At 62.8% G+C, this 54,288-nt stretch carries 59 protein-coding genes, 1 tRNA gene and 2 pseudogenes (2 of these 62 only partly in view); 19 read left to right on the top strand and 43 right to left on the bottom strand.

Going from position 1 to position 54,288, the window contains the following annotated elements; genetic code table 11:
• The 3 genes from lon to clpP form a co-directional block, all read right to left on the bottom strand.
• Positions 1-589, bottom strand: partial view of an endopeptidase La gene (gene lon, locus FJ492_RS06940; protein WP_140506451.1) — the start only. The gene continues 1,823 nt to the left of window position 1, outside the view; 589 of the gene's 2,412 nt are visible here — the first part of the coding sequence; the start codon lies at positions 587-589; its stop codon lies off the left edge, out of view.
• Positions 590-863: 274 nt separating this feature from the next.
• Positions 864-2,138: an ATP-dependent Clp protease ATP-binding subunit ClpX gene (gene clpX / locus FJ492_RS06935; RefSeq protein WP_023759839.1), complete on the bottom strand. Its 1,275-nt coding sequence runs from the start codon at positions 2,136-2,138 to the stop codon at positions 864-866.
• Positions 2,139-2,433: 295 nt separating this feature from the next.
• Positions 2,434-3,063 (bottom strand): ATP-dependent Clp endopeptidase proteolytic subunit ClpP, encoded by a 630-nt coding sequence (clpP, locus tag FJ492_RS06930; protein ID WP_027028064.1) that lies wholly within the window; start codon positions 3,061-3,063, stop codon positions 2,434-2,436.
• 391 nt (positions 3,064-3,454) lie between these two features.
• Between clpP and FJ492_RS06925 the strand changes: the two genes are divergently transcribed.
• Complete coding sequence (locus FJ492_RS06925; protein WP_140769163.1) at positions 3,455-4,048, top strand: hypothetical protein; 594 nt, start codon at positions 3,455-3,457, stop codon at positions 4,046-4,048.
• Between the two features lie 2 nt (positions 4,049-4,050).
• Here the strand turns inward: FJ492_RS06925 and FJ492_RS06920 are convergent.
• Positions 4,051-5,154, bottom strand: a pseudogene (locus FJ492_RS06920) (FAD-dependent oxidoreductase).
• A 104-nt stretch (positions 5,155-5,258) separates the two neighbouring features.
• Here FJ492_RS06920 and FJ492_RS06915 point away from each other — a divergent pair.
• Positions 5,259-6,509 carry a cytochrome P450 gene (locus FJ492_RS06915; protein WP_140769161.1) on the top strand — a complete coding sequence of 417 codons (1,251 nt, stop codon included), beginning with the start codon at positions 5,259-5,261 and terminating at the stop codon, positions 6,507-6,509.
• A gap of 128 nt (positions 6,510-6,637) precedes the next feature.
• Here the strand turns inward: FJ492_RS06915 and FJ492_RS06910 are convergent, their stop codons facing one another.
• From FJ492_RS06910 to FJ492_RS06885, 6 genes are all read right to left on the bottom strand, one after another.
• On the bottom strand, positions 6,638-6,982 hold the full coding sequence (locus FJ492_RS06910) for a cupin domain-containing protein (RefSeq protein ID WP_140715155.1): 345 nt from the start codon (positions 6,980-6,982) through the stop codon (positions 6,638-6,640).
• A gap of 6 nt (positions 6,983-6,988) precedes the next feature.
• A complete protein-coding gene (locus FJ492_RS06905; RefSeq protein WP_027143622.1) occupies positions 6,989-8,269 on the bottom strand; it encodes an O-acetylhomoserine aminocarboxypropyltransferase in 1,281 nt (426 codons plus the stop codon).
• 190 nt (positions 8,270-8,459) lie between these two features.
• Entirely contained in the window at positions 8,460-8,981 is a 522-nt protein-coding gene (locus tag FJ492_RS06900) for a CoA-binding protein (RefSeq protein ID WP_140506460.1), read from the bottom strand.
• Positions 8,978-9,760 (bottom strand): AAA family ATPase, encoded by a 783-nt coding sequence (locus tag FJ492_RS06895; protein ID WP_140769159.1) that lies wholly within the window; start codon positions 9,758-9,760, stop codon positions 8,978-8,980. Before FJ492_RS06895 ends, FJ492_RS06900 begins: the two co-directional genes overlap by 4 nt.
• Complete coding sequence (locus tag FJ492_RS06890) at positions 9,760-10,182, bottom strand: VOC family protein (RefSeq protein WP_140769157.1); 423 nt, start codon at positions 10,180-10,182, stop codon at positions 9,760-9,762. Before FJ492_RS06890 ends, FJ492_RS06895 begins: the two co-directional genes overlap by 1 nt.
• Before the next feature lie 10 nt (positions 10,183-10,192).
• Positions 10,193-11,017 (bottom strand): enoyl-CoA hydratase, encoded by an 825-nt coding sequence (locus FJ492_RS06885; protein WP_140769155.1) that lies wholly within the window; start codon positions 11,015-11,017, stop codon positions 10,193-10,195.
• Between the two features lie 165 nt (positions 11,018-11,182).
• Here FJ492_RS06885 and FJ492_RS06880 point away from each other — a divergent pair, with 165 nt between their 5' ends.
• From FJ492_RS06880 to rpsI, 3 genes are all read left to right on the top strand, one after another.
• Positions 11,183-11,647, top strand: a complete 465-nt coding sequence (locus FJ492_RS06880; RefSeq protein ID WP_027143617.1) for a PaaI family thioesterase — start codon at positions 11,183-11,185, stop codon at positions 11,645-11,647.
• A gap of 215 nt (positions 11,648-11,862) precedes the next feature.
• Positions 11,863-12,327, top strand: a complete 465-nt coding sequence (gene rplM, locus FJ492_RS06875) for a 50S ribosomal protein L13 (RefSeq protein ID WP_010915638.1) — start codon at positions 11,863-11,865, stop codon at positions 12,325-12,327.
• Position 12,328: 1 nt separating this feature from the next.
• Positions 12,329-12,811 carry a 30S ribosomal protein S9 gene (gene rpsI / locus FJ492_RS06870; RefSeq protein ID WP_140769153.1) on the top strand — a complete coding sequence of 161 codons (483 nt, stop codon included), beginning with the start codon at positions 12,329-12,331 and terminating at the stop codon, positions 12,809-12,811.
• 158 nt (positions 12,812-12,969) lie between these two features.
• Here the strand turns inward: rpsI and FJ492_RS06865 are convergent, their stop codons facing one another.
• Together FJ492_RS06865 and FJ492_RS06860 are read right to left on the bottom strand one after the other, a co-directional pair.
• Positions 12,970-14,025 carry a glycerophosphodiester phosphodiesterase family protein gene (locus FJ492_RS06865; protein ID WP_140769151.1) on the bottom strand — a complete coding sequence of 352 codons (1,056 nt, stop codon included), beginning with the start codon at positions 14,023-14,025 and terminating at the stop codon, positions 12,970-12,972.
• A 196-nt stretch (positions 14,026-14,221) separates the two neighbouring features.
• The gene (locus FJ492_RS06860) at positions 14,222-15,430 is read right to left on the bottom strand and encodes an acyltransferase (protein ID WP_140769149.1); all 1,209 of its coding nucleotides are present in this window, start codon (positions 15,428-15,430) and stop codon (positions 14,222-14,224) included.
• Between the two features lie 123 nt (positions 15,431-15,553).
• Here FJ492_RS06860 and speB point away from each other — a divergent pair, with 123 nt between their 5' ends.
• Genes speB through FJ492_RS06845 form a run of 3 tightly spaced genes read left to right on the top strand, consistent with a single transcriptional unit; the run spans position 15,554 to position 18,357 of the window.
• Positions 15,554-16,561, top strand: coding sequence for an agmatinase (gene speB / locus FJ492_RS06855; protein WP_140769147.1), 1,008 nt, complete (start codon positions 15,554-15,556; stop codon positions 16,559-16,561).
• A 30-nt stretch (positions 16,562-16,591) separates the two neighbouring features.
• Positions 16,592-17,518: an N-acetyl-gamma-glutamyl-phosphate reductase gene (gene argC, locus FJ492_RS06850; RefSeq protein ID WP_140715167.1), complete on the top strand. Its 927-nt coding sequence runs from the start codon at positions 16,592-16,594 to the stop codon at positions 17,516-17,518.
• Complete coding sequence (locus FJ492_RS06845) at positions 17,515-18,357, top strand: aminoglycoside phosphotransferase family protein (protein ID WP_210241526.1); 843 nt, start codon at positions 17,515-17,517, stop codon at positions 18,355-18,357. Before argC ends, FJ492_RS06845 begins: the two co-directional genes overlap by 4 nt.
• Positions 18,358-18,487: 130 nt before the next feature.
• Here FJ492_RS06845 and FJ492_RS06840 read toward each other — a convergent pair whose 3' ends face one another.
• Positions 18,488-19,579, bottom strand: a complete 1,092-nt coding sequence (locus FJ492_RS06840) for a COX15/CtaA family protein (RefSeq protein WP_140769143.1) — start codon at positions 19,577-19,579, stop codon at positions 18,488-18,490.
• 152 nt (positions 19,580-19,731) lie between these two features.
• Here FJ492_RS06840 and FJ492_RS06835 point away from each other — a divergent pair, with 152 nt between their 5' ends.
• Positions 19,732-19,947, top strand: a complete 216-nt coding sequence (locus tag FJ492_RS06835) for a DUF2842 domain-containing protein (RefSeq protein ID WP_027143610.1) — start codon at positions 19,732-19,734, stop codon at positions 19,945-19,947.
• Between the two features lie 23 nt (positions 19,948-19,970).
• Here the strand turns inward: FJ492_RS06835 and FJ492_RS06830 are convergent, their stop codons facing one another.
• The gene (locus FJ492_RS06830) at positions 19,971-20,171 is read right to left on the bottom strand and encodes a hypothetical protein (RefSeq protein ID WP_246672842.1); all 201 of its coding nucleotides are present in this window, start codon (positions 20,169-20,171) and stop codon (positions 19,971-19,973) included.
• Between the two features lie 130 nt (positions 20,172-20,301).
• On the opposite strand from FJ492_RS06830, the gene FJ492_RS06820 reads away from it, so the two are divergent.
• Positions 20,302-20,718: a hypothetical protein gene (locus FJ492_RS06820; RefSeq protein ID WP_246675919.1), complete on the top strand. Its 417-nt coding sequence runs from the start codon at positions 20,302-20,304 to the stop codon at positions 20,716-20,718.
• Positions 20,719-20,742: 24 nt separating this feature from the next.
• On the opposite strand, the gene FJ492_RS06815 is transcribed toward FJ492_RS06820, so the two are convergent.
• Positions 20,743-22,953 carry an exopolysaccharide transport family protein gene (locus FJ492_RS06815; protein WP_140769141.1) on the bottom strand — a complete coding sequence of 737 codons (2,211 nt, stop codon included), beginning with the start codon at positions 22,951-22,953 and terminating at the stop codon, positions 20,743-20,745.
• A 253-nt stretch (positions 22,954-23,206) separates the two neighbouring features.
• Between FJ492_RS06815 and FJ492_RS06810 the strand changes: the two genes are divergently transcribed.
• The 4 genes and pseudogenes from FJ492_RS06810 to FJ492_RS06795 all read left to right on the top strand — a co-directional run bounded on the left by FJ492_RS06810 (position 23,207) and on the right by FJ492_RS06795 (position 26,059).
• The gene (locus FJ492_RS06810; RefSeq protein WP_027143601.1) at positions 23,207-23,770 is read left to right on the top strand and encodes a polysaccharide biosynthesis/export family protein; all 564 of its coding nucleotides are present in this window, start codon (positions 23,207-23,209) and stop codon (positions 23,768-23,770) included.
• Between the two features lie 242 nt (positions 23,771-24,012).
• Positions 24,013-25,548 carry an undecaprenyl-phosphate glucose phosphotransferase gene (locus FJ492_RS06805; protein WP_140769139.1) on the top strand — a complete coding sequence of 512 codons (1,536 nt, stop codon included), beginning with the start codon at positions 24,013-24,015 and terminating at the stop codon, positions 25,546-25,548.
• A gap of 142 nt (positions 25,549-25,690) precedes the next feature.
• Positions 25,691-25,893, top strand: a pseudogene (locus FJ492_RS06800) (hypothetical protein); the annotation flags it as partial.
• Positions 25,894-25,982: 89 nt separating this feature from the next.
• A tRNA-Pro gene (locus tag FJ492_RS06795) sits at positions 25,983-26,059 on the top strand.
• Positions 26,060-26,158: 99 nt separating this feature from the next.
• Here the strand turns inward: FJ492_RS06795 and FJ492_RS06790 are convergent.
• Both FJ492_RS06790 and FJ492_RS06785 read right to left on the bottom strand, forming a co-directional pair.
• A complete protein-coding gene (locus FJ492_RS06790) occupies positions 26,159-26,620 on the bottom strand; it encodes a YbaK/EbsC family protein (RefSeq protein WP_140749744.1) in 462 nt (153 codons plus the stop codon).
• A 185-nt stretch (positions 26,621-26,805) separates the two neighbouring features.
• A complete protein-coding gene (locus tag FJ492_RS06785; protein WP_140506483.1) occupies positions 26,806-27,090 on the bottom strand; it encodes a helix-turn-helix transcriptional regulator in 285 nt (94 codons plus the stop codon).
• Between the two features lie 232 nt (positions 27,091-27,322).
• Between FJ492_RS06785 and FJ492_RS06780 the strand changes: the two genes are divergently transcribed.
• Both FJ492_RS06780 and FJ492_RS06775 read left to right on the top strand, forming a co-directional pair.
• Entirely contained in the window at positions 27,323-27,937 is a 615-nt protein-coding gene (locus FJ492_RS06780; protein ID WP_140769137.1) for a hypothetical protein, read from the top strand.
• Between the two features lie 186 nt (positions 27,938-28,123).
• Positions 28,124-28,321, top strand: coding sequence for a hypothetical protein (locus tag FJ492_RS06775; RefSeq protein WP_140715194.1), 198 nt, complete (start codon positions 28,124-28,126; stop codon positions 28,319-28,321).
• Between the two features lie 175 nt (positions 28,322-28,496).
• On the opposite strand, the gene FJ492_RS06770 is transcribed toward FJ492_RS06775, so the two are convergent.
• The 7 genes from FJ492_RS06770 to FJ492_RS06740 all read right to left on the bottom strand — a co-directional run bounded on the left by FJ492_RS06770 (position 28,497) and on the right by FJ492_RS06740 (position 33,328).
• Positions 28,497-28,799, bottom strand: coding sequence for a hypothetical protein (locus FJ492_RS06770; protein ID WP_027143594.1), 303 nt, complete (start codon positions 28,797-28,799; stop codon positions 28,497-28,499).
• 91 nt (positions 28,800-28,890) lie between these two features.
• The gene (locus tag FJ492_RS06765; RefSeq protein ID WP_027143593.1) at positions 28,891-29,430 is read right to left on the bottom strand and encodes a MerR family transcriptional regulator; all 540 of its coding nucleotides are present in this window, start codon (positions 29,428-29,430) and stop codon (positions 28,891-28,893) included.
• A 213-nt stretch (positions 29,431-29,643) separates the two neighbouring features.
• The gene (locus FJ492_RS06760; protein WP_010915609.1) at positions 29,644-29,967 is read right to left on the bottom strand and encodes an integration host factor subunit alpha; all 324 of its coding nucleotides are present in this window, start codon (positions 29,965-29,967) and stop codon (positions 29,644-29,646) included.
• A gap of 101 nt (positions 29,968-30,068) precedes the next feature.
• Positions 30,069-31,040, bottom strand: coding sequence for a beta-ketoacyl-ACP synthase III (locus tag FJ492_RS06755; protein ID WP_140769135.1), 972 nt, complete (start codon positions 31,038-31,040; stop codon positions 30,069-30,071).
• A gap of 9 nt (positions 31,041-31,049) precedes the next feature.
• On the bottom strand, positions 31,050-32,120 hold the full coding sequence (gene plsX / locus FJ492_RS06750) for a phosphate acyltransferase PlsX (protein WP_140506491.1): 1,071 nt from the start codon (positions 32,118-32,120) through the stop codon (positions 31,050-31,052).
• A gap of 113 nt (positions 32,121-32,233) precedes the next feature.
• Positions 32,234-32,782: a DUF177 domain-containing protein gene (locus FJ492_RS06745; protein ID WP_140506493.1), complete on the bottom strand. Its 549-nt coding sequence runs from the start codon at positions 32,780-32,782 to the stop codon at positions 32,234-32,236.
• 3 nt (positions 32,783-32,785) lie between these two features.
• Positions 32,786-33,328 carry a ubiquinol-cytochrome C chaperone family protein gene (locus FJ492_RS06740; protein ID WP_140769133.1) on the bottom strand — a complete coding sequence of 181 codons (543 nt, stop codon included), beginning with the start codon at positions 33,326-33,328 and terminating at the stop codon, positions 32,786-32,788.
• Positions 33,329-33,442: 114 nt separating this feature from the next.
• Between FJ492_RS06740 and FJ492_RS06735 the strand changes: the two genes are divergently transcribed.
• Positions 33,443-33,955: an outer membrane protein assembly factor BamE gene (locus FJ492_RS06735; protein WP_140506497.1), complete on the top strand. Its 513-nt coding sequence runs from the start codon at positions 33,443-33,445 to the stop codon at positions 33,953-33,955.
• A 366-nt stretch (positions 33,956-34,321) separates the two neighbouring features.
• Here FJ492_RS06735 and FJ492_RS06725 read toward each other — a convergent pair whose 3' ends face one another.
• The 5 genes from FJ492_RS06725 to FJ492_RS06705 all read right to left on the bottom strand — a co-directional run bounded on the left by FJ492_RS06725 (position 34,322) and on the right by FJ492_RS06705 (position 40,495).
• On the bottom strand, positions 34,322-36,463 hold the full coding sequence (locus tag FJ492_RS06725) for a sodium-translocating pyrophosphatase (RefSeq protein WP_140506499.1): 2,142 nt from the start codon (positions 36,461-36,463) through the stop codon (positions 34,322-34,324).
• A 238-nt stretch (positions 36,464-36,701) separates the two neighbouring features.
• Positions 36,702-37,451, bottom strand: a complete 750-nt coding sequence (locus tag FJ492_RS06720) for an ABC transporter permease (protein WP_140506501.1) — start codon at positions 37,449-37,451, stop codon at positions 36,702-36,704.
• A complete protein-coding gene (locus tag FJ492_RS06715; RefSeq protein ID WP_140506503.1) occupies positions 37,448-38,386 on the bottom strand; it encodes an ABC transporter ATP-binding protein in 939 nt (312 codons plus the stop codon). Before FJ492_RS06715 ends, FJ492_RS06720 begins: the two co-directional genes overlap by 4 nt.
• Positions 38,383-39,546, bottom strand: coding sequence for an ABC transporter permease (locus tag FJ492_RS06710; protein WP_140749532.1), 1,164 nt, complete (start codon positions 39,544-39,546; stop codon positions 38,383-38,385). Before FJ492_RS06710 ends, FJ492_RS06715 begins: the two co-directional genes overlap by 4 nt.
• 37 nt (positions 39,547-39,583) lie before the next feature.
• Positions 39,584-40,495 carry an ABC transporter substrate-binding protein gene (locus FJ492_RS06705; RefSeq protein WP_140769131.1) on the bottom strand — a complete coding sequence of 304 codons (912 nt, stop codon included), beginning with the start codon at positions 40,493-40,495 and terminating at the stop codon, positions 39,584-39,586.
• Between the two features lie 218 nt (positions 40,496-40,713).
• On the opposite strand from FJ492_RS06705, the gene FJ492_RS06700 reads away from it, so the two are divergent.
• Positions 40,714-41,286: an NADPH-dependent FMN reductase gene (locus FJ492_RS06700; protein WP_140506581.1), complete on the top strand. Its 573-nt coding sequence runs from the start codon at positions 40,714-40,716 to the stop codon at positions 41,284-41,286.
• 14 nt (positions 41,287-41,300) lie between these two features.
• On the opposite strand, the gene FJ492_RS06695 is transcribed toward FJ492_RS06700, so the two are convergent.
• From FJ492_RS06695 to FJ492_RS06630, 14 genes are all read right to left on the bottom strand, one after another.
• Positions 41,301-42,512 carry an MFS transporter gene (locus FJ492_RS06695; RefSeq protein ID WP_140506509.1) on the bottom strand — a complete coding sequence of 404 codons (1,212 nt, stop codon included), beginning with the start codon at positions 42,510-42,512 and terminating at the stop codon, positions 41,301-41,303.
• Positions 42,509-43,009 carry a transcription antitermination factor NusB gene (gene nusB / locus FJ492_RS06690; protein WP_015318243.1) on the bottom strand — a complete coding sequence of 167 codons (501 nt, stop codon included), beginning with the start codon at positions 43,007-43,009 and terminating at the stop codon, positions 42,509-42,511. The genes FJ492_RS06695 and nusB overlap by 4 nt, the downstream gene beginning before the upstream one ends.
• On the bottom strand, positions 43,006-43,500 hold the full coding sequence (gene ribH, locus FJ492_RS06685) for a 6,7-dimethyl-8-ribityllumazine synthase (protein WP_140506511.1): 495 nt from the start codon (positions 43,498-43,500) through the stop codon (positions 43,006-43,008). The genes nusB and ribH overlap by 4 nt, the downstream gene beginning before the upstream one ends.
• A gap of 109 nt (positions 43,501-43,609) precedes the next feature.
• Entirely contained in the window at positions 43,610-44,227 is a 618-nt protein-coding gene (locus tag FJ492_RS06680) for a riboflavin synthase (RefSeq protein WP_140769129.1), read from the bottom strand.
• Between the two features lie 6 nt (positions 44,228-44,233).
• Positions 44,234-45,370: a bifunctional diaminohydroxyphosphoribosylaminopyrimidine deaminase/5-amino-6-(5-phosphoribosylamino)uracil reductase RibD gene (gene ribD / locus FJ492_RS06675; RefSeq protein ID WP_140769127.1), complete on the bottom strand. Its 1,137-nt coding sequence runs from the start codon at positions 45,368-45,370 to the stop codon at positions 44,234-44,236.
• 2 nt (positions 45,371-45,372) lie between these two features.
• Entirely contained in the window at positions 45,373-45,852 is a 480-nt protein-coding gene (nrdR, locus tag FJ492_RS06670; RefSeq protein WP_140715215.1) for a transcriptional regulator NrdR, read from the bottom strand.
• Positions 45,853-45,950: 98 nt separating this feature from the next.
• The gene (locus FJ492_RS06665; RefSeq protein WP_140769125.1) at positions 45,951-46,280 is read right to left on the bottom strand and encodes a GlpM family protein; all 330 of its coding nucleotides are present in this window, start codon (positions 46,278-46,280) and stop codon (positions 45,951-45,953) included.
• Positions 46,281-46,304: 24 nt separating this feature from the next.
• A complete protein-coding gene (locus tag FJ492_RS06660; RefSeq protein ID WP_246675917.1) occupies positions 46,305-46,886 on the bottom strand; it encodes a hypothetical protein in 582 nt (193 codons plus the stop codon).
• Between the two features lie 114 nt (positions 46,887-47,000).
• On the bottom strand, positions 47,001-48,314 hold the full coding sequence (gene glyA, locus FJ492_RS06655; RefSeq protein WP_140506519.1) for a serine hydroxymethyltransferase: 1,314 nt from the start codon (positions 48,312-48,314) through the stop codon (positions 47,001-47,003).
• Positions 48,315-48,491: 177 nt separating this feature from the next.
• On the bottom strand, positions 48,492-50,132 hold the full coding sequence (locus tag FJ492_RS06650) for a Na+/H+ antiporter (RefSeq protein ID WP_140769121.1): 1,641 nt from the start codon (positions 50,130-50,132) through the stop codon (positions 48,492-48,494).
• Positions 50,133-50,266: 134 nt separating this feature from the next.
• Positions 50,267-51,520, bottom strand: a complete 1,254-nt coding sequence (locus FJ492_RS06645; RefSeq protein ID WP_140506523.1) for a L,D-transpeptidase family protein — start codon at positions 51,518-51,520, stop codon at positions 50,267-50,269.
• Between the two features lie 350 nt (positions 51,521-51,870).
• A complete protein-coding gene (locus FJ492_RS06640) occupies positions 51,871-52,386 on the bottom strand; it encodes a winged helix DNA-binding protein (protein WP_013896002.1) in 516 nt (171 codons plus the stop codon).
• Positions 52,387-52,624: 238 nt separating this feature from the next.
• Positions 52,625-53,047 (bottom strand): DUF6163 family protein, encoded by a 423-nt coding sequence (locus FJ492_RS06635; protein WP_027143571.1) that lies wholly within the window; start codon positions 53,045-53,047, stop codon positions 52,625-52,627.
• A complete protein-coding gene (locus tag FJ492_RS06630) occupies positions 53,044-54,084 on the bottom strand; it encodes an enoyl-CoA hydratase/isomerase family protein (protein WP_140506525.1) in 1,041 nt (346 codons plus the stop codon). Before FJ492_RS06630 ends, FJ492_RS06635 begins: the two co-directional genes overlap by 4 nt.
• A 161-nt stretch (positions 54,085-54,245) precedes the next feature.
• On the opposite strand from FJ492_RS06630, the gene FJ492_RS06625 reads away from it, so the two are divergent.
• Positions 54,246-54,288: the beginning of a DUF2066 domain-containing protein gene (locus tag FJ492_RS06625; protein ID WP_140506527.1), read on the top strand. The gene runs 779 nt beyond the window's last position; 43 of the gene's 822 nt are visible here — the first part of the coding sequence; its start codon is at positions 54,246-54,248; the stop codon falls past the right edge of the window.

Here is a 54,288-nt window from a genome sequence, read left to right as displayed (position 1 = left end):
TTTCCAGCCGCTCCTTGACGGAAAGCGTGGCCAGCATTTCCTGCTTTTCAGGGATCTTGATGGCGAGATGCGAGGCAACCGTGTCGGCGAGCTTGGAATAGTCGTCGATCTGGCTGGCGGCACCCACCACTTCGGGCGAGATCTTCTTGTTCAGCTTGACGTAGTTCTCGAAGTCGGTGACGACCGAGCGGGCGAGGGCCTCGACCTCTACCTCTTCCTCTTCCGGCTCGACCAGCGCCGCGGCCTTGGCCTCGTGGAAGTCGGGACGGTCGGTGAAAGAGACGATTTTCGCACGCGAGGCGCCCTCGACCAGAACCTTGACGGTGCCGTCGGGCAGCTTCAGCAATTGCAGCACATTGGCGAGCGTGCCGATGTCGAAGATCGCATCGGGCTCGGGATCGTCATCGGCGGCATTCATCTGGGTGGCAAGCAGGATCTGTTTTTCCTGACCCATCACCTCTTCCAGCGCCTTGATCGACTTTTCACGCCCGACGAAGAGCGGAACGATCATGTGCGGGAACACCACGATGTCGCGCAGCGGGAGGACTGCGAAGACGCCGTCGCTGGGAGCCTTGGATATTTTGGCCATTGTCCAACCTTTCATGTCGCGGCCACCATCAGGCCAACCGCGAATCTCATATTAACGACCGGGGATCGTTCCGCCTACCACCGTTTATGACGGGAGTTTTACAGCACAGAAATCGGGCACCTCGGCCTTCTCGTGTTAGGTGGAGGCAGGCGGGCCAAAGATCAAGAGTTAACATGGTCCGCAATCCATTCCATCGCGAAGGTGTGCCGGTTCCTCACAGCAAAACGGCGCCGCATGGGCGCCGTTCCACAAAAATATAGGGCCAAGTGCCATATCAGGCGCTGACATTGCCCTTCTTTTCCTTCTGTTCGGAATAGATGTAGAGCGGCCGGGCGCTGCCGGTCACCACCTCTTCCGAAATCACCACCTCGCGCACGCCTTCGAGCGCGGGCAGTTCGAACATCGTGTCGAGCAGGATCGCTTCCATGATCGAACGCAGGCCGCGTGCGCCGGTCTTGCGCTCGATGGCGCGCTTGGCGATCGCCGAAAGCGCGTTCTCGTGGAAGGTCAGGTCGACATTTTCCATCTCGAACAGGCGCTGATATTGCTTGACCAGCGCGTTCTTCGGCTCGGTCAGGATCTGGATCAATGCCGGCTCGTCGAGATCTTCGAGCGTCGCCAGGACCGGCAGACGACCGACGAATTCCGGAATGAGGCCGAATTTCAACAGATCCTCGGGCTCGACCAGGCGGAAAACGTCACCAGTGCGGCGATCCTCCGGCGACGCGACGATGGCACCAAAACCGATCGAGGTTTTCCTGCCGCGGTCCGAGATGATCTTGTCCAGCCCGGCGAAGGCGCCGCCGCAGATGAACAGGATGTTGGCGGTGTCGACCTGCAGGAATTCCTGCTGCGGGTGCTTGCGGCCGCCCTGCGGCGGCACGGAGGCGACCGTGCCTTCCATGATCTTGAGCAGCGCCTGCTGCACGCCCTCGCCCGACACGTCGCGGGTGATCGAGGGATTGTCGGACTTGCGCGAAATCTTGTCGATTTCGTCGATGTAGACGATGCCGCGCTGGGCGCGCTCGACATTGTAGTCGGCCGACTGCAACAGCTTCAGGATGATGTTCTCGACGTCCTCGCCGACGTAACCGGCCTCGGTCAGCGTCGTGGCGTCCGCCATGGTGAAGGGCACGTCGATGATGCGGGCCAGCGTCTGTGCGAGCAGCGTCTTGCCGCAGCCGGTCGGGCCGATGAGCAGGATGTTGGACTTGGCCAGCTCGACGTCGTTGTTCTTGCCGGCATGCGCCAGGCGCTTGTAGTGGTTGTGGACCGCCACCGACAGCACGCGCTTGGCGTAGGGCTGGCCGATGACGTAGTCGTCGAGAACCTTGAGGATCTCCTGCGGGGTCGGCACGCCCTCGCGCGACTTCACCATCGAGGTCTTGTTCTCCTCGCGGATGATGTCCATGCACAGCTCGACGCACTCGTCGCAGATGAACACCGTTGGGCCGGCGATCAGCTTGCGCACCTCGTGCTGGCTTTTGCCGCAAAACGAGCAATAGAGCGTGTTCTTGGAATCACCGCTGTTGTTGCCGACCTTGCTCATTTTCATGTCCTTTCATGGCCGCCCGCCGATGGTCTGGCTGAAAGGGCGCATACTCTATTTATCGCGGGAATCCGCCGCCGCCAGTCTTCCGGCTCCCGCAACGTATTGCGTACGAAACACAAATCAGAAAACGTGGCAATGATTCGCAGCTTCCCCACGCAAAGCTAAGCCGTCGAAAATCAACATAGCCTTAACGTAGGCAATCCCGACCTCCGAGGGAACAGCCAATTGTGGCCGAAATGACGCAAGACACGCCAAAAGCGCGTGATGGTGCCATCCAACTGCCAACTAGCCTTTATGCCAACGCCCCCTCGGCCGCCTCGCGCGACGAAATGACCTTGTCGATCAGGCCGAAATCCTTGGCCTCGTCGGCGGTCATGAAATGGTCGCGGTCGAGCGTCTTCTCGATCTCGTCATAGCTCTTGCCGGTGTGCTTGACATAGACCTCGTTGAGGCGACGCTTCAGCTTGATGATGTCCTGGGCGTGACGCTCGATATCGGACGCCTGGCCCTGGAAGCCGCCGGACGGCTGGTGAACCATGATGCGGGCGTTCGGCGTCGCGAAACGCATGTCCTTGTGACCGGCGGTCAGCAGCAGCGAGCCCATCGAGGCCGCCTGGCCGATGCACAGCGTCGACACGGCCGGCTTGATGAACTGCATGGTGTCGTAGATCGCCATGCCCGAGGTGACGACGCCACCTGGCGAATTGATGTAGAGGTTGATTTCCTTTTTCGGGTTCTCAGCTTCGAGGAACAGGAGCTGCGCGCACACCAGCGTCGCCATGCCGTCCTCGACCGGACCGGTGATGAAAATGATGCGCTCCTTGAGGAGGCGCGAGAAAATGTCGTAGGCCCGCTCGCCGCGATTGGTCTGTTCGACCACCATCGGAACGAGGTTCATGTAGGTTTCGACGGGATTCTTCATCAGTTATCTCTTGTCTCGCGGTGGGATTCCGGCGCCGGACAGGCTGGCAGCTCGGGCAGAATCGGTTCTGGATCGTCAAGATGTAAATAGGATGCCGGCTCATCCTTGTGCAAGGCCGACCCGTCCTAGCCATCTGGGTAAGTCGAATCAAGCTTCCGGGCAAGGATTAGCAGCAGCTGATGCCACGCCGACCCGAAATACCGAGCCGGCCCCCGCCAGGTAGCAGTTTCTTAACCTCGTCACTTAACGAAATGCGCCGAACCGCTTTTCTCCGCAACGGCCTCCCCTACAATTCAACGTTGAACTCGTGGCTTTGTTTTTATGCATGTCGTTGCCCCAAAACCGAGGTTCACTTTTGGCGCCATGCAATAGAGTTCAAACGGGGAGTGTCATGTCAGGAAAGACCGCATGCTTCGCCATTGCCGGGCTGACCCTGCTCGGCTCGATTTCGCAAACGGCGGCAGGCGGCCGCGCCGTCGAATGCTACGAGCCCGTCCGCACACCGACCGTTTACGACACCGTCTACGAAGACGTCATGGTCAGCCCTCCCGGCCAGCAGACCGTCGACTATGATCCGCCGATCTATGGCACCCGTGAGCGTGTGGTGATGACCGTTCCGGCACAGGTTCAATATGAAGTGGTCCCGGCAATCACCCGGACCGTCTACCACACCGTCAGGATCGATGGCGGCGGTTATTCCTGGGAATGGCGCGTCATCCATGGCCGCCGGGTGCTGTGCAAGGTCTGGCACAAGGCGCGCTACGAACGCGTCGCCGAGACGGTGGTGATCCAGCCCGAGCGAACGCGGCGCGTCGTCATTCCGGCGCAATATGACAGCATCGCCGAGGAGGTGCTGGTGCGGCCCGAGCAAAGGCGCGTCATCGATATTCCCGCCGCCTACCAGACCGTCCCGCGGCGCGTGCTGGTGCGTGAAGGGTCATCGGAGTGGCGCCGCGTGCATATACCGAGGCACTGCCAGGACTGAGCCTAGGCCACCTCGGCCCGCAGCCAAGCCTTTAGGCCCGCGACATCGCTATCGCCAATGGCTTTGGCAACACGGCGCCCGACCGCGGCACCAAATTTGTAGCCGTGACCCGAGCACGCCGAGACGACCAGGCACTTGCCTGTCTCATGCGCCAGGAATTTCTCGTCTGACGTGAAGGTGTAGGCGCAGGTGACCACTTCGGTCACCTTATATTCCTCGATGCGGGCGATCGGCGGCGAAAACAGGTTGCGGATCGCCTCGCCCTCGCCCGGCACCGGCTCGCGGTTTCAGTCGGCGTCGCTGGTCGGCACCTTGTGCAGGCCTGAGCCGAATTTCATGCCGGCGCCACGGGTGGGCGGGATCATGTAACCGTCGGTCTTGCCGCCGACATCGAGAATGACGGGCGCCGCCTCCCAGGCCGCCTTGAGCTCGGCGGGCGGTTCGACATAGGCGAGCGCGGTGCGAAAGGTCTTCAATTCACCGCCGAGTTCAGGGAATAGCTTCAGCACTCAGGCGCCGGCGGCAACGACTATGCGGTCTGCCTGCATCGTCTCGCCGCTTTCCAGCACGATATGGCCGGCCTCGGCATCGATCTCCGTCACCTTGCTGTGCTCGTAGACGTTGGCTCCGTTGGCGCGCAGCCATTTGGCGAGCCCCGCCGCTATTCCGCGGCAATGCAGCGCGCCGCCTTCCCTGGAGAAATAGGCGTAGCGGAACGAGCCGGCCTCAAGGAACGGCCAGCGCTCGACGGCAGCGTCCGGTTCCAGCAGTTCGAAAGGGAAATTCCCCTCTTCCAGGCCCTCGCGGTATTCCTCGGCCTCATCGCCGGGCTCGCGCGAAACGCAGACGAACCCGCGCGCATCGAGGTGGTTCTCGCCGAGATCGGTCCACATCTCGTCCCAGGCCTCATAGGCTTCGGTGATCAGCCGCCCATAGCCGGTGCCAGCGCGGTAGGCGCGGCGAATGATACGGTGATGGTCGCCCGATGCCGCCAGCGGATTGGGAATCGGCCCCTGCTCGACGATCGACACGGCGTGGCCCGCCTTGACCAGCGACCACGCCGTGGAGAGACCGGCGATACCCGCGCCGACAACGATCACATTCATCCGTTCAGACTTTCCGCAACCCTATGGCTGGCTCAATGCATCGGGCTATCGGACGCAACATACGGTCTGGAACCGGGCTGGCAAGCTGCGCTATGGGTTCTGGCATGACCAAATCGACGCTCCCGTATCTGGCCTTTGATCCAGCCACTCGCCGGCTCAGGCTCGACCCGCGCGAACCGGCTTTCTTCCTGAACCCTTACGAGGCCTACGGCTTCCTGCACGACGCGTCGAATGCATTTTTCTGGGAAGAGTTCGGCTTCTGGTGTTTTGGTGGCTTTGGCGATGTCAACAGACTGCTGCGCGACCGCCGTTTCGGCCGCCAGAACCCGGCCGGCATCCCAGACAGCCGTGGTGTCGGCCAAGACAGGACCTATCTCAAGGCATTTGACGGCATCGAAGCCAACTCGATGCTGGAACTGGAGCCGCCGGTGCACACGCGGCTGAGGACATTGGTCAACCGTGCCTTCGTCTCGCGTCAGGTCGAACGGTCGCGGCCGCGTGTCGAGGCACTCGCCAACGAATTGATGGATCGTTTCGAACCTGGCAAGGCCGTTGACCTCCTGCCGGCCTTCGCCTCCCCGCTGCCGATCACCATCATCGCCGAAATGCTCGGCGTGCCGGTGGAGATAGGCCCGCAACTGCTCGACTGGTCGCATCGGATGGTCGCCATGTATATCCATGGCCGCACCCGCGAGACCGAGGACGCGGCCAACCGTGCCGCGGGCGAATTCTCCGACTTCCTGCGTGGCTACGTGACCGAGCGGCGCAAGAAGCCGGGCGATGACCTGCTGTCGCAGCTGATCTCGGCCCAGGAAGACGGCCAGAAACTGTCCGAGGACGAGCTGGTCTCCTCGGCCATCCTGTTGCTCAACGCCGGCCATGAAGCGACCGTGCACCAGACCGGCAACGCCGTCCATTCCATCCTGGCGCAAGGCGGCGACCCGCGCCGCTTCTTCACCTCACCGGAAGCGACAGCAGCGACGGTCGAGGAATGCCTGCGCTTCGACGCGCCGCTGCACATGTTCATGCGCTATGCCTATGAGGAGATCGAAATCGCGCCCGGCATCGTCGTGCGGCCGGGCCAGACGATCGGGCTTTTGCTTGGCATGGCCAATCATGACCCGCACGCCTTTGCCGAACCGCAGGCCTTCCGGCAGGAGCGCACCGACCAGAAGAATGTGTCTTTCGGCGCCGGTATCCATTTCTGCATCGGCGCGCCGCTCGCCCGCCTCGAACTGCAGGTTTCACTGAAGACTTTGTTTGATCGGCACCCGCGAGTGCATCTTGCCGAACAGCCCCGCTTCCGCGACAGTTACCACTTCCATGGGCTGGAGGCGCTCTCCGTGCGTTTCTGACCATGGTGGGCTGGGCTCGCGATGAGATTGTTTTCGAGAGGCGCGATCGCGCTCGCCGTGACGATCCTGTTCGGCTGCATGGCTGACGCCGTGGCCCAGAAGCCGGAGAGTATCCGGCAGCGAGGTGATCAAAGCTTGATCACATACTCCTTGCGAGTCGTTTCAAGCACTTCCCAGCTTCCCCTGAAGCCCGGCCTCAGCACGAAGCTGTCCCCGGCCTTGACGGTGCGCGCTTCCCCACCCTCTTCCGCGATCACCGAGACGCCTGACAGAATATGGCAGAATTCCCATTCGTCATAGACGATGCGCCATTTGCCAGGGGTCGATTCCCAGATGCCGGCGTAGAGGCCGCCGTCGCGCTCCTCGATGTTCCAGGTGCGGAATTTCGGATCGCCCGAGATCAGGCGATCCGGCGCGGGCGCGCCGGATTCGGGCTCGACGCTCTTGGTGTCGACGGAAAGAAGCGCGGACATATCAGGTCAGACCTTGGCGAGTGCCTGTTCGAGGTCGGCGACAATGTCGGTGACATCCTCGATGCCGATGGACAGCCGCACAGTGTCCGGGCCAGCGCCGGCCTTGACCTTCTGCTCGTCGGAAAGCTGGCGGTGCGTGGTCGATGCCGGGTGGATGACCAGCGACTTGGTGTCGCCGACATTGGCCAGATGCGAGAAGAGCTCGAGCGCTTCGACGAACTTGATGCCGGCCTCGTAGCCGCCCTTGAGGCCGAAGGTAAAGACGGCGCCGGCGCCTTCAGGCGAGTATTTCTTCTGCAACGCATTGTTCTTGTCGCTCGGCAGGCCGGGATAATTCACCCAGGCGACCTTGGGGTGGTTGGACAGCCAGCCGGCGACCGTGATCGCGTTGTCGCAGTGCCGCTGCATGCGCAGCGGCAAGGTTTCGAGGCCGGTGAGGATAAGGAAGGCATTGAACGGCGAGATCGCCGGGCCGAGATCGCGCAGGCCGAGCACGCGGGCGGCGATGGCGAAAGCGAAATTGCCAAAGGTTTCGTGCAGCACGAGGCCGCCATATTCGGGGCGCGGTTCCGACAGCATCGGGTACTTGCCCGACTTCGACCAGTCGAAGGTGCCGCCGTCGACGATGACGCCGCCGATCGAGTTGCCGTGGCCGCCCATGAACTTGGTCAGCGAATGGACGACGATATCGGCGCCGTGCTCGATCGGGCGGATGAGGTAGGGCGAGGCCAACGTGTTGTCGACGATCAGCGGCAGGCCATGTTTGCGGGCGATGTCGCCGATCTTCTCGATATCGACGAAGGTGCCGCCCGGATTGGCCAGGCTCTCGATGAAGATCGCCTTGGTCCTGTCGTCGATCTGGTTCTCGAAGGTCGAGAGATCATTGGTGTCGGCCCAGCGTACCTCCCAACCATAATTCTTGAAGGCATGGCCGAACTGGTTGATCGAACCACCGTAAAGCTTGTTGGCGGCGACGAAATTGTCGCCGGGCTGCATCAGATTGTGGAACACGATGACCTGCGCGGCATGGCCGGATGCAACCGCAAGCGCAGCCGTGCCGCCCTCGAGAGCCGCGACGCGCTCTTCGAGTACTGCCTGGGTGGGATTCATGATGCGGGTGTAGATGTTGCCGAACGCCTTCAGCCCGAACAGCGAAGCGGCGTGGTCGGCGTCATCGAAGACGAAGGAGGTCGTCTGGTAGATCGGCGTGGCGCGCGCGCCGGTGGCCGGATCGGGCTTGGCGCCGGCGTGGACCGCGAGCGTGTTGAAACCGGGCGAACGGGTCACTGAAACCTCCCTTTGAAACTTTTAATTGGCGGGGCATTCTTGGCGAAGCGCGGCCTGGAATGCAAAGAAGAAAATACCTTTCGGCGTGCGATCCGCGATGAACGCATGGGAAACTTAATGGCTTCCCGATAAAATTTTGCGCACCGGCAGTTGACTGGAATCTTTTGCGAAAAAGCGATCCCGTATCACGTCACTTCTGGCGGACGCCAAAACTCTGGAAGCCCTGGCGCATAAGCGGCTTTTTCGACGACAGGACGCCGGAATTGACGCCGGTCCAGCCGATCTCACCGGAGAGCTTGCCATATTCGATCTTGGGGCAGCGGTTCATCACCACCTTGATGCCGGCGGCTTCGGCGCGGGCGGCTGCCTCGTCATGGCGCACGCCAAGCTGCATCCAGATGACTTTCGGCAAGGGATCGAGCGCCAGCACCTCGTCGACGATACCGGGAACCGCGGCTGCATTGCGGAAGACATCGACCATGTCGATCGGCTCCGGGATGTCGGCCAGCCTGGCATAGGTCATCCGGCCGAGGATTTCCTTGCCGGCCTGGCCGGGATTGATCGGGAACACCGAAAACCCCTTGGCCAGCAGATATTTCAGCACGAAATAGCTCGGCCTGACATCATTGGCCGACGCGCCGACCATGGCGACGGTCTTCACCGCATTGAGGATGCCGCCGATATAGGTGTTGTCGTAGCTATCGTGGTTCATGCCTCGTCCTCATACAACGCCTCAGCGAGAAAACCACCCGGGTCATTGCTGAAATCGCGCAGCATGCGGAAGTGGTCGGTATCACGAAAGTCAGAGGGCTCCAGCCCGAAGCGGCTGATGCGGAACAGTTGCGCGCCGGGACAGGCCATCAGCAGCGGCGAATGGGTCGCCATGATCACTTGCGCTGTGCCCGACTGGTCCATACGCCGAAGCATCTTCAGCAATTCGATCTGGCGCGTCGGTGAAAGCGCGCTTTCGGGCTCGTCGAGAATATAGATGCCTTGCCTGCGGCAGCGCTCCTCGAAGAAGCGGATGAAGCCTTCGCCATGCGACCAGGACAGGAAATCCGGCGGCGGCGGCTTGAACGGGTCCTCCAGCGCCGCCTGATCGAGATAGCGAGCCACGGAGTAAAAGGATTCAGCACGAAAGAACCAGCCGGCGGTGACTTTTGGCAACCAGTGGCCACGGAATGTGTTCGCCAGTGCGGCGCCACTCTTGTCGATGGCACTGGCATGGTCGACCGGTCGGTAGCCCTTGCCGCCGCCGGCCTCGTCATAGCCGGCCAGCGCGCCGATCGCCTCGAGCAGCGTGGATTTACCGGTGCCGTTCTCGCCGACGATGATGGTGATGGGCGTGGCGAATTCGAGCTCGAACCCGTGGCCGCGAAACAGCGGCAGGTTCCAAGGGTATTTCTCCCAGTCCGTCACGCGCTCCGGGTCGAGCAGAATGCGCTTGAGATACGGTGCCTTGAGCCGTGTCAGCTGCTTGCGATCAGCCATCAATCAGGCAGCGAAATCGTGCCGTCTTCCGCGATCGGGAAGGCCGGATTGTGCGCCACTTCCCAAACATGCCCGTCTGCATCGGCGAAGTACCCATACCAGCCTCCCCAGAAGGCACGGCCGGCCGGCTTGACGATACGCCCGCCGGCCTTCTCGGCCATGGCGAGCACCGCGTCGACTTCGGCGTCCGAGCGGGTGTTGTAGGCGAGATAGACGGCCGAGGGCGCCTGGGCGAAGGTGATGCCCGAATCCTCCTCGGCGCTGGCGCGCGGGAACAGACCGAGGATGGCGCCGCCCATCTGGAAAAAGGCGACACCGTCGGTGATGCCCGCGTGGCGCCTCAGACCCATAGCCTCGTAGAAACGCACGGCGAGATCCAAATTGTCGGTGGCGATGGTGATGATGGAGATGCGCGGTTCCATAATCCTCGTCCTATTCGTCCGTCCACTCCGGCTTGCGTTTGCCGATGAAAGCACCAATGCCCTCTTCCGCGTCCCGCGCGAGCATGTTCTCGACCATGACGCGGCCGGTATAGGCATAGGCATCCGCCAAGCCCATCTCGGCCTGCGCGTAAAAAGCTTCCTTGCCGGTCTTCACCACCAAGGACGATTTGGAAGCAATGGTTTGGGCGTATTTGGTGACAATCTGATTCAGGTACTCGCGCGGCACGACGCGGTTGACGAGGCCGAATTGCTTCGCCGTTGCGGCGTCGATCGTCTCGCCGGTCAAGAGCATCTCCATCGCCTGCTTGCGCGAGACGTTGCGCGATAGCGCCACCATCGGTGTCGAACAGAACAGGCCGATGTTGACGCCCGGCGTGCAGAAGGTCGCCTCGTGGGAGGCGATCGCAAGGTCGCAACTGGCGACCAGTTGCAGGCCGGCGGCTGTCGCCAGGCCGTCGACCTCGGCGATGACAGGCAGGGGATGGCGCACGATGGCCTGCATCAGCGTCGCGCAAGCGGCAAACGTCTCTTCGAAGAAGGCCTTGCCGCGATCGGCGTCGGCGCGCCGCGCGGTCATTTCCTTGAGGTCGTGGCCGGCGCAGAACACCTTGCCGGCCGCCGACAGCACGATGACGCGAACGGCTTTGTCGGCCTTGGCGCGGTCGAGTTCCGCCGTCAGCGCCGCCATCACAGCCAGCGACAGGGCGTTGGCGGGCGGATTGGCGAGCGTCAGGCGCAGCACGCCCTTATCCAGCCTCACCGTGACCGGGCCCTCGTCGGCAGCAGCAGGCTTGATGGCAAGGATTTCGGCCATGGATGAGGTCTCGCGATTCCGTTCGTGCTGGCACAGTATCTAATATCGGATCGGCTTTCGTCCAACACCCATTGCTTGCGCCAGGACCGCTTGCGCCGGGATGAAGGTGTTGCCAGAAATGCCGCGCTGCGTTCATACAAGCCTGGCACAAAACGAGAGGCCGACATGCCCGCCCAGAACAATCTCAAGCCCGTGCTGACCGCAGCGCAAGTCAATGTGCTGATGGAGACCGTCTATCCTCAACTCAACGAACAGTTCAAATATTACGAGGCGATCGACGTGTTCCCAGGCGGCTGCATTGTGCGGCTCAACGCTGGCGAGCGGCACCTGCGTCCTGGCGGAACTGTATCCGGTCCGTCGCTGTTCACGCTGGCCGACATTGGCGGATATGTCTGTGTGCTTTCCCACGCCGGGCCGGACGCGCTTTCTGTTACCGTCAACCTCGACATCAACTTCGTCCGCAAGGCCGAGGCCGGGCCGATCGATGGTCATTGCCGCATCCTGAAGCTGGGAAAGAGCTTGATGGTGTTCGACATCGACATCGTCGCCGGCCCGGATGGACACACGATCGCGCATGCCACGGGGACCTATTCGATCCCGCCGCAGCGCGCCACGGATGTGGTAAAATAATACCTTTCCACCAACGTATTGTTTCTACAGCATTTTCTGCGCCGTAGGACTTTCCCGCTGCCTTGACGCAACCACTGCCCTCGCCTATAAGCCCTCACGAAGCAGCGGCCCGCGAAGGCCGCCGTTTTGTTTATTGGCTGGGGACAAACGTCTTTCGCCAATCCAAGCAACAAGAAACGCCTTCCCCGTGAAGGTCAAAACCGAGAGCAGAAAACATGACAACCTTTTCGCAGAAGCCTGCGGATGTGGTGAAGAAGTGGATACTGATCGACGCCGAGGGTCTCGTCGTCGGCCGTCTTGCCACTGTCATCGCCAATCATCTTCGCGGCAAGCACAAGCCGACCTTCACCCCGCATGTCGACGACGGCGACAATGTCATCGTCATCAATGCCGACAAGGTGGTGTTCACCGGCAAGAAGTTTACCGACAAGGTCTATTACTGGCACACCGGCCACCCCGGCGGCATCAAGGAGCGCACCGCGCGCCAGCTGCTCGAGGGCCGTTTCCCCGAGCGTGTCGTCGAGAAGGCCGTTGAGCGCATGGTTCCGCGTGGTCCGCTCGGCCGTCGCCAGATGAAGAACCTGCGCGTTTATGCAGGCGCGGAACATCCGCATGTCGCCCAGCAGCCAGAAGTCCTCGACGTGGCCAAGCTGAATTCCAAGAACAAGAAGGTCGCATAAGATGGCTGAGCTTTCCTCGCTCGCAGAACTGGGCGCCGCCGCCGGCAACACGAACACGCAGGCCGCGGCTCCCGTCCACGTCCAGAAGCTCGACAAGTCGGGCCGCGCCTATGCCACCGGCAAGCGCAAGAACGCCATCGCGCGCGTCTGGGTGAAGCCGGGTTCCGGCAAGATCGTCGTCAATGACAAGGAATTCGCGACCTATTTCGCGCGTCCGGTCCTGCAGATGATCCTCAACCAGCCGATCATCGCCTCCAACCGTTCGGGCCAGTACGACATCGTCGCCACCGTCGTCGGCGGCGGCTTGTCCGGCCAGGCCGGTGCCGTGCGTCACGGCATCTCCAAGGCGCTGACCTACTATGAGCCGGCGCTGCGCGCCGTGCTCAAGAAGGGCGGCTTCCTGACCCGCGACAGCCGCGTCGTCGAGCGCAAGAAGTACGGCAAGGCCAAGGCCCGTCGCTCCTTCCAGTTCTCGAAGCGCTAGGCGTTTCGAACTCCGATATCGAAAAAGGCCGCCTCCGGGCGGCCTTTTTTGCTTTTTGGCTACAGATTTGATTGATCGACAAATTGTGGGACAGCGCCCCTCCGACCTGCCGGGCAACTCTCACGAGAGAGGGAGAGCGGCAGCTTCAGCCGCCACTCCTAATTGATGCTGGCTGTATGCGCCGGTTCTGTCGGCTTCTCGCCGGCATAAGGCACGCGACAACCATTCGCAGCCAGCCAGCCGATCGCTGCTTTCGGTTCGTCGGTCTGGATGATGGTGGCGCCGCGGTCGGCCCAGAAGCCCCAGGCTTCGCGCGGCAGGCTGGCCTGGACCGCCAGTTCATCACCACGGCCGCCAGCGAGGAAGCCGCCCGGTTTGTTGACGATGGCGTAGGTGTCGGCCCAGATATGCCAGTCGCCCCTCACCGCCTCGGCGCGCATGCGGGTGCTGAACAGCGACCCGCCGGTTTCGGTCAACGTCTCGGCGCCCGCCCGCCAGTTGATCAGCTCGATCGCGCGCGGCGCGAAAGCATGGTCGACCGTCGAGGCGAAGCCGGCATCATGCACCGCGTCATCGGCAATGATCGGCATGAACTGGAAGCCATCGCCTGCCGCGGCCATGGCGGCCCTCACCGTGGTGATCCTGTCCTGGTTCCACAGGTTTTCCTTGACGATGACTTGTTCGGCCATGCCGAGATCCCGAGCCACCGCGATCATGCCCGGGAGGTCGCCGACTTCGAGCTTGTTGTCGAGATTGATGAGGATCCTGTCCCTTGTCGTCATCAGCATCTCGCGCAACGTCGAGACGGTCTCGTTGGTGACGGCATGGGTGCCCTCGATCACCAACCGGCATCTCTTCAGTTCGGCCAGCGTGTAGTTGAGGACCTCGCCCTTGCAGGTGGTCGTGCGGTCCAGCCAGCTGTCATGCATGACGATGAACTCGCCGTCCTTCGAGCGCCGGATATCGACCTCGACAATTTCGGCGCCGATCGCGATCGAGCCTTCCACGGCGGCAAGCGAGTTTTCCGCATAGAGCGTCTTGCCGGCCTGCATGCTGCCGGCGCGATGGGCAGCCACCATGACATGGTCGCGCCACTGGTTGGCATGTTCGAAGCGGTCGAGGATCTGCCTGGCGCGAGTTTCGCCGGCCAAGGCCTGACCGGAGGCGGCCGCCAGCGCGGTGGAAAGCAGAAGGCTCAGCCAGATCGTCCGCATCGAGAATCGCTCCTTGCCGGGTCGAGCCGGGATAGGCGACGTCAGTGACATCCAGGTGAACGAAGCCGGCTAAAGCGCGTCGCGTCGAAACGGATTCAGGCGACGCTTTGGATGTTTGTCTTTACGCATGTCGTCTTCCCCAAAACCGAAAGTCACCTTTGGGCGACATGCTGTAGCGGTTGGCCGGCGATGTGGGTCAGATGCGCTTCGACAGCCGGCGGAACCATGCCATTGCAGGCATTTCGACCAGGCGCCATGTGACCCACGACACGGCGATGGTGGCGGCGAGCATGACGACGATCGCCACAGTCCCTGTCCATCCGGCGCCAAAGCCGGTCGCGGGCTCGCCACGCAGTACTATGTCGCTCATCAAGCCGAGGCCGAGTTTGCGCTCGACGAGCCCGGCGACATTGATCAGGCGCGCCTGGACGAAGATGTGGACCATGTAGATCGAATAGGACAGCGCGCCGAGCGTCAGCATGAACGGCGTCCTGAGCAACGCGCTGATCCAGCCGCCTTCATGGGCGAAGAGAAACAGCGCCAGGGCGAACACCAGGGGCGCGGCAATGCCGGCGTCGTTGTCGCCCGCCAGCGAGACAAAGAGAACGATAACGGCCACCATGACGATTTCGGCAAGAGTCCAGCTCATCCGCGGGCCGTTTGCGAGCAAAACCTGTCGCGCCCCTGCAATGGAATCATGCTGAAACCAGGCCAACAGGGCGCCGGGCGAGAAGCCGTAGAGGCAGCGGATGAAGCCGAAATCATAGGACACATCCATATGATGCGTGGAGAAGCCGAGCAGGAACAGCGGCGCGGTGACGACGGCGGCGACAAACCATGTCCAGGCGCGTGCGCCGGCGACAAAGACCACGCCGGCAAACAGGAGACAGGCAAAAAACCCGGCCGAAATGCTCCAGCTTGGCGCGTTCCACGTCAACCGATCCTCGAAGCCGACACCTTGCAGCAAAAGGAGATTGGCAGCCAAGCTCTTGAGGTCGAAGCCGCAGGTGAAGGGAGCTGCCCCCGTGCCATGCAATTGCGGCAGCACCAGCCGCAACAGCTCGAAGGCGGCAAAGGCGGCAAGCATGACCAGATGCAGCGGGTAGATGCGGCCGAACCGGACCAGCGCAAAGCGGATAACCTCTCCCGGCCGGCCCAGCCGATTGGCATAGCTCGAGGCCATGACAAAGCCGGAAAGGACAAAGAAGAAATCGACGAAAAGATAGGACGAACCGACAAAGCCGCTCTGCGAGATCGCCGAGGCGGTCGGGAAATGAAACAGCGTCACCAACAACGCGCAGATGCCGCGCCACGAATCGAGAACCTGGAAGCGATCGCCGGCGATCGTGCCGGCGTGGGTCGACACCACGGCATCCGACGGATTAAGAAACGCGGTCTGCGTCATGATGATACAAATCCTGTCTTGCCGTGGCACCCGGGCGGCACGGTTTCGTCTCCCCAAGCTGTGACTGGCATCTTCCATGCCGGTTTTGTAGTTGTTGCACCCCGATGAAAACGAGGACCAGTAATGGCGACCAAGAACATCGACCATGCCTTCACCACCCGCTCCAAAACGGGTGGCGCCCTTGAGCCGACCTATTCTGGCGCGCTGTCTTTCATGCGGCGCAAATACACCAAGGACGTGAGGGGCGCGGATGCGGTGGTGTGGGGCATTCCCTTCGACGCCGCCGTCACCAACCGGCCGGGCGCCCGGTTCGGGCCGCAGGCGATCCGCCGCGCCTCGGCGATCCTCGATAACGACCCGCAATACCCGTTTTCACGCGATCTGTTCGAGCACCTCGCCGTGGTCGATTATGGCGACTGCCTGCTCGACTCGGGAAACCATCAGAAGACGCCCGGCACAATCGAGCGCGAGGCGGCCAAGATCCTGAGATCCGGCGCCTTCCTGCTGACTCTCGGCGGCGACCATTTCGTCACCTGGCCGCTGCTCAAGGCGCACGCCGCCATCCACGGGCCGCTCGCCTTGGTGCAGTTCGACGCCCACCAGGACACATGGCCCGATGACGGTAAGCGCATCGATCATGGGTCCTTCGTCGGCCGCGCGGTCAAGGAAGGCATCATCGATCCCGACCGCTCGATCCAGATCGGCATCCGCACCCATGCGCCCGACACGTTCGGCATCAAGATCCTGCATGGTCATGAAATCGAGGAAATGCGCGCCTCCGACATCGCCTATGCCATCGTTGATCGCACCGGGGGCAGGAAGACCTATCTGACCTTCGACATCGACTGCCTCGATCCGGCCTATGCGCCGGGAACCGGCACACCGGTTTCGGGGGGGCCGTCGTCAGCGAAGATCCTGTCGACGCTGCGTCAGCTCAACCAGGTCGATATTGTCGGTGCCGATGTCGTGGAGGTTGCGCCGGCCTATGATCACGCCGATATAACGGCGATCGCCGGTTCGATGGTGGCCATGCAGTATCTCGGCCTGCTGGCGGAACGAAAGGCCCGGCTCGATGAGTTGAACAGCGGCGACCACAATGGCGCCGCGGTCAATCATGGCAACGGCATATAGTTTTGAAATATCAGGGAATTTGATCAGGCAATGAAACCGAAAATCTTCATCGACGGCGAGCACGGCACCACCGGCCTCCAGATCCGGGCGCTGCTTGCCGAGCGCGGCGATCTGGAGATCATTTCCATTCCGGTCGAGCGCCGCAAGGAAACGGCCGCGCGCGCCGAATTCCTAAACGCCGCCGATATCGCGATCCTGTGCTTGCCCGACGATGCGGCCAAGGAAAGCGTCTCGCTGATCGCCAACGACACCACCAAGGTCATCGATGCGTCGACGGCGCATCGCGTGGCCGAAGGCTGGGAATATGGCTTCGCCGAATTGGACAAGGAGCAGGCGAAGAAGATCGCCACGGCCAAGCGCGTCGCCAATCCCGGCTGCTGGCCGCAGGGGCCGATCGCGACGCTCAGGCCATTGGTCACGGCAGGCCTGCTGCCGGCCAATTTCCCGATCTCGGTCAACGGCATTACGGGTTATTCGGGCGGCGGGCGCCCGATGATCGAGGACTACGTCGCCAAGGGCGAGGACGCCTCGGAGTTCCTGCCCTATGGCCTGACCCTGCAGCACAAGCACGTGCCGGAATTGAAGGCCTATGCGAAGCTGTCGCACGATCCGATCATGCAGCCGGCGGTGGGCAATTTCGCGCAAGGCATGATCACGGTTGTGCCGTTGCAACTCGGTGGCCTCGACCGCGTACCGACGGGTGCCGAACTTCACGCCGCCATTGCGGACCATTTCGCCGCGATCAAGGGCGGTGTGGTCGAGGTGGCGCCCTATGCGCATCTGGAGCGCGTGCCTGACATCGATCCGGAGGTCTACAACGGCACCAACCGCATGAAGGTCTATGTCTTTGCCAACGACAGCAGAGCTCAGGCGCTGCTGCTGGCGGTCTACGACAATCTCGGCAAGGGTGCTTCCGGTGCAGCCGTCCAGAACATGGACCTGATGCTCGGTCTGTGATGAACGCGCCGGCCTTTCCACCGCGCTGGAAAGTCAGCGAACCCGAACTCATTGCCGAGACCTTTTCGAGCCGCATCTGGAAGGTGCGGCTTGAGGACAGCTCACCAGCCATTGTGAAGGCACTGAAGCCGTTCGACGACGTTGCCGACGAGTTGCGCGGCGCGCATTTCCTTGCCTGGCGGCGCGGCGAAGGCGCGGTGCGGCTTCTCGGCCGTGACGGGCATTCCATGCTGCTCGAATATGGCGGGGACACACTTCTGTCGCAGGTTCTCGTCGAACAAGGCGACAATGCAGCGACCGCCATCGCGGCGGATGTGATGGCGAAATTGTTTTCGCCATCTGATCACCCCTACCCGTCCGAGCTTCAGCCGCTCAGGGAGCGGTTCGCCAGCCTCTTCAAGAAAGCCGCAACCGATCGTGGCATCGGTGGTGACAGCCTCTATGTCGAGGCCGGCGCCATCGCGGAACGACTGCTGGCCGACCCGCATGACATCAGGCCGCTGCATGGCGATCTGCATCACGAAAACGTCCTGCGGGGACCGCGCGGCTGGCTGGTGATCGATCCGAAGGGCGTGCTCGGTGATCCCGGTTTCGACGCCGCCAACATGTTCTACAATCCGCTCGACCGCGATGCACTTTGCTTCGCCCCGGAGCGGATCGCGCATATGGCCGAGGTCTTTTCCCGGACGCTGGGACAATCACCGGCGGCAATACTGGACCATGCCATCGCCTATGGTTGTCTGTCCGCGTCCTGGCATCATGAGGACGACAATGCGGTCGAGGAGAACCGCGAACTGTCGATCGCCGCGGCGATCCGGGCAGTGCGGGCGCGTTTCTGATCCCGGGGAAGAGCCGAAGCGAGCGTTTGTTGACCATGATCGGTTACGGACCTGTCCTGGCTCCCTCACCAAGGATTTGTCATGCTCAGGGCGACGCAGTCGAATGAATTCTGGATGTGACTGGCCGCACTCAGCGTCCGACGGCAACCTCGTTGGGCAAGGGATAAGCGCCCTTGGTGCCGCGCCAATGCGCGGCGGCAAAGCCCAGCACGACGAGCGCAAAGGCCTGATGGGTCAGGGCCATATGCAGGGGCACCTGCATCAACAGCGTACCGATACCGATCGAAGCCTGGACCAGCACCAGAACAAACAACAGTGTCGCGCGTCGCGCATGCGTTGAGCCGGGCAGCCGCCGACGCGTGGCGATCATGTGCCAGAGCGCGACGGCAAAGACCGTATAGGCACCCAGCCGGTGAAAGAACTGCACCGTTTTCGGGTTCTCGAAGAAGTTGCGCCACGCCGGCTCGAGGACGAGCAGATCGCCTGGAATGATCCTGCCGTCCATCAGCGGCCAGGTGTTGTAGCTCATGCCGGCGTCGAGACCGGCGACCAGGCCGCCGAGATAAATCTGGATCAGCGCCAGAAGCACGATGAAGCCGGCCAGACGCTGCGTCGAGCGATCGGCCGCGGGCTCGGAATGCGGCGCCAGGCCACGCGCGACGACCATGGTCGCGGTGAAGATCAGTGCCGCCAGCGTGAGATGCGTCGCCAGCCTGTACTGGCTCACCGACACCCGGTCGACAAGGCCGGAGGCCACCATCCACCAGCCGATGGCCCCCTGCAGCCCGCCGAGAAACAGAATGCCGACCAGTTTCGGCCCAAGGCCGCGCTCGATACGGCGCGCCGCCCAGAAGACCAGCAGCGGCAGGGCGAAGACCAGGCCGACGCTGCGCGCCAGCAGGCGATGTGCCCATTCCCACCAGAAGATCGACTTGAACGCTTCGACGCTCATGCCCTTGTTGAGCTCGGTATATTGCGGGATCTGCTGATAGCGCTGGAATTCCTCCTGCCACTCGGCGCCGTTGAGCGGCGGGATGACGCCATGGATCGGCTGCCATTCGGTGATCGACAGGCCGGATTCAGTCAACCGCGTGGCGCCGCCAACCAGCACCAGCGCGAACAGCACCAGGAGCACGACGTACAGCCAGCCGCGTACGAGTGCCCGGTTATAGAGGTCGCGGTAGCGGGCCTGATAGGGCGCGGCGGCAGTGATGGCGGCCATGGATATATCCCGGCAGTTTGAATGTCGCGGATTGGTGAACCATCGCACTCCTGCTGGCAAGACCGCGCAGCGCGGCACGCCGTCGCGCCCGGTGTCGCGGGTTGCGCGTGCCTCGCGTTCGGCCTAAGCGATAGCCATCAACGAGGCCAGCCATGCCCATTCGACTGAAAAAACTGATCGGAATGTTCCTGCTATTGGCGCTGGTCATCATCTACGCACTGGTCGCCTCGATCTTCGCGGTCGCCCGCCTGTCGGAATCGGGCGCGCTGGTGCAATTCCTGTTCTTCCTGCTCAGCGGCCTGCTCTGGGTGCTGCCGGCGATGGGCATCATCAAGTGGCTGATGCTGGAGCCAAGGGCCAAGCGCTGAGCCCTGCCCGGTCAGGCGGCACGTCAGACAGTGACGAGCACCTTGCCGGCATTGGCGAGCGGCGTCGTCACGCCCGACAGCATGGTGCGTATGCGGGCCAGGCTCTGGTAGCGGCCATTGACCGAAATGTAGCAAGGCCTGCAGGAAGCCGGCATGTTCGGCGCGCAGCACGCCATGGCGGTGGTCACGGCGGAGGCATAGCCGGGGTTGCGCGCAAAGCACACTTCGCGGCAGCCAGACCGGCGGCCCCCTTTCCATCGACGACGAACACTAGCCGTCAGAATTTGAGAGCCTCGCGGAGTGCTGGGCCTGCCCTGACGCGCAGATCGAGATCAGCCTCGATGTGGTCGATGCATGGTGACCACGCAGTTGGTGCCCGACATCATGAGATATGACGCACTCTGCTTTCCCGCGTCCCGCCATTCTTTCCTGCAGCGGTGGCTGCAGCCACCGCATCGCGCGCTGGCAGCGATCACGCCACGGGGCGCGGCCGGCTATGCGGTAGCGCGATCCTGCCGCAGCGGCTTCATGATCGGCCCGCTCTTCGCCGACGATACGCGGACCGCACTGGACCTGCTCGAAGACCTGGCGGGCGCCTGCGAAGGAGGAGACCTTCACATCGACGTTCCGGCCAGCAAGGTGGACTTCGTCGCGGCGCTCGAGGCGGCAGGCTTCTCACCGACCTTCACCACCACGCGCATGTACAAAGGCGCGCCACCAAGGCTCGACGCCAACAGGATATCCGGCGTGACGACGCTGGAACTGGGATAGGCCAGGTGCCTTTGAGTGGCTGTTTCAGGCCGCTGAACGCCGCCCCGGCACCGGATTGCCTGGCGGCTCGTGCCCGAGCGGCGTCACCAGCGTCAGGTCGGGATAGCCGCTCTCAATCAGCTTGACCGCGGCTTGCGTCACCTCGTCGTCAGGCTCCAGCATGGACAGGAACACCTCGGTGGCCTCGCCGTCCAGACGGCCGATACCTTGCGCATCGGCCGGCCCGCATTCGACCACCACCAGGTCATAGGCTGTCGTCAGCGACTGCATGATGATCGGCAGCCGGTCGGCGGCGCGCATGGCACGGACCGGATCGGCGGTGCCGACGGGAATGACATGGCAGTCTGAATAGAGGTCGGCATGGATCACGTCGCTGAACTGCGCCTGCGACGCCAGCAGATTGGTGATGCCGGGGAAAAGCTCGCTGTCCAGCATCGGCCGCGACGCAGCTCCCGAGGCCGTGAGGTCGAGCAGCAGGACACGCAGCCCGGCGTCGGAAACCTCGCGCGCCACCAGGACCGCCGACGCAGCCGCCTCGTCGCCCTCGGGGGAAACGAATATGGCGCGCGCGGCGCCGCTGGCGATGAGCTTCTCGGCGGCCTTTTCGACGTCGATCTCGCCGAGCAAGGAGCGCGGCCGCCGGACCTCCACGGTCTCGACCTCGGCGGCGGGCCGCGGCTGCGCCGGTGTTTCCGTGACCGTTTCGGGCCATGATGCCTCGACCGCGCGATTGGCGAACTCGTGGGCGACTGCCGGCTCCGAGCGGGTGGATGGGTCCTGATAAGCGGCTGGCGGCATCGCCACCTCGTCGATCGGTTCAAGCCGGGCACCCCTTGCCGGGCGCATGGCCCGGCCGAAGAATATCTCCCGCAGCAGCGTGAACACCGCCGCCAGCAGAAGGGAAGCCGCGGCGGCTACGCCAACGATCGGCCAGACCTTGGGGAAGTAGGGCTCGGAGGGGACCAAAGCCGGCGACGCGATGCGAGCGTCGACCGGAACGTAGTTGCGATCCCGACGCGACGCCGCCTCGCGATAATTGGTCAGGTAAAGTTCGAGCTGCTGGCGCTTGGCGGCGGCATCGCGCTGTAGCGCGTCGAGACCGACCTGCTGCTCGCCGGCCTCTGCCGAAGCAGCTTTGAGCGTGTCGACGTCGGCGACGAGCTGGTTTTCGCGCGCCTTGGCGGCATCGGCCTGCATCGCCAGGCCCTTCATGATCTTCTGGGCTTCGCTGCGGATCTGGGCGTCGAGATCGGCCAGTTGTGATTTGGCCGCGCGAATACGCGGATGATTGTCGAGCAGCGTCGTCGACAGATCGGCGATGTTGGCGCGCAATTCGACCTGCCGCCCGCGCAAATGCTGGATCAGGTCGGAAGACAGCACTTCCGGCAGTGAATCCAGCGATCCGCCGCTCTGCAGTGCCTTGCGCACGCTCTCGGCTGTGCCTTCGGCCGAGGCGCGGCTGGCCCGCACTCGCGACAACTCGGTCGACAGCTCGGCCAATTGCTGGGTGGCCAGCGTGGAATTGTTGCCGCCCAAAAGGAGGTCCGACTGGGCGCGGTAAGCCGCGACCTTGGCTTCGGCATCCCTGACCTGCTTGGACAAGTCGGCGATCTCGGGTGCCAGGAAGTCCGCAGCGGCGGTGTTCGATTCGCTCTTGGCCGCGCCCTGCCCCGCAATATAGGCGGCGGCAATGGCATCGGGGATGGCGGCGGCAAGCTTCGGATCCTCCGAAGAGAATTCGATGGCAATTATGCCATTCTTTTCAACGCGGTAGACGTTGATCTTCTCGCGCATTTTCTTCAGAACACGTTCATCGGCAGGAACATCCATGGGGTCGTTCTTCAACCCGACCAGGACCAGCAGCCGGTTTAATGCCGACATGTCGATCGTCTCGTCGAATTCGTGCAATCGCGACAGGCCGAGTTTCTGGGCGACCTGTTTGAGGATTTCGTTGGACGAAATTATCTGGACCTGGGCGGCAATGCCTTGCTCGTCGAGGATCGGCTTGTCGCTGTCCGGGTTGCTGCTGGCGGGCCGCGTGTAGTCCGATCCGCGCGGGGCGATCTCCACCTGCGTCTGGGCCTTGTAATGCCGGGTCGCGAACGACACGGCCGCGAAGGCAAGTCCCGTTACCACGAGAACGAAGACCAGAATTCGCAGCCAGTTCCGGCCCAGGCTAGCGAAGGACTGCCTGAGATCAACATCGACGTCTGCGGCCGCGGATTGAACGGACATGCATCCCTACTCCGAAACTGGTCGGATGCACCGTAAATAACTATGGTAACTCAGCCGTTAAGATCACGGTAAGCTTCATTAGGTTTACCGGCGGGCGACGGCAAAAAAATCGATAAAATCGCAAAACCTTGTCTGCTTGATCGCCATTGGCGCGCTCCTTTACCGGCCATTAACCCTAACAGGATGATAACGGACCCGATCCCAGATGTTTGCTGCGATGCCGCAGCGGCCAGTCGAAGGTACCTGTCCGGCCATGCAAAGCACTGCTTCCCTTTTTCGCGCACTGCTTGCCGTATCGTTGCTCGCGGGCTGCTCCAGCTACCGGCCGACGCCGGCCGCCTTTCACGAGGTCCTCGACCAGCCCTATCGCCTCGGCGCCGGCGACCGCGTCCGCGTCACCGTGTTCGAGCAGGAGGGCCTGACCAATAGCTACAGCGTCGACCAGTCCGGCTACATCTCCTTCCCGCTCGTCGGCGCCATACCGGCACGTGGCCACACCGCGCAGCAGATGGAAAAGGAGATCGCCGATAAACTGCGGCAGGGCTACCTGCGCGACCCTGACGTCTCGGTGGAGATCGATCGTTACCGGCCGATCTTCGTCATGGGTGAGGTGGGCGCCGCCGGCCAGTATTCCTATGTGCCCGGCCTGACTGTGCAGAAGGCCATCGCCATCGCCGGAGGCTTCACGCCACGCGCCAACCAGGAGAGCGTCGACATCACCCGCGACATCAACGGCAAGGTGATAACGGGCCGCGTGGTCACCTCCGATCCGCTGCTGCCGGGCGATACCGTCTACGTCCGCGAACGCCTGTTCTGAACAGCGTGACGGGCAACTCAGGATCGTCCACCGCTTCGCTCACCCGTCGGAGCAATTTTCCGGCACGTGCGCGGCCTGACGGAAGCGCGGGTCGTCGCCGTGCTGGAGACACTTGCCGCGGCGAGGCCAATGACTTCGCCGCGCTCGAAAGGTAGTTCAGGCTCTTCCAAAGCCACAGGTTGTTTCAAGGGTTTCTTAGCTCTCTTTTGCTAACAACTCTTGGGAAGCTTGCGGACTGTTCCATGAACGAGATCGACCCCGCGCATCGCTTTTCATCAGAAGCGGTGCGTCAATTCGACGGCCCTGCCGATGGCGACAAGCCCGGCGGCATGAACGACGTTGCCCGGCAGGTCGCGTCGCAATACCGGCGCGACACGATGTCGCCGATCATGGTCAGCGGCGTGTTGCGCATGGTCGAATTCGCGGTGCTGCTGCTCTCGGGGCTCTGCGTCTATTTCTACTATGTCGGTTTCTTCAATTACCTCGCCTGGCAATATCCGCTGACGATAGCCGCCGCGTCGTTCCTCGCAGTGGTGCTGCTCGATGTCACCGATTGCTACCAGGTGGTGTCCCTGATGCGGCCGATCACCAATTTTGGGCGCATCCTGCTGGTCTGGGCCGGCACCTTCGCCCTGATGGCGTTGACGGCGTTCACCATGAAGATGTCACAAGATTATTCGCGCCTGCTGTTCGGCACGTGGTTCATCGTTGCCTTCGTCTGCCTTTTCGGTCTCAGGCTGTTGATGTCGAAGCTGATCCGGCGCTGGGCGCGCGATGGCAGCATGGAACGGCGCGCCGTCATCGTCGGTGGCGGCAAGGCGGCGGAAGTGCTCATCCGCTCGGTGGAAAAGCAGCCCTACAACGACATCCGCATCTGCGGCATCTTCGATGATCGCAACGACAAGCGTTCGCCAGCCCTCGTCGCCGGCTATCCCAAGCTCGGCACCATTTCGGAACTGATCGAATTCGCCCGCATCGCCCGGATCGACATGTTGATCGTGTCGTTGCCGCTGACCGCCGAATCGCGCGTCCTGCAATTGCTGAAGAAACTTTGGGTGCTGCCGGTCGACATCCGACTGTCGGCCCATTCCAATGCGCTGCAGTTCCGTCCGCGCGCCTATTCCTACATCGGCTCGGTGCCGATGCTCGACATTTTCGACAAGCCGATCAACGACTGGGACTCGGTCGCCAAGCGCGCTTTCGACATCATCTTCAGCGTCATTGGCATCGTCGCGTTCTCGCCTGTGATGCTGGCCACGGCGATCGCCATCAAGCTCGACAGCAAGGGACCGGTGCTGTTCAAGCAGAAGCGGCATGGCTTCAACAACGAGATCATCGAGGTCTACAAGTTCCGCTCCATGTATACCGACCGGTCGGATCCGACCGCCAAGCAGACGGTGACCAAGAACGATCCGCGCGTCACCCGTGTCGGCCGCTTCATCCGCAAGACCTCGATCGACGAGCTGCCGCAGTTCTTCAACTCTCTGCTCGGCTCGCTGTCGCTCATCGGTCCGCGCCCGCACGCCATTGCCGCGCAGTCGCACAACCTTCTCTACAACGAGGTGGTCGATGGCTATTTCGCGCGCCACAAGGTCAAGCCAGGGGTCACCGGCTGGGCGCAGATCAATGGCTGGCGCGGCGAGATGGACACCAATGAGAAGATCCGCATGCGGACCGAATACGACCTCTATTACATCGAGAACTGGTCGCTGCTGTTCGATCTGCGGATCCTGTTCCTGACACCGATCCGCCTGCTCAATACGGAAAACGCCTATTGAGCGCGATCAGCCATGATCCGCCGCGTGCGCTGACCCTCCTCTTCTGTCGGGCTTCGTCACTCGGCGAGCCGGCGCCTTACCAAATCTACATGGCCGGTTGATCGCCATCTGGGCTCTGTTCGGCCTGAGGATTTCGCTTACGGCGGCCGGATTCCGCATCCTGCTGCGCGACCGGCCGTGGCAGCCTACCTGCTATGCGCCTATGTCGCCTTCATCGGCAATATCGGGCCCGGCACCTTCATCGACATCGACCATTGGCGCCATATGTATCTGCCGCTCGGCCTAGTCAGGGGCGCCATCACCCTGGAATACCGCCATCAGCGGCTGTTACGCCCGCTATCGTAGGTCTCATTCGAGCCCGCGATCGCGGCAAGATAATTATCGCGGAAATCGGTTGACCCGAGCCGGGTTATCAAGATACATCGCGACCGGTCCGGAGTGTAGCGCAGCCCGGTAGCGCACTTGACTGGGGGTCAAGGGGTCGTCGGTTCGAATCCGGCCACTCCGACCATTTTAAAGCAGGACTTGCCCCCAAAAGTCCGCCTCTGCCGCATCCCCTCATTCTCGAACTGCCCATTCTGCGCGGCTCAGCTCTGGATTGGATCCGGCGCTAGGCCTGGCACACATCCACCCACTCCGCGCCGACGAGCTCAACCATGCGCTGTGGCCCGATGCGCACCGCCGCGTTGGTGGCGCCGGCGGCGGGTACGACCTCAGCGAATTCGCGCAGCGAGACGTCGCAATAGACCGGCAGCGGCGCCGGCAGGCCGAACGGGCAGACACCGCCCACCGGATGGCTCGTGGCCGCGACAACCTCTTGTGCGTCCAGCATGCGTGGCTTGCCGCCGAACTGGTCCTTGAACTTGCGATTGTCCAGCCTGGCGATGCCGCTGGTCACGATCAGCATGGTACGCTCGCCGACGCGAAGGCAGATCGTTTTGGCGATCTGCGCCGGCAGGACGCCATGCGCTTCCGCCGCCATCGTCACCGTCGCCGAACTCGATTGCGTGACAATGACCTCGATATCAGGCGCGTGAGCCGCGAAGAAAGCACCAACGGAGTCCAGGCTCATATCGAAAAACTCACGGTTCAGACCCGATGCAAGGCAGATGCGATCGGCGCGAATTTGGATGCCGAACGTATAAACACGCGTGACTTGCAAATCGGCAAGCCCGGCCTGCCGGAGAACGCCATGGCGTCAACAAGAAACCCGCCAAGCAGGCCTTGGCGGGTTTCTTGCGCATGCCGGTCGCCGATCTATGCCTGAGGCCGGCCTTGTGCGGCCAGCGTCGGTGCGGCGGAAGCAAGGGAAGCGTCCTGGGGCAAACGAAGCGCGGACGCGATACGACGCAGCTTCGCCGGGTCGGCCGCCCGGCCGCTCTCGATGTCCTCGATCTCGTCGACCGAGAGGCCGCAGGTCAGCGAAAGCGCTTCGAGGCTGTATCCGCGCGTTTCCCGCATCGCCCTGAGGGTGTTGTAATCTGGCCCGATCTCGTTTGCTAATGGTTCGGAGAGGGCGTGGCTTTTTGCATTTTTGGGCATTGGCAACTCCGTTGGCTGAAAGCGTTTGATCAAAATGGGATGTTGCCTGAGACGAGCAGGAAGATGCCCTCTCGCCGGCGATTTGCCAAGCGCTGCCTAGCCCTGTCCCGATCAAGTTGTTTTGAACGCCCGAGCGGCTTTTGCCCGGCATTTTCGACCCACCCGTTCGTTATCTCGATGTCGCTGGCGTGAAGCCATCCCTTTCCAGCCAGTCTTTGCCAAAGGACACCCCATGAACCTCAAGACACCCCTCCTCGTGCTCGGCACGATTTCGATGCTTTCCGGCGTCGCTGTGCCCAGCGCGCAGGCCGCGGACACATTGCGCGTGCGCGGCACCGTGGTCAGCTTCGAGCCGTCGCTGCTGACCGTGAAAACTCGTCAGGGCGATACTTCCGCCATCAAACTGAAAGACGGCTGGAAGCTTTCAGGCGTCGCAAGCGCATCGGTAAAGGACATCAAGCAGGGCGATTTCCTCGGCATCGCCTCTGTCTCCAAGGCTGACGGCGGCAGCGGCGCGCTCGAAGTGGTGGTCTTTCCCGCGGCCTTGAAAAGCACTGGCGAGGGTGACCGCCCCTGGGACCTGGAGCCGAACAGCCGCATGACAAACGGAACCGTCGCCGACGTCACCGACATAAACGGGCGGGCCGTGACGCTAACCTACGACAATGGGCGGACGAAGAAGATCTCCATACCCGACGGCACGCCTGTCGTGACCTTCGCGCCGGCCGCGCCGACCGATCTCAAGCCAAGCGCGGCCGTCTTCGTTACCGGGCAGCGCGAGGCTGACGGCACGCTCAGCGCCAGCCGCGTCGTGGTGGGCAACAATGGTGTGATCCCGCCGATGTAGGCCAAAACAGCCGGCTTTCGGCCCTGGCGATTGTCGAGCAGGAAGCCGGTTTCCTCGGAAACAGTTCAGAAAGAAGATTCTACAATCGGGAAATACTGAGGAAAAAATTCAGGAGCGTAATTCCATTCGCGGCGGTCGGGATATCGGCCCGATTGATACCTGCCTGCGAAAAAAGGAAACGATCCAATGAAGAAGTCCCTCCTCTCGGCCCTCGGGCTTGCAGCAGCAATCGCTTTCGCGGTGCCGGTGGTCGGCGCGACGAGCGCGGACGCGGCCCCAATGGCAAAGCATCATCACCATCGTCACCACTACCATCATCGTTACCATCACCGCTATCACCATCATCATCATCACCACATGAAGAAGATGGGCAACAAGGCCTAAGCAGACCGCCAACGAGAAGACCGGCCTTGGTTTCTTGTTCAAGGCTGGTCTTCTCCTGGTCAGCAATGCCAAGCCGGACGACCGGTACTCGAACTGTAGCAGCGCCAGTCCAGCTAGCGACAACAAGGGAATGGCGTCCGTGGATAGGCGAGTTCCCCTTGTGCCGGGGTAGCAGTCAGCGCCGGCTGAACAGCAGGCTGGCGGCCAGGCCGAGCACGACAAGGCCGACCGCGACGGCGGCCGCCGGATGGTCGCGTGCCGATTTCTCAATCACCCTGCCCTGTTTGCGGATTGCCGGCATGGCATCGCGCAGGCGCTCCGCAAGATCCGAATATGTATCAAGAGCAGCATCACGGCCGTCTTCATAATAAGCGCCACCCCGCTTTGACACTGCCTTGCGCAACGCCGCGAGTTCCCTCGAGAGAGCCGCGACCTGCTTTTCGAGGTCGATGTCCGACAGGGTTGAATATGATGCCATCATGCGTTTCCTTGTCTTGTAGAAGGAAACTTAACGCCTCACCCGACCGCCGGTTCCGGTTTTCGAGGCGTCGAAGGCACTGGCCCCCCGGTCAGCGCACCTGGTCAAGCAGGCGCTTGCATTCCAGGAGGTCGAACAACGCCTCCTGCAGCAGCGCGCGATTGTCACGCGAGAGTTTCGACGCGTCCGGCGCAACCGGACCTTCCTCGTCGCTCTTGCCCAGGCCGAAAAAGCGGCGGCTGGGCTTGACCCTTGGCTGGCCAACCAGTTCGTCATCTCCGCCGCGCGGCTGGGATGCCGGCGTCAGCGGCACCTGGTCGGCCTGCTTGCGTTGCGAAATCGCCTCGACGGCGGCCATGTCGCCATTGCCGATAGCGACCAGGAAATGATTGCCGTTTTCGCGCAGCAGCTTCTGCACGCCCTTGATGGTGTAGCCCTGGTCATACAGCATATGGCGGATGCCCTTGATCAGTTCGACATCCTGCGGCCGGTAATAGCGACGGCCGCCGCCGCGCTTCATCGGCTTGATCTGGTTGAAGCGCGTCTCCCAGAAACGCAGCACATGCTGCGGCAGGTCGAGGTCTTCCGCGACCTCGCTGATGGTGCGGAAGGCGTCAGGGCTCTTGTCCATGGGCGAAATCCTCACGCTGGAGCGTGGCCCGGAACGGTCTTCAGACGAGATCACGCTCAACGAAGAAGAGCTTGTTCCGCCAGCGCGGAATCGATCATACGCCAGAACACCAATCCGGCCATGCTGCCGAATCGGGCCTTATTTCAGCGGTTTGTGAAGCAATATTCAAGCCCGCTGTTTCGGCGGGTCGGTTTTTCAACCGTGCAATGGAGGCTATTTACCGCCCTTGGCCTTGCTGTTCTGGTGAGAACGCAAAATGCGGTTCTTCAACACGTTGGACGATTTGAAGGTCATCACCCGGCGCGGCAGGATCGGTACTTCCTCGCCGGTCTTTGGATTGCGTCCGATGCGCTCATTCTTGGAGCGGACATGAAACGTCGCGAAGGACGACAGCTTAACCGTCTCGCCGCGCACGATCGCTTCACATATTTCGTCCAGTACCGCCTCGACGAGTTCGGCGGATTCAGTGCGCGACAAACCGACCTTCCGGTAGACGGCCTCGGCCAGGTCGGCGCGCGTAAGTGTTTTTCCCCCCATGCGACCGTCCCATCAGTTCAAGCGTAAAATCGGCACAACAACGGCAGAGCCTAAGTAATTGATCCGGCAAGGTCAAGGACCGAAACCGGACCGTTCTCCACTTACCAGCGAACCAGAACGGCGCCCCAGGTGAAGCCGCCGCCCATCGCCTCCAGGAGCACCAGGTCACCCTTCTTGACGCGGCCGTCGGCGACGGCCACCGACAGCGCCAGCGGTACGGAAGCAGCCGAGGTGTTACCGTGCAAATCGACGGTGACCACCACCTTTTGCTCGGCTATCCCAAGCTTTTTTGCTGAAGCGTCAATAATCCGTTTATTGGCTTGGTGGGGCACGAACCAGTCAAGATCGTCGGCGGTAATACCAGCGGCCGAGAAGGTCGTCTCAATGACATCGGTGATCATGCCGACCGCGTGCTTGAAGACCTCGCGGCCTTCCATGCGCAGATGGCCGACTGTTCCCGTCGTCGACGGCCCGCCGTCGACGAAAAGCTTCTCCTTGTGCGCGCCGTCGGAACGCAGGCTGGCCGCCAGGACGCCCCGGTCGGCGATCGTGCCGGCCCCCTCGCCTGCCTCCAGAACGACCGCACCGGCGCCGTCGCCAAACAGCACACAGGTCGAGCGATCGCTCCAGTCGAGGATGCGCGAAAAGGTTTCCGAGCCGATCACCAGCACGCGCTTTGCCAAGCCGCCGCGGATATAGAGGTCGGCTGTCGTCACCGCATAGACGAAGCCTGAACATACCGCCTGCATGTCGAAGGCAAAACCGTGCTGCATGCCGAGCCGGTTCTGGATCTCGACGGCGGTGGCGGGGAACGTGTTGTTGGGCGTCGAGGTCGCCAGCACGATCAGATCGATATCGTCCGGGGTCAATCCGGCATCGGCAAGCGCGGCGCGCGCCGCGGCCTCGCCAAGGGAAGCCGTCGTCTCGTCGTCAGCCGCGATATGGCGCTGGCGGATGCCGGTGCGCTGGGCGATCCACTCGTCGGACGTCTCGACCATGCCTTCAAAATCGGCATTCTTCATGATGCGGCGGGGCAGCGCGGCGCCCGTGCCGCGCACAACTGATCTGATCAAAATTCTTTCCTATTCCTTTGCGTCGGTAACGACGTCGGATTTCCTAGATGTCAGGGCATGCGGGTTGCGCGCATGAAACAGATCGAGGTCGGCCTCGATGCGGTCGAGCAGATTGTTGCGCACCATGTCGTAGCCGAGTTCGATCGCCGCGGCGAAACCGTCCGAATCGGCGCCGCCATGGCTTTTGACGACGATGCCGTTCAGCCCCAGGAACACGCCGCCATTCGAGCGGCCGACATCCATCTTTTCGCGCAGGCGGTCGAAGGCGCCCTTGGCGAAGACATAGCCGATCTTGGCCATCAGGGTGCGGCTCATCGCGGCGCGCAGATAGCCACCTATCTGGCGCGCGGTGCCTTCCGCCGTCTTCAGCGCGATGTTGCCGGCGAAGCCTTCCGTCACCACAACGTCGACCGTGCCCTTGCCGATGTCGTCGCCTTCGACAAAGCCATGGTAGTTCATCGAGGCCATGTTGGCTTCGCGCAACATGCGCCCCGCTTCCTTGACCTCCTCCTGGCCCTTGATCTCTTCCACGCCGACATTGAGCAGCCCGACCGTGGGCCTGGCGACGCCGAATACGCAACGCGCCATGCCGGTGCCGAGAATGGCAAAATCGATGAGCTGGTGCGCGTCGGCGCCAATGGTGGCGCCCACGTCCAGAACCACGCTCTCGCCACGCAATGTCGGCCACAATGCCGCAATCGCCGGACGTTCGATGGTGGCCATGGTGCGCAGGCAGAATTTCGACATCGCCATCAGCGCGCCGGTGTTGCCGGCGGAGATGCATGCATCCGCGGCGCCCGACTTGACGGCCTCGACCGCTTTCCACATAGACGATTTCCAGCGGCCATGGCGCAGCGCCTGGCTCGGTTTGTCGTCCATCCTGACCGCGATCTCGCAGTGGAAGAACTCGCTGACCTCAGCCAATTTGGGAAACTTGGCGAGTTCCGGGCGCACCAGTTCCTCACGTCCATAGATGACGAAGCGGATGTCGGGACGGCGGGTCGCGACCGTCATGAGCGCTGGAATGACCACGGTTGGTCCGTGATCGCCGCCCATGGCATCGATGGAAATCCTGATCACGCGGTATTCATCTCACGGTTAGGCGGCAAGTCGTTTTAGCGGTCGCAAAGGTTCGGCGAAAATAGCGGTTTTAGGCTGCCGCACAACCGACTTTTCCGTCGCGGGCAAGGTTTTCAGGATTTTCCCAGCAAGGATCGCAGTTTTTGCTGAAATTCATTCTCGGCCGATCCGGTGTCGTCACCGGCACCAAGCGAGGCGCCGGGCTTGCGCGGATAGGGGTCGATCGCCAATCCGAAGAACTGTTCGGCAAGCGCCCCGACATCGATGGTGTCGCCTGAAAATGTCTCGGGACTGTCGGGCCCGTCGGCGTCGAGCAGAATCTCGCCGGCGCTTTCGAATCCCTGCCGTCCGAGCTTGGAGTCCTCAGGCAAGAGCAGTGCCTCGACCGGTTCGTCGATATGCGCCTGGACGGGGTCGAGCGTGACGATGCAGGCCTGGGTGATGTCTGCCTCGACACGGCCGCTGACCTTAACGCCATTGCGCTTCCACGACGTAACGAGCAGTTCGGCGCGATAGGCTTCGACCGACAGCAGCCCGTGCGCCTCGGCGAGTGCGGCGCGCTGCGCGGGGTCGGCCTCGATCACCACGGGCAGCCCCTTTTGCGGCAGCCGGGCGACATTGGCGAAAAAGGATACCGGACTCTGCATATCCGCGTGTTTCATCGATTAGCCTCCGTTGGCCCCTGGAAATGCCACAGTGCCGCCAACGATCGATTCGGTCGGCTGCGCACTCAGCTGCCGGCTGGCATCGGCGACATACCCGGCCAAACGGGACGCTTCCGGCCAAGCGCCGGCGTCGGGACGGACATTACGGGTAAGTGCCGCGGTCAGACTATCATGATCGTTTCGTTCCAGCGCATCATCATAGGCGGCGGTGCGGCCATAGAACATCCTCGCCAGTTTCTTCATGCGTTTTGGCACGCCCACGTCGCCAATGCCCAGTTCCCGCAGCGAATGATCGACGTCGAGGAAGAACTCGTCGATCAGCACCTGCGCGATCTCCTGCGCCACGCCGTCCTCGCCGCGCAAGCGGTGCTGGACCAGGAACATGTGCAGCGAAAGCATCTCGAAACGGCCAAGCGGCGTGTCAGGCACATTCCAGTGGGAATAAAAAACAGTCTGCCGCGCCGCCGCCACGATTTGTGCGTAGAGCGCGTCGGTGATGGTGCGGTTGGCGTGGCGTTCGCGGCCAAAAAGGCGCTGGAACATGGGGATGGTCTCCGGGGACCGTTTGTTGAATTGGCCTTGTTGCATCGGCAAGCAAGCTGGTTTACCGGTTTTGCGGCCCAGCGCAAGTTGCGGCGATGGAATGGAGAATTGTTGTTGCGCGCGCTGAATTTCAAGTCGACTTTCACTTTCAGGCCTGCCGGTGCGATCTCGCTGCTGGCTATCGTAGCGGCGCTGTCTGCATGCCACACCAATAAGATGATCGGCGACCTCAGTCCGAGCGAGACGTTCACGCAAGGCTACGTCCTCGATCAGCAGGCGATCGATTCTGTGCCGGTCGGTTCCAGCCGCGAGCAGGTGCTTCTGGCGCTCGGCACGCCGTCAACCACGGCGACTTTCGACAACGAGGCGTTTTACTATATCTCGCAGACGCGCAAGCGCTACGTCGCCTTCGACAAGCCGAGGCTGGTCGACCAGAAGGTGCTGGCGGTCTATTTCGGCCCGGACAGCCGCGTCACCCAGATCGCCAAATACGGCTTGAAGGACGGTAAGATTTTCGACTTCATTTCGCGCACCACGCCGACCGGCGGCAAGGACCAGAACTTCCTCAGCCAGATCATCAACGGCGCGAGCAAGCTGGCGCCCAGCATTCCCGGCGGCACCCCCTGATCCTTAGCTTCCTGCTTCCCTAGATCCTGCTTCCCTGGCTTTGGGGAACAGAAATGTCTCAGGCGGCCGAAAACCCGTGGGAGCGATCCCACGGGTTTTTGTTTGGCCGGTCCGGCTCGCCAGTGGTGGTGCAAACCCGTATCAAACCGCCAAGCTGGGGAGCTTGGACATGAGCAGTGACGACCGTGCGATGCCGGATGGCTGGACGACGACCGGGACACCCGACCGGCAGACCGTGACAGGATGAAATGCTGAAATTTTGTGGCAACCGGCGAGACACGAAATCCCGTTCCTGGTCGCAGCAACCCATCAAATGAAAAATCCGCGGGATCGCTCCCGCGGATTTTCAGATTCAATCGTTGCCGTTCAGCCGTGCGCGAGCACGGCCAGCAGCAAGAGTGCCACGATGTTGGTGATCTTGATCGCCGGGTTGACCGCAGGGCCGGCGGTGTCCTTGTAGGGATCGCCGACTGTATCGCCGGTCACCGAAGCCTTGTGCGCCTCGGAACCCTTCAGGTGCTTGACGCCGTTCTTGTCGGTGAAACCGTCCTCGAACGACTTCTTTGCGTTGTCCCAGGCGCCACCGCCCGAAGTCATCGAGATCGCGACGAACAGGCCATTGACGATGACGCCAAGGAGCGAGGCGCCGAGCGCGGCGAAGGCGGACGCCTTCGAGCCCGAGATCAACAGCACGCCGAAATAGACGACGAGCGGCGCCAGCACCGGCAGCAGCGACGGGATGATCATCTCCCGGATCGCCGCCTTGGTCAGGAGATCGACCGCACGCGCGTAGTTCGGCTTCGAGGTGCCGGCCATGATGCCCGGATCCTCGCGGAACTGCTTGCGCACCTCCTCGACGATGGCGCCCGCCGCGCGGCCGACGGCTGTCATGGCGATACCGCCGAACAGGTAGGGAATGAGGCCGCCGAAGATCAGGCCGGCGACCACGTAAGGATTGGAGAGATCGAAGGAGATTTCGCCCATGCCCTGGAAGTAGGGATATTTGTCGCCATTGGCGGCAAAGAACTTCAGGTCGTTCGAATAGGCCGCGAACAGCACCAGCGCGCCGAGACCGGCCGAACCGATGGCGTAGCCCTTGGTCACCGCCTTGGTGGTGTTGCCGACCGCGTCGAGCGCGTCGGTGGAGTGACGCACTTCCTTGGGCAGGCCGGCCATTTCGGCAATGCCGCCGGCATTGTCGGTGACCGGGCCGAAGGCGTCGAGCGCCACGATCATGCCGGCGAGGCCGAGCATGGTGGTGACGGCAATCGCGGTGCCGAACAAACCGCCGAGCTGGTAGGTGGCGATGATGCCGCCGACGATGACGATTGCCGGAAGCGCCGTCGATTCCAGCGAGACTGCCAGCCCCTGGATGACGTTGGTGCCGTGGCCGGTCACCGATGCCTGGGCGATCGAGTTGACCGGGCGCTTGTTGGTGCCGGTGTAGTATTCGGTGATCACCACGATCAACCCGGTCACCACAAGGCCGATGAGGCCGCAGATGAACAGGTTCTTGCCGGTGATGGTCATGCCGGCAACGGTGCCGACCTCGCCCCAGCCGAGCGTGGCCGAGGTGGCGACGCCGAGGCCAACGACCGATAGAAGGCCGGTCACGATCAGGCCCTTGTAGAGCGCGCCCATGATCGAGCCGTTGGAGCCGAGCTTGACGAAGAAGGTGCCGACGATCGAGGTGAGGATGCAGGCGCCGCAGATGGCGAGCGGATACAGCATTGTCGCACCGAGGACAGCGGTGCCGCCGAAGAAGATGGCGGCGAGAACCATTGTGGCGACGACCGTCACCGCATAGGTCTCGAACAGGTCGGCGGCCATGCCGGCGCAGTCGCCGACATTGTCGCCGACATTGTCGGCGATGGTGGCCGGATTGCGCGGATCATCCTCCGGAATACCGGCTTCGACCTTGCCGACCAGATCGCCGCCGACATCGGCGCCCTTGGTGAAAATGCCGCCGCCGAGACGGGCGAAGATCGAGATCAGCGAAGCGCCGAAGCCGAGCGAGACCAGCGAGTCGATGACGATGCGGTCATTGGGCTGGAGGCCGAGAAAATGGGTGAGGATGAGGTAGTAGATCGAAACGCCAAGCAGGGCCAGGCCCGCAACCAGCATGCCGGTGATGGCGCCCGACTTGAAAGCGATGTCGAGACCGGCGGCAAGGCTGTTGGAAGCCGCTTGCGCGGTACGCACATTGGCCCGCACCGAAACATGCATGCCGATGAAGCCGGCGGCGCCCGACAGAACGGCACCGATCAGGAAGCCGATGGCGGCGGTGATCGACAGCAGCCACCAGGCGAGGAGGAGCACGACGACGCCGACGATGGCGATGGTGGTGTACTGGCGTGCCAGATAGGCTTGCGCGCCTTCGCGAATGGCTGCGGAAATTTCCTGCATGCGTGCATTGCCCTGATCGGCCGCAAGGACCGAACGTGTCGCCCATATGGCGTAAAGGACAGAAAGCAAGCCGCAGGCGATGACGGCGGAAATTATGGTCATTGCCGGGTTTTCCTCGATTGTTGGCCCAAAAGAACCCCTCCCTGGGCCGTTGAGACAAAGACGGAATCCCGTGCATGGAATCCCCCTCTTCGCATCGGTGTATGCGAAACAGGGCTGCGAACGTCAAGATATGGTTCGATTTTTGCCCGGCTTTCGCCCAAAAGTCGATGCTGGCGAGTGTCCGTCGCGATCTCTCGGCGGTTAGATCGATTGAAATCGTCCCGACCATCGGGCACGGTCAGTCCGCCTCTCTGCCCATGCGCCGCGCCGCGTAGCGCTCGACGGCCGACAGTCCGTCATAGATCAGCACGGCAAGCGCCGCCACGATCAGACCGCCCTGCAGGATGAAGGCCAGATTGTTCGACAGCAAGCCGGCGATGATCACCTCGCCGAGCGTCCTGGCCGCCACCGTCGAGCCGATGGTGGCCGTGGCCAGGCTGATCACCACCGACAGCCTGATACCGCCAAGGATGATCGGCGCGCTGAGCGGCAGTTCGACCTTGGTGAGCCTTTGCCAGCCGGTCATGCCGGCGCCACGCGCAGCCTCGACGACATTGGCCGGCAACGTCGTCAGTCCGGTGAGCGCGTTCTCGAAGATCGGCAGCAGACCATAGAGAAACAGCGCGATCAGCGTCGGCTTCTCGCCGAAGCCCACCGCCGGCACGGCGAGCGCCAGCACCGCCACCGGCGGAAAGGTCTGGCCGATGTTGACCAGGCTGCGCGACAGCGGCAGGAATTCAGCGCCGGCGGGCCGGGTGACCAGGATGGCGAGCGCCACAGCGACGATGGTGGCCGCGACGGTCGCGATCAACACGGTGCGCAGATGCAGCAGCGTCAGCGTCAGCAGGCTGCCTTGATTGTAGATGACGGGAGCGTTGTTTTCGGTCAGCGGCTTCAGCAACGGCTCGAACCAACCCGGGCTGGTGGTGAAGGCAACAAGCAACACCACAAGCGCAAGCCTGAGCAGCAGAGGCAGCCAGGCTTTCATGACGGCCTCGCCGCCCGCTTGACCAGGCCGTCCACGGTGACGCGGCCGATCGGCTTGCCGTCGGTGCCCTTGACCGGCAGCGCCGGTCTGCCGGACCAGAGAAGTTCCGCGAGCGCGTCACGCTGGCTGGCGTCGCCGGGGATCGCCTCGCCTTCGGCGGCGCCCTGCTCCACCGCATCGCGCACCCGGCCCAGCGACAGCAGCCTGAATGGCCTTTCGCTGGCGCCGACCAGCGTCTCGACAAAAGCATTGGCCGGCTTCGCCAGGATCTCCGCCGGCCCTGCATATTGCACGAGCTTGCCGGCGTCCATGACCGCGATCCTGTCGCCCATGTGCACGGCCTCTTCCATGTCATGGGTAACGAGGATGATGGTGGTGCCGAAGCGCTTCTGGATCGCCAGCAAATCCTCCTGCGCCTTGGTGCGGATGATCGGGTCGAGCGCGCCGAACGGCTCATCCATCAAAAGAACGTTGGGCTCGGCGGCAAGTGCGCGGGCCACGCCGACGCGCTGCTGCTGGCCCCCGGACAGTTCGTGCGGATAGCGCGGCCCGAATTCCCGGGGGTCAAGCTGGTAGAGCGTCATCAATTCATCGACGCGGGCCTTGATGCGGGCCTTGTCCCAGCCAAGCAGCACCGGCACGGTGGCGATGTTCTGCGCCACGGTACGATGCGGAAACAGGCCGTGGCCCTGGATTGCGTAGCCGATGCTGCGCCGCAGTTCGTAACCGGGCACCGATCGATTGTCGGCGCCGTCGAGCTTGACGACGCCGGCGGTTGGTTCGACCAGCCGGTTGATCATGCGCAGCAGCGTCGTCTTGCCGGAACCCGAAGTGCCGACAATGACGCAAACCGTGCGCGGCTCGATGACCATCGAGACGTTGTCGACGACTGTCGTCGCGTCATAGCGCTTGGTGATGCCTTCGATCTCGATCATGCCGTTTCAACCCTGCGCTTGGTGGCGGTCATTTCGATTACCGCGTCGAGGATGATGGCGGCGGCGAAGGCGAGCGCCACGGTCGGCACCGCGCCGAGCAGCACCAGGTCCATCGCCGTCTGGCCGACGCCTTGGAACACGAAGACGCCAAAACCGCCGCCGCCGATCAACGCGGCGATGGTGGCAAGGCCGATGTTCTGCACCAGGACAATGCGGATGCCCGTCAGGATCACCGGAAACGCCAGCGGAAACTCGACACCGAACAGGCGCTGGCGATCGGTCATGCCCATGCCCCGCGCCGCGTCGTTGGCGGCACGCGGCACGCCGGCAAGGCCGACCACGGTGTTGGCCACCACCGGCAGCAGCGAATAGAGAAACAGCGCGACGAAGGCGGGTGCCGTGCCGATGCCCCTGATGCCGAGCGCGGCGGCTCCCGGCACATGGGTTGCGACCCAGCCAAGCGGCGCGATCAGCAGGCCGAACAGCGCGATCGAAGGAATGGTCTGGATGATGTTCAAGACGTTGAGGACGCCGGCCCGCAGGCTTTCGACACGATGGCACAGGATGCCGAGCGGCAGGCCGACGATCACGGCGGCAAGCAATGAGCCGAGCGCCAGGGTCACATGTTTGGAGCCTTCGGCCCAAAAGCTGTCGGCGCGGTTGGAATACTCCTTGAGGATCGAGAGGCTGTCCCAGCGTCCCGAAATCAGCAGCAAACCGATGGCCAGCGCCGCGACGACAAGCACGCCGACGCGCGGCCAGGGCGACAGGTTGAGCCTGGTCAGCACGTCGGCGAGCAAAAGCGTGAAGGCGAAGATGAGAATCCAGAAGCCGGAGGCCGGCGAGACCCGGGCAAAGGTATTGCCGGCCGGAGTGAGGAATGTGCCGGCGACACCGATGAGCAGCGTCAGCGCGGCAAGCGCCACGACGCTGGCTGCAAGGCGCAAGATGAGCGGCGTCCTGAACAGGGCGACAAGGGCGGCCAGTACGAGGATCGCCGAAAGCAGCGGACCGGTCATTGCCGGCAGAGCTTCGAGAATCGAGCGCGCCTGACCGGGAACGATGCGGTTGGCGCGGAAGGTGGCGAATGGTGCGAGAAACACGGCGTAAGCAGCGAGCGCGGCGATGACCACGCCGAGTTTGTCGAAGCGGATGGTCATGACGCGCCTCGCACTGACGTCACTTATCGACGCGTAGCTATTTCAAAAACCCGTTCTTCTTCAAAAAGTCCTCGGCGACGCCCTTGACCGGCTCGCCACCGACCTGCACGCGTCCATTGAGCTCCTGCAGCGTGACGAGATCGAGCTTGGCGAACACCGGCTTCAGCAGCGTCTCGATCTCCGGGTGCTCCTTCAGCACGGATTCGCGGATGATCGGCGCCGGCTGGTAGACCGGCTGCACGCCCTTGTCGTCGGTCAACACGACGAGGCCCGATGGCGCGATGCCGCCATCGGTGCCGTAGACCATGGCGGCATTGGCGCCGCTGGTCTGGTTGGCGGCCGCCGCGATGGTCGCTGCCGTGTCGCCACCCGAGAGGGTGATCAGCTGGTCAGGCTTCAGCGTGAAGCCATAGGTGGTCTGGAAGGCCGGAAGGGCTGCCGCCGAATTGACGAACTCGGCGGAGGCCGCCAGCACCACCTTGCCGCCGCCGGAGACGTATTTGCCGAAGTCCGACAGCGTGACGAGCTTGTTCTCGTCAGTCACTTCCTTGCGCAGGGCGATCGCCCAGGTGTTGTTGGCCGGCGCCGGTGACAGCCAGACGATCTTGTTGGCGTCGTAGTCGAGCTTCTTGGCCGTCTCATAAGCCTTGGCGGCGTCCTTCCACACGGGATCATCGGCCTTCTCGAAGAAGAAGGCGGCATTGCCGGTGTATTCGGGATAGATGTCGATCTCGCCGGCGGTGATCGCCTTGCGCACCACCGGCGTGCCGCCGAGCTGGATGCGATCCGTGGTCTTGATGTTGTTGGTGTTGAGGACGAGCTGGATAATGTTGCCGAGCACGCCACCCTCGGTGTCGATCTTCGAGGAGACGACGACCTGAGCGCTCGCGGAAGCCGCCGTGAGCGCGAGCGCCATTGCCGCGCTGGCCAGAACCTTGACTGAAAACATTGTGAAAACCCCTTGCTGTGAACCGGAATGCGGTGGGCGCATATGAGCATGGCTTCAATGGCCAGTCGGGGCATACGGTTTCATAAGAAGGCGGATCAGCGCAATATTTTTGTTCCAAACGCGCCGATTTCGGCGCGGCGGCAACGGCGGGCTGGCGATCGGCCGCCTTCCGGTGAATAATGCCGCGAGGGGTGGGCGGCAAACAGGGAGAGCGTGTCATGGCCATACACAAGGTCGGTTATCTCATCGGCAGCCTTGCCCGGGAATCCATCAACCGCAAGCTCGCGAAGGCGCTCGTTCAACTTGCCCCTCCCGAGCTCGAAATGACGGAAATCGGCTTCAAGGATCTGCCGCTCTACAGTTACGATTACGACGCCAATTTCCCACCGGCCGCCCAGGCTTTCAAAAAGGCGATCGCCTCCGTCCAGGCCGTGCTGTTCGTCACCCCGGAGTACAACCGCTCGATCCCCGGCGGACTGAAGAACGCAATCGACTGGGCCAGTCGCCCCTACGGCAAGAATTCATTCGCGCGCAAACCGTCCGCCGTCATCGGAACATCGCCGGGCGCCATCGCGACCGCCGTCGCCCAACAAAGCCTGCGCAGCGTTCTGAGTTTCTGCAACTCGCCGCAGATGAATGCGCCCGAAGCCTATATCCAGTTCACGCCGGGGCTGATCACGGATGAGGGCGAGGTGACGGTTGAATCCACCAAAGACTTCCTGCGCAATTATATGGCTGAGTTCCATATGTTCATAGCGCGGGTGCTTCAGGTCCTGCCGCCGGACGCATAACTTTCAAATTGGCGTCAGGCCGGCCGCAAGCTCGTTATCTTCAGCGCGCCGAGTGCCACGAAGCAAAGTGCGGCGACAGGAAAGATCATCCAGTTGAGCATCGTCCAGCCCCAGGCGTTGTAGACCATGCCCGACATCAGCGACGCGCAGGCGACGGAGCCGAACAGGACAAAGTCGTGGAAGCCCTGCACCTTGCCCTTTTCGGACGGGTTGTAGCTGGCCGCCACCATGGCGGTGGCGCCGATGAAGGCGAAATTCCAGCCGAGGCCGAGCAGGATCAGCGCCGTCCAGAATTGCCACAGCGCCAGGCCCGACAAGGCAACGACGGCACAGCCGGTCAGCAACAGCAGGCCGGTGGCGACAACGCGCTCGGCGCCGAAGCGATGGATCAGCGAGCCGGTGAAGAAGCTTGGCCCGAACATCGCCATGACATGCCAGGAGATGCCCAGCGTCGCATCGTCCTCGGACAGGCCGCAGCCAACCATGGCGAGCGGCGCGCCGGTCATGACGAAGCTCATCAGCGCGTAACTGCCGACGGCGCAGAAGAGCGCCGCTACGAAACGCGGCTTTGTGACGATTTCGAAAAGGGGTCTGGCATCGCCGTCGGCAACGTCCACCTTGCTCGCGGTCCTCGCCGGCAAGCGCAGGAACGAAAGGACGATGGCGCCGACCGCCGCCAGCGGCAGGATCGAGGCGAAAGAACCGGCAAACATGACAGGCGCAAACAATTCGCGGGTGAAGATGACGATCTGCGGCCCGAGAATGGCGGTGATGATGCCACCGGCGAGCACGAAGGAGATGGCGCGCGCCTTGAATGCCGGCGGCGCGTTGTCGGCCGCGGCAAAGCGGAACTGCTGGACGAAGGCGCCGCCGACGCCGATGACAAGCAGCGCGAACGCGAACAGCCAGAAGCTGCCGTGGAACAATGCCAGGGTGGCGACCAGCCCGCCGAGCGCGGTGACGACGGTTCCGGTCATGAAGCCGCCCCGCTGGCCGAGCCATCGGATGATGGCCGCCGCGGGCAAGGCGCCGAGCGCCACGCCGAGATTGAAGCCGGTGATCGGCGCCGTCGCCAGGGATTTGTCGGCGCCGAGCAGATATTGCCCGGCCAGCGCGCCCATGGAAATGGCGATGGGGGCGGCCGAGCCGATGATCGCCTGCGAGGCAGCTAGGATAAGCGCGGTGCGCCGCGCCTCCTTGCCCGCCTCGACGGCAATGGCCGTCATGATGCGTCCTTGCCGCGGCCCTCGCCACGCACACGGCGTGACACACGGTCGAGCACGGCGTTGACCAGCTTCGGCTCGTCCTCCTCGTAGAAGGCCTTGGCGATATCGACATATTCGGTGACGATGACCGCGACAGGCACGTCCTCGCGCTTCATCAGCTCATAGACGCCTGCGCGCAGAATGGCACGCAGCGTGGAATCGAGGCGCGACAGCGGCCAGTCGTCGGTCAGCGCCTGGCGGATAATTGGATCAATGGTCTTCTGGTTCTCTACGACGCCTGTCAGGATAGCACGAAACCATTGCGCGTCCGCCTCGCGATAGAGCGCGCCGTCGACTTCCTTGCCAAGGCGGAACGCCTCGTACTCGGCGGTGATCTCGAACACGCCACTGCCGGCGACATCCATCTGGTAGAGCGCCTGCACGGCGGCTAGACGGGCAGCACCGCGCTTGTTGGCGTGGCGCACCGCGGGCTGTCCTGGCGAAGCGGGTTCGCTCACGATCGCGCTCCCAATTGTTCCTTCAGCGCGATCATGGTCAGCGCCGCACGCGCGGCAAAGCCGCCCTTGTCGCCTTCCGAGCGTTTGGCCCGCGTCCACGCCTGTGCATCGTTCTCGGTGGTCAGGATGCCGTTGCCGATGCAGACCGAGTCCTGCACGGACAGGTCCATGAGCGCACGGCTGGATTCATTGGCGACGATGTCGAAATGATAGGTATCGCCACGGATAATGGTGCCGAGCGCGACAAAACCGTCATAGCCGGTCCCGCCTTCGGCCATGCCGTCGAGCGCGAAGGTGATCACCGCGGGAATTTCGAGCGAACCGGGAACAGTGACGACGTCGTAAGTCGCGCCCGCTTCATCGAGCGCGCTTGTCGCGCCGTCGAGCAGCGCGTCGGCAAGGTCGTCGTGAAAGCGCGCCTCAATAACAAGAAGGTGGGCCTTCGTCTTGGGACGAATGAACGCCTTGCCGTGTTGGGATGTGCCAGCCATAAATGTCTCCGGGGTCGCCGGTGACTTAGGCCGAAGCCGGTTTGATCGCAAGCGGAAGATTGTCTGCAGGCGTATCAGATTGCCGTGGGCCGGCCTGTTCCGCAGGCTATCAAAGCCCCTCTTTCGCCGCCTCCGCCAGCCGCGCCGCGTAGCGCGCCATGGTGTCGATCTCGAGATTGACGCGGTCGCCGGTCTTGCGCTCGCCCCAGGTGGTGACGGTCAGCGAATGATGGATCAACAGCACGTCGAAGCGAGTGCCCGCGACGCTGTTGACGGTGAGCGAGGTGCCGTCGAGCGCGACGGAGCCTTTCGGCGCGATGAATTTCGCCAGATGGCGCGGCGCGTCCAGCGTGAAGCGCATCGCATCGCCCTCATCCCTGCGCTCGACGATCTCGGCGGTGCCGTCGACATGGCCCGAAACGATGTGGCCGCCGAGCTCGTCGCCGATCTTCAGCGCCCGCTCCAGATTGATCCTGGTGCCCGTTTCCCAACCCGCCGCCGTCGTCAGCCTGAGCGCCTCCTCCCAGGCCTCGACCTCGAACCAGCGCGCATTCGAGCCGCTGTCGGGCAACGCCGTGACCGTCAGGCAGACGCCGCCGCAGGAGATCGAGGCGCCAATGGCGATCGTCCCGGGATCATATGCGGTGTCGATGCGCAGCCCCACCCCTTCCCGCAGCGGCTTGACGGCGGCCACGGTGCCGATATCGGTGACAATCCCGGTAAACATCGATCGCTATCCCTGAAAATCCCTGATCCATTCGGCGTAACCGTCTTCGCCGAACCGCATCTCGCGCAGCTTGCGAAAACCCACCGGGATATGGTCGGCATCGACAGGCGATGCAATGCCGTCTTCGCCGATCGCTTCCGGTCCCTGGAAAAGCACGATGCGGTCGACCAGCCCGTCGGCTAGGAAAGCGCTCGCCACCTTGGCACCGCCCTCGACCAGCACGCTTGCCATGCCGAGCGCCGCCAGATCCTCGAGCAGTTCGGGCAATGCGACGCCGCCCTCGTGCGTCTCCGTGCCGATGAAGCGCACGCCGGCGCGTTCGAGTGCCGCCCGGCGCTGCGGATCGGCCTCCAGGCAAGCCGCGACATAGAGCGGTACGCGATCGACACCGGACACCAGCTTCGAGCCCTCCGGCAGCCTAGCCTGGCGGTCGAGCACGATGCGTGCGGGTGAACGGTTCTCCAGTCCGGGCAAACGCACCGTCAGCGCCGGATCATCTTCCAGCGCCGTGCCGATGCCAACCAGGATGGCGTCCGCCTCGGCGCGCATCAGGTAGACTTCGCGGCGCGCCATGTCGCCTGTTATCGCGACCTGGCCGGCGCCTTCCATGCCGATCTTCCCGTCGCTGGAAAGCGCAAGCTTCAGGATAACTTCCGGGCGTTTTCTCAGAGAGCGAATCAAATAGCCCGCCATCTGTTCGGCAGCTTCGGTGGCCAAGACCTTTTCCACCACTTCGACACCGGCGTCACGCAGGATGGCATACCCCTTGCCGGAGACCCGCGGATCCGGATCGCTGGCAGCGCCCACGACACGCGCGATGCCGGCGTTGACCAGCGCGTTGGCGCAAGGCGGCGTGCGGCCGTGATGGGCGCAAGGCTCGAGCGTGACATAGGCGGTGGCGCCCCGCGCGAGTTCGCCGGCCTCCGCCAGCGCCTCGGTCTCGGCGTGCGGCCGGCCCCCAATCGCGGTGACGCCGGTACCCACGATCATCGGGCCTGAGCCGTCGTCACGCACGATGATGGTGCCGACGGATGGATTGGTCGAGGTGCGACCGGCGTTCTTGCGCGACAGCCGCAAGGCAGCGGCCATGAAACGGCGGTCCAGGGCCGCTTGCTCGGCCTCGCTGCGTTGCGGTGCTGCCATGCTCAGCCGGCGTCCTCTTCGCTCTTTTCGTCGTCCCCCTTCAGCTCGCCGAGCAGTTCGTGGAAATCCTTGGCCTCGCGGAAATTGCGATAGACCGAGGCGAAGCGCACATAGGCGACATCGTCGAGCGACTTCAGTGCATCCATGACCAGCCGGCCGACCTCGCCGGAAGCCACTTCCGTTTCGCCGGAACTTTCGAGTTGGCGGACAATGCCGGTCACGGCGCGATCGATGCGCTCGGGGTCGACGTTGCGCTTGCGCACCGCGATCTCGACCGAGCGCAACAGCTTGTCGCGGTCGAACGGCACTTTTCGCCCTGATTTCTTGACCACGACGAGGTCGCGCAACTGCACGCGTTCGAACGTGGTGAAACGGCCGCCGCAATCGGGGCAGACACGCCGCCGGCGGATCGCCGCGCCGTCCTCGGCGGGGCGCGAATCCTTCACCTGCGTATCTTCGGACTGGCAATAGGGACAGCGCATGGAGAGCCTTGGGTTCGCGAATCTGGTGAGGTGAAAAGGCTTAGAGCCTTTCCGGTCCGGATTGAAGCAGTTCCGTTTCTTCGACGGCCTGCCGCGCCTCAGAGATAGCGAGGCGCGAGGAAGATTGCCAGCGCGGCAAGCAGCCAGACTGCGATGCCGCCGGCAACAGCCAGGCGATAGTCGACCTTGTCGATGAACAGCCAGCAGGCGCCGAGGAAGGCGAGATAGGCCGGAATCGTCTTCATTCCGGCAAGGCAGGCATCGCGGAATCCGCCTGGATCGCCCTTGGCGCCGACAGCGAGCAACGCGATGACGGCAAAGGTCGGCGCCAGCGGCAGGATCCCGGGCAAGACATTGCCCCGCTTGGACGCCCAGACGATCAGGGCTGTCACCAGCCCGCCGACCACGCCTTTCCAGAGGATGTCCATGGCCCCCTTGCTCCAGCCAAGCCGTTAAGGCGCAACATCCTTGGTTGGGAAGCCGCAAGACGTGCCGAGATTGCGATAGGCCTTTGTGAAACCGTCCATCGGAATGCTGGCGACGGCCTGCTTGCCGAAGGTGACGTCGAGCGATGTGACTTTTCGCATGGCCCGCAGCAACGCCAGACTTGTCTTGGCCTGGTTGTCGATCGTCCAGGTGGGACGGCCATTGACGGCATCGTTGGAGTAAACCGTCGCGGAAACCTTGACGCCCGGATCGCCGAAGATGGCCGCGATCTTCTTGTCGGCCGGCAGGGTCCGGTTGTCGATGGTGATCATGATGGCCGGATAAGCATCGGGCGGCAGCACGTCGCCGGTCGAGATCGACAATGTCAGCGTGCCCGAATTGCCACCCGCGTCGAAGAACGCCGTGGAGGCCGCGCAGGTCTTGTGCGCATCCTGGCCGGTGTCGAGCGTATCGACCATGGTCGTCCATCGGCCGAAACTGCTGGTGGCGGGCATGTCCGGAGCGGGCTGCGTCTGCGCCAAAACGGACCCGCAAGCAGCCAGCCAACCGAAGGCGCCAAGTGAGGCAAGACAAAAATCGCGCATCATCAATTCTCCAGTTCCATGCGTCACCCGATCAGGGGTGACGCACCGCCGGTGGATAAAAGATGACGCGTCGCGCCCGGTCAACCGAGATAGGATGGTCAACCGGGATAAGGATGGTCAACCGAGATAGGGATAGAGCGGGAATCGATCGGTCAATGCAACGACCTTGGCCTTGACCGCCGCCTCGACGGCGGCATTGCCTTCGTCGGAATTGGCGACCTTAAGCCCATCCAGCACCTCGGCGATCAGCTTGCCGATCTCACGGAATTCGGCCTGGCCGAAGCCGCGCGTGGTGCCGGCCGGCGTGCCCAGCCGCACACCCGAAGTGACGAAGGGCTTTTCCGGGTCGAAGGGGATGCCGTTCTTGTTGCAGGTGATGTTGGCGCGGCCAAGGGCCGCTTCGGCGCGTTTGCCGGTGGCGTTCTTGGGCCTGAGGTCGACCAGCATCAGGTGGTTGTCAGTGCCGCCGGAGACGATGTCGAGGCCCGTTTCCTTGAGGCTGGAAACCAGCGCCTTGGCGTTGGCGGCAACGCTTTCGGCATAGACCTTGAAGCTCGGCTTCAGCGCTTCGCCGAAGGCCACTGCCTTGGCGGCAATGACATGCATCAGCGGACCGCCCTGCAGGCCGGGGAACACCGCCGAGTTCATCTTCTTGGCGATGTCCTCGTCATTGCACAGGATCATGCCGCCGCGCGGGCCGCGCAGCGACTTGTGCGTGGTGGTCGTCACCACATGGGCGTGCGGCAAGGGCGAGGGATGCACGCCGCCGGCAACGAGGCCAGCAATGTGCGCCATGTCGACCATCAGATAGGCGCCGACCGCGTCCGCGATCTCGCGAAAGCGCTTCCAGTCCCAGATGCGCGAATAGGCTGTGCCGCCGGCCAGGATCAGCTTCGGCTTAGTCTCGTGCGCGGTCTTCTCGATGGCGTCCATGTCCAGCAGGTGGTCGTCCTTGCGCACGCCATAGGAGACGACCTTGAACCATTTGCCGCTCATGTTGACCGGCGAGCCGTGGGTGAGATGGCCGCCGGAATTGAGGTCGAGACCCATGAAGGTGTCGCCGGGCTGCAGCAGCGCCAGGAACACCGCCTGGTTCATCTGGCTGCCGGAATTCGGCTGGACGTTGGCGAAGTTGCAGCCGAACAGCTTTTTCGCGCGCTCGATGGCCAGTTCCTCGGCCACGTCGACGAACTGACAGCCGCCATAGTAGCGCTTGCCCGGATAGCCCTCGGCATATTTGTTGGTCATGATCGACCCCTGCGCCTCGAGCACGGCGCGGGAGACGATGTTCTCCGAGGCGATCAGCTCGATCTCGTGGCGCTGGCGACCGAGTTCGTTGCGGATGGCGCCGAATATCTCCGGATCGGCATCTTCCAAAGTGGTTTCGAAAAAGGATTCGAGCTTGTTGGACGCCGCCGCTGCTGTTGCCATGGCCTGAGTTCCCCGGGGGTTGGAAGGGCAAATTCGTGGATGCAGTCGTCCCAAACCACTTGGCGGTTCTGGGCGACATGCATGCGTTCGCCGGCCATTAACACAGTTGTTTTGGGCTCGCCACGTTTGCGGCGCGAAATTTGCTGGCCGGTTTGCGGCAAAGGATCGGGCGGACCGCTATTTCCTGTCCCGCCGCTGCTTCAGCAAGGCCTCGGTCAATGTGATTTCGGAAAACAGGGCGCGCATCGTGTGATCATTGATCTCTTGGCTGCGGAACATGTCGCGTAGCGCGGATCGCTCGGCTTCGATGCCCGCCGCCCTGAGTTCGAGCTCCAGCCTGCCGGCCTCACGGGCCTCGGCGCGGGCCTCGTCGGCTTCGTCGGAAGCCGCTATGCGCCGCCGGTAGCCGGCCACGATGCTGTCGGCGACGGCCAGCCGGGCCTCGACCGCCTCGCCCTCGCCTGCCTCGTTGGCGATGCTCTCGATCCTGGCGATCGCCGCACTGGCGGCGCCGACGCGCGCCCGGCGCTCCTCCGCTGCGGCCGGATTCTCGCCCGGCTCGACCAGTCCCCGCGCGATCCTAGGCAAGGCAAAGCTGGCAATGACGAGCGAGCAGATGATGACGCCGGCGGCGAGGAAGATCACGACATCGCGTGCCGGAAAGGGCGAGCCATCCTGCAAAGCCAGCGGCAATGACAGGATGCCCGCCAATGTGATGGCGCCGCGCACGCCGGCCACGGAGCCGGCAAGCCGGACGCGAAATCCGAACGGCTCGGCCTTGCGCTTGCCCACACGCGCCGCGATCGCTTGGGCGATGTCCCCGACCCAGATCCACAGGAAGCGCAGCCCGATCAGGCAGATTGTCAGGATCAGCACCGTCGCCACCGGCTCGATCAGCCAATGCCGGCTGGACAACTCTGGCGGGACCTTGCGGATGATGTCGGGAAGCTGCAGGCCGAGCAGAATGAACAGAGCGCCATTGAAGACGAAAGTGAGCGTCGCCCAGAGCGACAGAATCTGCATGCGCGCCGACACGCCGAGGAAACGGTACATGCCGCTGACCCCGGTCAGCAGACCGGCGGTGACCGCCGCCAGGATGCCCGAGGCTCCGACATGTTCGGCGCCGAGATAGGCCATGAAAGGCAGCAGGATCATCACGAGAACCTGCGCCTCGGCCGGCACGCCGCCGATGCGGCTGAGCAGTTGCAGCGCCTTGGCGGCGATGTACAGGGCCGCGACACCGGCCAGGATGCCAGCGGCGACGGCGTAGAGGAAGCTGAGCGAAGCTCCCGCGAAAGAGAAGCTGCCGGTCAATGCCGCTGCCACCGCAAAGCGGAACATGACTAGGCCCGACGCGTCGTTGAGCAACGACTCGCCCTCCAATATGTGCATCAGCCGGGCCGGAACCATATTCCTGTCGACGATCGAGGACACCGCCACGGCGTCGGTCGGCGACAGCACGGCGGCCAGCGCGAAAGCGACGACGAGCGGAATGCTCGGCACCAGCCAGTGCAAGGCATAGCCGAAGCCGACAATGGTGAAGAAGACCAGGCCGATGGCAAGATCGAGTATGGGTCCGCGCAAGGCGACGAGTTCGCGCTTGGGCGCCGCGAAGGCGTCACCGAACAGAAGCGGCGGGATGAACACCAGCAGGAAAAGTTCCGGATCGATCTCGACATGCAGGCCCCCGGCGGGCCAGGCCAGGGCCGCGCCGATGGCGATCTGCAGCACCGGCAACGGCACCCGAACCAGCCGGACGAGCGCGCCGGACAGCGCCACGAAGACGAGCACAACGAGAATGAAGATGGCGACGTCCATGGCACGATTCCGGCTGTCTGCCGACCATGCGCAATAGCCGGAGCTTCGTCCAGCCGGTCGAGCGGCTGGAAATGGCGGCGTCCGCAATAAAAAAGCCGCCCTGAGAGCGGCTTTTTTGCAAAAATATCAGCTCGTTATAGCGACGACGTGATCTGCAGTTCGCTGGCACCGTCGAGCGCGTAGACGTCGTCGCGGAACTGGACGACGCCGGGTCCTGTCGACCACGCCGAGAGATAGAGGAAATGCACCGGCACCGGGTTGGTGACCTGGATCGGCGTGTTCTGGCCGGTCTTGATAGCCGCCTCGAAATGCTGGCGATCCCAGCCGGGCGTGTCGCGCAGGATCCACGTGACGAGATCACGCACGTTCTGGACGCGCACGCAGCCCGAGGAATCGAAGCGCATCATCTTGCCGAACAGACTCTGCTGCGGCGTGTCGTGCATGTAGACGCCGTCAGGGCTCGGGAAATTGATCTTGACCGACGCCATGGCGTTTTCCGAACCGGGATCCTGACGGAAACGGTACTTGGCGGCATCGTCGGTCGACCAGTCCACATTCATCGGGTCGACTTCGCTGCCATCGGGCGCGAACAGGCGGATATGGCTGTTCTTGAGATAATCGGGATCCTTCCGCATCAGCGGAATGATGTCCTTGCGCACGATCGAGACCGGTGCGTTCCAGTACGGATTGACGATGATCTCGTTGATCTTGGAATTGACGATCGGCGTCTGGCGATCGATCTTGCCGACGATCGCGGTGTGGCGAAGCACGACGCGGTCGTTCTCGACCGCTTCGATCTGTGCGGCAGGAATATCGACCAGCACATAGCGGCTGCCCAGCGTGCCGGCCTTCTCTTTCAGCCGCTGCAGATTGGTCTGCAGCTGGCCGAGCCGAATTTGCGCCGAAACGTTCATCGCGGCGTAGGTATACTTGCCCATCGAGCCGTCAGCCGGCAGACCATGGCGCAACTGAAAGCGCTTGACCGCCGAGTCGACATAGGAATCGAAAGCCGTCGAAATGCCGGCGCTCTGCGACAGGTCGCCCGCCATCATCAGGCGCTTGCGCAACGGCACCACGTCCGGGTCATCGACGCCGAGTTGCAGTTTCTTGGTCGCGGGAACGTCCGTCCAGCCGCCCTGGGAGACGATGTTCTGATACTGCGCGACCGCCTGCTCAGTGAAGGCAACGGTCTGCAGGCTGAAGATCGGCAGCGTCGAGGCCACCTTGCCGCCTTCGCTGGCGCGGGCATCGAACTGATCATCCCAATTGCCGCGGGCCGAGGATTTCAGGATATCCCCGATCACATCCTGCGCACTGGCACGGCCGGCCACCATGGCGGCGGCGAGCGCGGAGGCTCCGGAAAGGAAAAAGCGGCGGCTGGTTCTCATGGACGTTCCAGACATTCTTGTAGCGTTCGATCACCTTGCTGCGTCGATTATCGCGCGATCTCGCCCGCACTCTAAAATCGGCAATCTTAACAATTAGCCAACCATGGTCCGTATCACATTGGCGACAAAAGCAAGAGGCGCGATGCGGCTGCGGATGGACGCATGGTCTTCACCACAGCATCACTGCCACTCTCGGTTCCACTGGAATATGGCGGCAACGTGGCCTTGGCCCGTAATTTGCTTTGGCCGGACGCAAGAAAGAAAAGACCGGTGCTTTTCGGCACCGGCCCTGACTGGAGCTCGCTGTTATGGCCACGCTTCTGCGGCGCGGCTCCGTTTCCTGGATGGTCTTACATCCGGTAGGCGATGGTGTCGTTCCAGAAGCGGTCGAGCCGCTGCAGGGCGCGGTTCATCTGCTTGAACTCGTCGGTGTTGATGCCTCCGACCTGTTCGATCGAGCCGACATGGCGCTCATAGAGACCGGCGACCACATCAGCCACTTCATTGCCTTTCGGCGTCAGCGAGACGCGGACCGAACGGCGATCGATGCGTGAGCGCTGGTGGTTGATGAAGCCGAGATCGACCAGCTTCTTCAGATTGTAGGAGACGTTCGAGCCGAGATAGTAGCCACGCGAACGCAGCTCGCCGGCGGTCAGTTCGGAATTGCCGATGTTGAAGAGCAGCAGCGCCTGGATGGCATTGATGTCGGAACGGCCGTTGCGGTCGAATTCGTCCTTGATCACATCAAGCAGACGGCGGTGCAGACGCTCGACCAGCTGCAGCGATTCCATGTACAGGGAACGGATAGCCTCGCGGCGATCGTCGGAAACGTTGGCGGTCTTGGCCGCCGGACGCGAATTGATCATTGTCTTTGCCTCTCGTTTGTCGCCCTGGTGATTTTTTGTTTTTCACCTTGATCGCGACACTATCGAATACTCATAAAATTCGACTTAAACGCTAGGGCTAACAAGAGCTTACCGGTAAGAGGTTTCGGAAGACGCTTAACGAACGGTCACCCGGGCAAGGATGATTAACCTAAAGATTTAGGCAATGATCGCCGGGGCGGATTCGAGCGGTCGCCAGGTCGTCAACCCGTACAAGGGCTTAGTGCCGTGCCGGTCGTTTCTGCAGGTAGATGACGACGCGAAAGACGATGTAGAGCAGCGCCACGCAGGCATGCGAGACGATGATCAGGAGACGATGGCCGAAAAGCTCGGGAAAACCAGCATACATGACCGTCTCGGTGACCGCGCATATGAACCAGATCACCGGGCCCCAGGACGCCAGCATCCACAGCCCGGCCGCGGCGAAGGGAAAGAACACGGCGAGCATCACCGCCGCCACCTGCCAATGCACCGGCATAAGGTCGAAGCGCCACAGCGAGCCCGGATAGAATCCGATCAGCTTGATCCAGTACAGGATGCCGAACATCAGGCAGTAGCCCGCGATGACGCGCTGGAACCAGGCGAAGATCACCTCGACCGTCGAGGGCTGCAGGACGACGCGTCTCGATGTCACTTCGCTCACAGCCCAAGCTCCCGATCGCCGAGCGGAGCGAAATAGGCCTCGACTTCCGCCTCGCTGACGGCATCGATCTTTGCCGGCCGCCATTGCGGCTTGGAGCCCTTGTCGATGATAGCGGCGCGGATGCCCTCGTAGAAATCGTGGCCAGCCAGCATGCGGTTCAGGATGCGGAACTCCATCCTCATGCAGTCGTCCATCGACAATGTCTGCCCGGCGCTGATCTGCCGCCAGGCGACGCGAAGGCTGGTCGGCGAGCGCATGCGGATCGTCGCCAGCGTCTTGGCCGCGAATTCGTCCTTGCCCGCGCGATCCAGGCTGTCGATGAGGTCCGGCAGCGAGGGTTGGGCGAAATGGCGGGAGATCGCCTCCAGGATGGGCCTGTCGGTCTCCCGCTTGGCCGGAACAAAGAAACCGCGCAGCACCGATTCCGGATCGCCCGTCAGCGCCAGCCGGTCGAGGAAGCTCGGCTGGTCCTCGGCCTTGATGGTGTGGGTGGCCAGCCCCGACCACAGCGCATCGCCATAGCGGATGCGGTTACCGGTCAGCGCCAGGTACATGCCGAATGAACCGCCAAGGTCGGGCAGCAGATGACTGGCGCCGACATCGGGGAAAAAGCCGATGCCGACCTCCGGCATGGCGAACTGGGCATTCTCGGTCATCACCCGGTGTGAACCGTGGAAGGAAATGCCGACCCCACCGCCCATGACGATGCCGTCGATGAGCGCCACATAAGGTTTCTTGAAACGGGCGATGTAGGCGTTGAGCCGATACTCGTCGGCGAAGAACTCGACCGGCGGCTTTCCAGCCCGGCCGGCTTCATAGATGTGCAGGATATCCCCGCCGGCCGAAAACGCCCTGCCCTCTGCCTTGACCACGACGACATCCACGCCGTCGTCCCGCTCCCAGGAGCGCAGGGCCTCGCCCAGCGCCTTGACCATGCGATGGGTGACGGCATTGAGCGCCTGCGGCCGCGTCAGGGTGACGACGCCGGCCCTGCCCAACCTTTCGAAGCGAATTTCGTCGCCTCCACCAAAATCCATCGCCAGAGAATCCTTCCCCGCGCCTGCGGGACTGAAGTGCTAAAGGCGGCGCATGGGTGCGTCAATGGCAGCAGTCTGTCCGCCGCGGTCTTGGCGGCAAGTGGCGGCCGATGCTAGACGTTGGCGGCCATTACGGCAGGCCAAGAGCCGGATAGTGAGCCATGCCGCAGTTTTTGCGCCTTGTCCTTGTTCTGAGTTGCCTGT

It is taken from the genome of Mesorhizobium sp. B2-5-4 (genome assembly GCF_006441095.1).
GTDB lineage: Bacteria > Pseudomonadota > Alphaproteobacteria > Rhizobiales > Rhizobiaceae > Mesorhizobium > Mesorhizobium salmacidum.
This window is presented reverse-complemented; position numbering and strand designations above follow the sequence as displayed.

What these genes read in the sequence shown, in the direction of transcription:
- FJ492_RS06895 (WP_140769159.1), bottom strand. Translation starts at nt 9,760, where the DNA reads ATGGCTGATCGCAAGCAGCTGACACGGCTCAAGGCACCGTATCTCAAG.
- FJ492_RS06910 (WP_140715155.1), bottom strand. Translation starts at nt 6,982, where the DNA reads ATGTCCGCGCTTCTTTCCGTCGACACCAAGAGCGTCGAGCCCGAATCC.
- FJ492_RS06710 (WP_140749532.1), bottom strand. Translation starts at nt 39,546, where the DNA reads ATGACCATCCGCTTCGACAAACTCGGCGTGGTCATCGCCGCGCTCGCT.
- FJ492_RS06805 (WP_140769139.1), top strand. Translation starts at nt 24,013, where the DNA reads ATGAACGAGATCGACCCCGCGCATCGCTTTTCATCAGAAGCGGTGCGT.
- FJ492_RS06770 (WP_027143594.1), bottom strand. Translation starts at nt 28,799, where the DNA reads ATGGCATCATATTCAACCCTGTCGGACATCGACCTCGAAAAGCAGGTC.
- speB (WP_140769147.1), top strand. Translation starts at nt 15,554, where the DNA reads ATGGCGACCAAGAACATCGACCATGCCTTCACCACCCGCTCCAAAACG.
- FJ492_RS06880 (WP_027143617.1), top strand. Translation starts at nt 11,183, where the DNA reads ATGCCCGCCCAGAACAATCTCAAGCCCGTGCTGACCGCAGCGCAAGTC.
- FJ492_RS06915 (WP_140769161.1), top strand. Translation starts at nt 5,259, where the DNA reads ATGACCAAATCGACGCTCCCGTATCTGGCCTTTGATCCAGCCACTCGC.
- FJ492_RS06665 (WP_140769125.1), bottom strand. Translation starts at nt 46,280, where the DNA reads ATGGACATCCTCTGGAAAGGCGTGGTCGGCGGGCTGGTGACAGCCCTG.
- FJ492_RS06725 (WP_140506499.1), bottom strand. Translation starts at nt 36,463, where the DNA reads ATGACCATAATTTCCGCCGTCATCGCCTGCGGCTTGCTTTCTGTCCTT.
- ribD (WP_140769127.1), bottom strand. Translation starts at nt 45,370, where the DNA reads ATGGCAGCACCGCAACGCAGCGAGGCCGAGCAAGCGGCCCTGGACCGC.
- FJ492_RS06865 (WP_140769151.1), bottom strand. Translation starts at nt 14,025, where the DNA reads ATGCGGACGATCTGGCTGAGCCTTCTGCTTTCCACCGCGCTGGCGGCC.
- FJ492_RS06720 (WP_140506501.1), bottom strand. Translation starts at nt 37,451, where the DNA reads ATGAAAGCCTGGCTGCCTCTGCTGCTCAGGCTTGCGCTTGTGGTGTTG.
- FJ492_RS06840 (WP_140769143.1), bottom strand. Translation starts at nt 19,579, where the DNA reads ATGGCCGCCATCACTGCCGCCGCGCCCTATCAGGCCCGCTACCGCGAC.
- FJ492_RS06740 (WP_140769133.1), bottom strand. Translation starts at nt 33,328, where the DNA reads ATGTTCCAGCGCCTTTTTGGCCGCGAACGCCACGCCAACCGCACCATC.
- clpX (WP_023759839.1), bottom strand. Translation starts at nt 2,138, where the DNA reads ATGAGCAAGGTCGGCAACAACAGCGGTGATTCCAAGAACACGCTCTAT.
- FJ492_RS06630 (WP_140506525.1), bottom strand. Translation starts at nt 54,084, where the DNA reads ATGGATTTTGGTGGAGGCGACGAAATTCGCTTCGAAAGGTTGGGCAGG.
- FJ492_RS06660 (WP_246675917.1), bottom strand. Translation starts at nt 46,886, where the DNA reads ATGATGCGCGATTTTTGTCTTGCCTCACTTGGCGCCTTCGGTTGGCTG.
- FJ492_RS06650 (WP_140769121.1), bottom strand. Translation starts at nt 50,132, where the DNA reads ATGGACGTCGCCATCTTCATTCTCGTTGTGCTCGTCTTCGTGGCGCTG.
- FJ492_RS06745 (WP_140506493.1), bottom strand. Translation starts at nt 32,782, where the DNA reads ATGAAACACGCGGATATGCAGAGTCCGGTATCCTTTTTCGCCAATGTC.
- FJ492_RS06815 (WP_140769141.1), bottom strand. Translation starts at nt 22,953, where the DNA reads ATGTCCGTTCAATCCGCGGCCGCAGACGTCGATGTTGATCTCAGGCAG.
- FJ492_RS06780 (WP_140769137.1), top strand. Translation starts at nt 27,323, where the DNA reads ATGAACCTCAAGACACCCCTCCTCGTGCTCGGCACGATTTCGATGCTT.
- FJ492_RS06715 (WP_140506503.1), bottom strand. Translation starts at nt 38,386, where the DNA reads ATGATCGAGATCGAAGGCATCACCAAGCGCTATGACGCGACGACAGTC.
- FJ492_RS06900 (WP_140506460.1), bottom strand. Translation starts at nt 8,981, where the DNA reads ATGAACCACGATAGCTACGACAACACCTATATCGGCGGCATCCTCAAT.
- rplM (WP_010915638.1), top strand. Translation starts at nt 11,863, where the DNA reads ATGACAACCTTTTCGCAGAAGCCTGCGGATGTGGTGAAGAAGTGGATA.
- FJ492_RS06645 (WP_140506523.1), bottom strand. Translation starts at nt 51,520, where the DNA reads ATGAGAACCAGCCGCCGCTTTTTCCTTTCCGGAGCCTCCGCGCTCGCC.
- FJ492_RS06700 (WP_140506581.1), top strand. Translation starts at nt 40,714, where the DNA reads ATGGCCATACACAAGGTCGGTTATCTCATCGGCAGCCTTGCCCGGGAA.
- argC (WP_140715167.1), top strand. Translation starts at nt 16,592, where the DNA reads ATGAAACCGAAAATCTTCATCGACGGCGAGCACGGCACCACCGGCCTC.
- FJ492_RS06680 (WP_140769129.1), bottom strand. Translation starts at nt 44,227, where the DNA reads ATGTTTACCGGGATTGTCACCGATATCGGCACCGTGGCCGCCGTCAAG.
- nrdR (WP_140715215.1), bottom strand. Translation starts at nt 45,852, where the DNA reads ATGCGCTGTCCCTATTGCCAGTCCGAAGATACGCAGGTGAAGGATTCG.
- FJ492_RS06925 (WP_140769163.1), top strand. Translation starts at nt 3,455, where the DNA reads ATGTCAGGAAAGACCGCATGCTTCGCCATTGCCGGGCTGACCCTGCTC.
- FJ492_RS06820 (WP_246675919.1), top strand. Translation starts at nt 20,302, where the DNA reads ATGGTGACCACGCAGTTGGTGCCCGACATCATGAGATATGACGCACTC.
- ribH (WP_140506511.1), bottom strand. Translation starts at nt 43,500, where the DNA reads ATGGCTGGCACATCCCAACACGGCAAGGCGTTCATTCGTCCCAAGACG.
- FJ492_RS06810 (WP_027143601.1), top strand. Translation starts at nt 23,207, where the DNA reads ATGCAAAGCACTGCTTCCCTTTTTCGCGCACTGCTTGCCGTATCGTTG.
- FJ492_RS06790 (WP_140749744.1), bottom strand. Translation starts at nt 26,620, where the DNA reads ATGAGCCTGGACTCCGTTGGTGCTTTCTTCGCGGCTCACGCGCCTGAT.
- rpsI (WP_140769153.1), top strand. Translation starts at nt 12,329, where the DNA reads ATGGCTGAGCTTTCCTCGCTCGCAGAACTGGGCGCCGCCGCCGGCAAC.
- clpP (WP_027028064.1), bottom strand. Translation starts at nt 3,063, where the DNA reads ATGAAGAATCCCGTCGAAACCTACATGAACCTCGTTCCGATGGTGGTC.
- FJ492_RS06705 (WP_140769131.1), bottom strand. Translation starts at nt 40,495, where the DNA reads ATGTTTTCAGTCAAGGTTCTGGCCAGCGCGGCAATGGCGCTCGCGCTC.
- FJ492_RS06885 (WP_140769155.1), bottom strand. Translation starts at nt 11,017, where the DNA reads ATGGCCGAAATCCTTGCCATCAAGCCTGCTGCTGCCGACGAGGGCCCG.
- FJ492_RS06785 (WP_140506483.1), bottom strand. Translation starts at nt 27,090, where the DNA reads ATGCCCAAAAATGCAAAAAGCCACGCCCTCTCCGAACCATTAGCAAAC.
- FJ492_RS06640 (WP_013896002.1), bottom strand. Translation starts at nt 52,386, where the DNA reads ATGATCAATTCGCGTCCGGCGGCCAAGACCGCCAACGTTTCCGACGAT.
- FJ492_RS06765 (WP_027143593.1), bottom strand. Translation starts at nt 29,430, where the DNA reads ATGGACAAGAGCCCTGACGCCTTCCGCACCATCAGCGAGGTCGCGGAA.
- FJ492_RS06890 (WP_140769157.1), bottom strand. Translation starts at nt 10,182, where the DNA reads ATGGAACCGCGCATCTCCATCATCACCATCGCCACCGACAATTTGGAT.
- FJ492_RS06835 (WP_027143610.1), top strand. Translation starts at nt 19,732, where the DNA reads ATGCCCATTCGACTGAAAAAACTGATCGGAATGTTCCTGCTATTGGCG.
- FJ492_RS06775 (WP_140715194.1), top strand. Translation starts at nt 28,124, where the DNA reads ATGAAGAAGTCCCTCCTCTCGGCCCTCGGGCTTGCAGCAGCAATCGCT.
- FJ492_RS06695 (WP_140506509.1), bottom strand. Translation starts at nt 42,512, where the DNA reads ATGACGGCCATTGCCGTCGAGGCGGGCAAGGAGGCGCGGCGCACCGCG.
- glyA (WP_140506519.1), bottom strand. Translation starts at nt 48,314, where the DNA reads ATGGCAACAGCAGCGGCGGCGTCCAACAAGCTCGAATCCTTTTTCGAA.
- FJ492_RS06860 (WP_140769149.1), bottom strand. Translation starts at nt 15,430, where the DNA reads ATGACGCAGACCGCGTTTCTTAATCCGTCGGATGCCGTGGTGTCGACC.
- FJ492_RS06760 (WP_010915609.1), bottom strand. Translation starts at nt 29,967, where the DNA reads ATGGGGGGAAAAACACTTACGCGCGCCGACCTGGCCGAGGCCGTCTAC.